This is a genomic window from Nocardia terpenica (assembly GCF_013186535.1).
Classification (GTDB): domain Bacteria; phylum Actinomycetota; class Actinomycetes; order Mycobacteriales; family Mycobacteriaceae; genus Nocardia; species Nocardia terpenica.
This window is the reverse complement of the sequence record NZ_JABMCZ010000002.1, coordinates 1,365,830-1,423,500: the sequence shown is the minus strand read 5'-3', so window position 1 is coordinate 1,423,500 and position 57,671 is coordinate 1,365,830. Positions and strand designations below refer to the sequence as shown.

Here is a 57,671-nt window from a genome sequence, read left to right as displayed (position 1 = left end):
CTGCCACTCGACGGCAGCATCCTGCTCGGCCCCGGTGTCGCACTCATCGCGACCCCCGGCCATGCCATGGGCAACCAGAGCCTGGTCCTCAATACCGACACCGGCATCTGGGCGATCAGCGAAAACGCCGTCGCCACTGAATGTCTCACCCCCGAGCACTCCCGCATCCCCGGCCTCGCCGGATCCACCAAAACCTGGGGGCACGAGGTCGTCCTCAACGCCAACACTATCGAAACCACCTACGAGCAATACAACTCACTCATCATCGAGAAGACCATCGTCGATGTCTCCCAATCAGATTCACGATTCCTGCAATTCTTCCCATCCAGCGAGCTGACCGGAGCTCTGCTGAACCCGGGCACCAGACCTACCTTCGCCCACCGCGCCATCCGACATGGCTGACCTGTGAACCGACCCGGCCAGTCCGCGATGATCGGATATCGCCGATCATCCTCGTCTTCGTCGGCCACCTGCTGGACGAACATGTGGGCCGAACTTGCCCCGCTCTACGCGCAGGTTCCGGTCCACCCGCGTCTCGCGTGCGGCGCGGTTGACGCTCGAACGCGCTGACGCGTTCGAGGTGGTCGTTTCGCAGGTGTAGTAGGCGATATTCGATACACTCGAATACGTAAGCGTGGCACGGATGCCTACGGCGAGGTGCTCGAATCCCCCTTCGCCCACCACGTAAGCACGGAAACCTGGCAATCTTGCCGGGTTTTCGTGCTCAAGTGCTTTTTGGCCACCGAATCTCCGGCATGAATGCCGCATTCGGGTGTTCGAGTGCCTACCCGAACACGCGGTGTCGCTGCTTTCACTCTCTGTGTGGGTCTGATGCTTGCCTTCGGCCGACGGCTCAGGTCGAACCCTGGCGAGGATCGTCGGCCGAAGCGATATGTGCGTAGTGGGTTGCTCAACTTCGTGCCGTTCAGTTCGTCATCCTGCGGATCACTTGTCGCGCACGACCTTTCGGTGAGAGGTGTCCTGCCTCGGGCTGACACGTTGCGGCGCCTGAGGCGGCCAGGGCGGAAGTCCTGGAGCCGTCGATGCGGAAGAACTTCGACGGGTGGGAAATTCGTTAGGGCACCTCCCTTGCGATAACGGACATCGGTGTACGTCACCTCCGATCAGGGGTGATCTCTACGACGCCGGGCAATTGCCCGAATTTGGCTTTGGCATCGAGTGAAACGACGGTTCGGCCGGTCTCGGCCGCGTGGGCCGCGATGATCAGGTCGTGTGCGCCACGTGGGGTGCCCGTGCGACGTGCGTGGGCGATGAGTTGGGCGTGGTAGGCGGCCGTACGCTTGGTGTAATCCAGTACGTCGATGTCTGCCAAGAGCAGATCCAGTCTGCGCGATCGGGCGGCTGCCCGCTCTTGGGTCTCGGCGAGTTCGATACCTACGCGGAACTCCGCTACGGTCACTGCGGCCACGGCGAGCTCGTCGTCATCGAAGACGGTCCGGTCGATCTTCCCGCGCTCGTAAGCGATCAAGATGCCGGTGTCGAGGATCAGGCTTCGGCCCATGGGTCGCTCATTTCGTCTGAGACAAAGGACAGTCCATCGGCGATGTCGGACTCGTAGTCATTGTCGAACGGCGGTATCTCCGAGTTCTCCAGGGCGAGCCGCAGATCCCGGCCCGTTCGTTTGGGCGCGGGCGCGATCACGGCAACGGTGTGCCCGTGTCGCACGATGGTTATCGTTTCACCGTGCTCGGCGCGGTCGAGCACGGCGGAAAAGTTCCGCGATGCCTCGGCAGCTGTCATCGTACTCATGAATTCAGAATATCTGAATTACGAGGAGAGATGGTACGAAGGGCTAGCGGTGAGCCCGAACTGGCTGGGTCCGCTCGCCCGTGTCCAGTCCGGGTGGCGAGATCCTCGACTAGCTCGTCGAGCACGAGTTCTTCCTCGATGCGAACGCCGTGTCGACGCAGGGTCGGGGCCAGCTCAGTGTCCCAGACCGCGGCCGCCGGGCGTCCGGACAGTGTGCCGCCGGTGGCCCGCGGCAGCGCATTCAGATAGTCGGCGGTGGTGAATCGCCAAGGCCGCCACGGTATGTGCCGCGTGAGTGAGTTGGCGATGCGGACGCCGCCCCAATCGAAGTCACCGTGGTAGGCAAAATCCGCGCCGGCTTCGGAGAGCATCTCCAGCAGGTGCCGGGCGGCAGCGGAGGGCTGCCCGGACAAGCAGATCAGCGGCGGGCAAACCGATCCCAATCGGTCGGCGGCGGATGCAACAACGATCGGGTTCTCGCAGATCCGAACCAGCGCTGACCGGACGCCGAGGACCGCCGGTTCGATGCGGGTGAGCTGCCGCAGCGTGAGCACAACGGGTTCGCTCGCGGTGCGCGCCAGCGCCAGGATCTGACCCATGGCCGAGTCCGGTCCGCCGGGCAGGCCCAAGGCCAGCACTGTCGAGGACAATTCGTCGCGGTGCACGCCTACCGCGGCCCATGCTGCCCGCCTTTCCAGCGCCGACCCCGACCCCGCCGGTGCTGACCCGGCCAGGGCTCGGGCAGCCGATATGGCCAGCGTAGCGAGCGGCCGACCGTCATCGAGCGCATGCGCCTTTCCGGTGGCGTCGGCGGCAAGCCTGCCGAGCGCGACGTCTTTGGCGGGCAGTCGATCGACCACCCGCGCCAAGCCGGCGCACAGTTCATGCGCCGCGATTGCGTCGGCGGCGCAGCGGCGCAGCAGGCCGGTACTGTCCAGCCATTCGCGCCAGTCCCGCAACTCGGGCCGGCGCTCGGTGAGCTCGTCGAGCGGAGCCTGAGCCAGCAACCATTCCCGGGCCTCGGCGGCCGATCGCTCGGACTGGTTCACCACCACCCCAACCAGCACTCGGACCGCGCCCGCCAGCCCGTCCGGTGCCGCGCCGCTGCCCCGTAGCACGGCGTCCACCTCGTCCAGCGATACCGTCAACGATCCACCGGTACGTCCGCGTCGGCCGAGTAGCCGCTCGACGGCACGGCGTTGTTCCAGGCTCGCTTTGGCCAGGGTGGTGCTACCGGTGACCGGTTCTCCCCGTTCCAGCCTGTGCCGCACCCGATTTACCAGCCACGCCAACTCATCACCGCCGAGTAGCCGCCGCACCCGCTCGGGATCGCCTGCCTCGGCGGAACTCTCGACGCCGCTCAGAACAACCCGCCAGCGGACTCGGCGGGGGAGGCGGCGGGTACCGGCAGTCGTGAGATCGGCCGCGCCATCGCGACGCGCTCCCTGCCATCCCAGCGCCAGGGCGTGACAAGCACCGCGTCTATCCCGTCCCGGCGCGACAACTGCGCGATGGCCAAGCCTGGAACCTGTGGGTAGCAACCCCATTCACGCTCACTGGTCATCACGACGTCGAGGTCGAAGGCGGCGAGCAGGCCCAGGCATTTGGCCCGCGAGTCGTCGTCCACACCGGCGAAGGCCTCGTCGAGCGCGACCAGTCGTGGCGCCTGCGGGTTCCCCGCGGAGCTGTAGAACGAGGAGGCCGCGGCGAACAGCGGGACCGAAGTGACGAGCGCCCGTTCGCCACCGGATGCCGGGCCGGCCGCAGGCCGCCACTGACCGTCCTGATATCGCTGGATCCCGAATTCGTGCCAGGACCGGTAATCCAGCGCCCGGGTGAGCTGTTCGGTCCAGCCACCGCCGGTGGTGTCGTCGCTGTGCTCGCGGTTGATTTGCTCCTGCAGAAACGCGCCGACCAGCGCACGGTCCGCAGTGCTCCACGCGTCGGCGGTCTGTCGCAGCAGCCGCTCACGCACCCGTTCCAGCCCTTCCGGCGCCCCGCGCACCGTGCGCCATTGCAGGCGCAGCCGCATACCGGTCGAGGTGGGTCGCGCCGCCAGGTCGGCATTGATCGACCGCACCTGGTCCTCGGCGCCGGAGATCAGTTCCTGCAGCAGCCCGGCCACCTCGTTGACCAGATGGTTCTCCAGGATCTCGCGTTCCTTGGCGGACAGCAGTGTGGCGCGGTGCTCGGTTTCGGCCGTCAGTGCGTCCACCAGACCCGGCACGTCCTGCTGGCGGCCCTGGAACCGCACATCCACCACGATGATGCCGTCTCGGACGGTGAGACCCACCGAATGACCCTGCCGGGAGAGCGTGTCGGTGAGCAGTTTGTGCTCGGCGGAAACCCGCTGCTGTATCAGCTCCCAAGGCCGTTCTCCCGCATCGAGGTCGGCGAGTTCGGCATCGATCGCGCGGGCCAGCGTCACCGCCGGGGTCGGAGCCCAGTCGGCGGTCACATCCGGGACTGTCAGGTCGGGCAGCGCGGTGGCGAGCAGGCCGGTGGCGGCGAAGGCCCGCAGTTCGGCGATTGTCCGCTCCCGGTCGGCCGTCACCTCATCGAGTTGTGCCGACAGCGTTTCGCGCTGCCCTTCGGCACGCCCGCGGTCGCCGACGGCACGTTGCTCGGCGGCCAGCGCGGCGTCGATGGCCTTCTCGCTGGCGGCGATCTCGGTCTCGACCGCGGCCAGCTCACGGAACAGTTCGTCGACGGCTGTGCCGGCGGTCTCGACGAGCGTGCGGTGCCGCTCGGCCGCACTGTCCGCTTCCATGCGGGCTTGCCCGGCCGCGTCAACAGCCTCGTCGCGTCGGTCGGTGGCCAGCTCGCGCTCGTGCTCGGCGTCGCGTACCGCGTCCTGTGCTCGCGCATCGGCGCGGGCCGCCGGCCACAGCCCAGCCAGCGCCACCCGATAGTCACCGAGTGCGGTCCGGACCTCCGCCAGGGCCGACCGATCTGCGGGGAGGTGCACGTCCTGCGCGAATTCCGTTGCGGCGGACAATGCCTCGCGAGCACGTGTCGCACGGCGAGCGTATTCGGCGGCGGCCTCGGCGTGCTTGCCGTCCAGCAGTTGCCGGGCCCGGTGCTCTGCGGTCACCCGGCTGTGCGCATCCCGCAGGGCGGTATCGGCCGGGTGGCGCCGCTGTTCGGCGAAGATCGCCTCCTGGCGGTCGGCCAGCTCAATGGCCGTGGCGGCCAATGTCTCCAGCCGGGCCTCGACCTGTTGGAGCTCGGCGTTCAGCCGTTCCAGCCGGGCTCGCCGCGCGGTCTCCCGCGCTCCCTCCCCGATATACGCCGCCGCGGCCTTGTGCCAGGAACCCCGCAGCACGCCGATCCGGAAGCTGCCGTCGGTGTCCACCCAGGTGGTGGCGCTGTCGCGCCCGAAACCGATGGCGCCCAACGCCGCGATGACCGCGGGCTCATCCAGCGCCGCGGCCTGCGGGTCGGCGCGATCAATGGCAGGGGTCAGCACGGCCGTGAGCCCGCCATCCGGAGCTGCGGTATCCGGTGCGATCAGTACGTCGTCGGTGGCACCGTCGCGCAGGGTGCCATCCGGATCCAGCCAGGCGTCGAGGATACCCGCGGCCTGCACCGCGGCCTCCAAACCTGCCCGCTGCTCATCGGATACCGTGGCGGTGAAGTCGACGACCTTCCACAGTGGCGCCCCGGGCCGAGTCCGGCGGGCAGCTTCATCCCGGGTAGGCGGCGCGGGCGGCGCATCGTGGCCGCCCTGTTCCAGTCGCGCGATTTCCTCGACCAGTTCGTCGCGCTCGGCTGCGGCGGCCGCGGTCGCCGCCTCCACACCCTGCTGTTCCCGGGCGACCGCGGCGGTGGCCAGTCGCACCGCCTCGGCCACCGCGGTGGCGGCCGGGTTCGGACCGTCGAGCGTGTCGACCCAGGCATCGAGGGCTGCCTGAACCGTGTCGAGGTCCGCGACTCGCACATAGCGTGCGTCACGAAGGTATTCGGTGAACTCGGCCACAAGGGCAGCACCGGCGGCCGTGACGTCTTGCTCGGCCTCCAAGATTCGCTCGACGGCCTGCTGCAGTTCGCCGGTGATCCGATCCATCTCGTCGTGGGCACGTTGTGCGGCCCGGTCCGCGGTGTCCGCGGCGTCCAGCAGCTTCGCCAGCGTGGTCAACGCGGTGTGAGTCGCATCGACAAGCTGGTCGCCTGCTCGTTGCGCCGCCAGGTAAGGCTCGGAATCCGTCGCCAACACCTCGAGGATCTCGGTGTGGCCCGCGGAAAGCCCGGCCGAAGCCGCGGCCCGCGCCGCGCCGTCGGTGGCCCGGCGGTAAGCGTCGGCGTCGGCGGCGGCCATCCCGCGCGCGGATGCGAGCTGACTTTCCCTGCGCTGCAGCGTATTTACGGCATTCGCGAGATCGCGCTCCCGATCGGCCGCCAGCGTGCCGAGCCGCTCGGCGTCCAGCTTCGCCTGGTTCAATGCCTTGGCGTCGCGCATCTCGGGGCTGTCGTGCAAAGCATCGCGCCGCGCGGACAGCGTTGTCCGGTGCTGCCCGGCCGCCTCTCGCTCCGCCACCGCAGCGGCCACCGCGACCTCAGCCCGGGCAAACGCCGACTGCGCTTCGGCCAGTTCGCTGTTCAGCTTTTCGTAGCGACTGTGCGCCTTGCGCGGCGGTTCGGCGCGCCGCTTCGCCGCGATTCGTGCATACCTGCGGTAGTGGCCCAAGAACGCCTCGCCTGCTGTCTTCGCCTCGGCCAGACCCCGCAGCGCCTCGCGTTCCTCGTCGAGGCCGCGGAACGCCTCGGCTACCGTGGTGATCAGCACCGGATCCAGCGGTGGCAGTGCCTCGGTGAGCGCCCGCGACAGCAGCTTCTCGTCCGGCTTCTTCGACAACTGCGGCTGCCGCAGTTGAATCAGCAGATTGACCAGGGCCTCGTAGCGGTGCTGCCCCAGCCCGAACAGCGCCTCGTCGACGGCGCGGCGATAGTCGGAGGCCGTGTCGTAGACCCCGTTACCGCCGAGTGCGTCCTTGAGCTTCTCCCGGGTCAGCGCCACCTTCGTCGGGCCGACCAGGGACAACTCTCCCACGGCGCCCCGATGGCCGACGCGCTGCTCGGTCACGAAGAACCAGTGCCGGGCGATGCCGCGCCCGGCGACCGCCTTGAGCCCGCAGCCGATGGTCCGGTATTCGGGTGTTCCGTCGGAAGTCAGCCGGCCGAACTCGAGCCATGTGTAACCGAGCCGCTCGGTGTGTGGATGTTTGCCGCCCAGCAGCAGATTCCATTCCATCCGCTTGTTGCGGTCACCATCAGGTTCCACCCGGTGCGCGGCCAGCTCGCCGTCGAGCAGAAACGGCAGCGTCAACGCCAGCACCTTCGATTTGCCGGTGCCGTTGTTGCCGCGCAGCAGCAGGCGGCCGTCGTGGAAGTGGAACTCCTCGACGTCGTAGTAGAACAGGTCCACGAGCCCGGCCCGCAGTGGCTGCCAGCGCTGCCGGGCCGGTGTGGGAAGGTCGCTCATCGCGGCCGTACCTTTCGTGTCGTGCGGCGTATCCGTGGCTCGCTGCCATCGCGAATCACCGCTTCCTGCACGGAATATCGGGCGATCGCGGGCAGCGCGCGCACAGCTTCCGGCGGCGAGTCCGCAACCAGCCGCAGCGCCCGCAACTTGGTCAGGGCGATCTCGAGCAGTTCGGCGTCCGCGCCGGGCTCGGTCACGCCGCGGCGCCAGTACGAGGTGTGCTCACGCGCGAGTACACGCACGTGGGCACGCAGGGCGTCGATCGAAACCGGCTCACCGACCCGCCCGGACAGATACTCCGCTATCAGCAGTGTGACGTGGCCGTCGGTGCGCTGCTCCGGCATGCGCACGTCGGTCAGGTCGTCGTCGGGATCGACCATCGCGATGCCTTCGGCGCGCATCTCGGCAACCAGACCGGTCGCATCCTCGATGCGGCGGGTGATGGCGACACGCTGATTGATCAGATAGGCCCGCTCGTCGTCGGTCAGGTCGTCGTAATAGAGCACCGGATCGTCCAGCAGCCGACGGGTCAGCTGATGGCGCAGCGTGCGGCGGCGCAAATCCTCTGTGTCGGGCACCGATTCGGTCGACAGTGCCTTCAACCGCTGCTCGAACCCGCCCTCCGTAACCGTTGACGGTCCGCGGCCTGTGGTGAGCAGCGCTGCCAGCACCCGGCGGCGGACGTCGTACAGCACGTCGCCGGTGTCGCTGAGGTAGGAGTCCTCCTCGCCGGCAACCCGCTCCAACGCGCCCCAAGCCAGCAGCAGTCGTACCACGGCCACCAGGTCGGTCCGTTCGTCCCGGCGGCTCAGTGTGAATTCCACACCGGCCGCGGATAATTCCGGTTCGCCAGCGGCAACCAGCACACCCTCCGCCAGACGGCCCAGGGTGATCTGCGTGTCGGCTCGCTCCAGCACGGCGAGCGCCAGGCACAGCAGCACGTAACGTCGACGGCCGAAGGGCGCCTTGCCCTTTCCCTCCTGCGCGGGACGCGTGGCGTCGTCAGTGGTGGCGGAGACCTTGAACAGCCGCGCCGATTCGGCATCCACCACGAGCCGCCAACCGGTCTCGGCACCGAACCAATCTCGCAGATGCGCGGCATGCCGGCGGACCAGACGCAGCGCGTCCTCGTCCGCACCGACCGTCAGCAGCGGTTTGGTCAGTAGTGCTCGCATTGCCCGGCGGCGCTGGGTAGCTTCCTCCTGCGGATCCATCAGGCCCCCACCAGTGCGGCGCCTATGAGATCGATGATCTCGATGACGTGTTCCGGGCCGCGCAGAACCCCATCCTCGGTGGGAATCTCGACAACCGGCGCGTCGGCAACCGAGGTCAGCCGGATCAGCAGCGTGCCGTCGCTGGTGGTGGTCTCTACCTCGGTGGCGCCGGGCTGCCGCGCCGACAGCGCATCGCCTAGCAGACCCAGGAACAGCCGGAAAACGCGGGTGTCCAGCACATCGACTTGGGACAGCAGGACTGGGCCGCCGGTGGACAGCCTGGCTCGAGCGGCTGTGACCTCCCGCTGTTCGCGGGTGGCATGCTCCTCGAGCATCCGGCGGGCCTCATCGCGGTCGGCGACCCGGGCCGGTTGGCCGCGCCGCTCATAGGTGCCGGTACGCCGCAGTTGCGGGCTGATCTCTACGCCCGGCGCCTCGGCCCACGGGGTGCTGGGCGGTGGCTCCACCTGCTGCCACTGTTGCACCGTCTCCACCGTCACGGTCAGGTGCCGGGCGGGGGTCAGACCGAAGGCGGCGCGCCACAGCCGGTGCGCCGCAGCGTCGTCGGGCGCCTCGGCGAACCACTGGGCCAGCGCTCGGAAATCGGCGGACCGGTCGGAGCGGCCGGAGCGCCGCTCGTTCAGCGTGGCGACAGTGTCGATCAGTTGAGTGATGGCAGTGACCGCCGCCGAGCGCAGCAGGCGGGCCTGCGATGGGTGGCGCGGGTCGGTCGAGACAAACCATTCGCGCAGGCCACGCCACCGGTTGTGCCACATGGTGAGCGTGTCGGAGAGTGCCGCTTCGTATGCGGCCCAGCCCTGGTCCGCGGTATCGGGCAGGTCCGGCATCGCATCTCGGGCCTCGCGTTCCACCGCCAGCCGGAGTAGACGCTCCACCTCATCGGGAGTCAGACCCTCCAGCAGCGCCGCGATTTCCGCGCCCCGGTTGGCGAGGTCGGCGATGAACCGGTTGATGTAGTCGATCAGCCGCTGCTTATAGGCCACGAACGCCTCGACGTCACCGTCGGAGAAGTCGATCACCCGGCGCAGCGAGGCCATGAAGGCCTGGGCATTGTCGGCCAGCCCCGAAAACCGTTCCACCAGACCGAGCAGCAGCAGATGCACCTTGGCCGGGTCGATATCGGCCACCTCTGCGCGCGCCAGCGCCACCAACGCGCGCAACTGATTCGCGATGTCCTCCAGCGCCACCGACTGCAGCGCACCCCGGCGGCCCAGTGCCGCGTCGTAGACGGCCAGCGCCTCCTCGGCCGCCTGCCCCGCGACAGTTAGCTGGTAAAGATATCGGGCCCGATGGAAGTCGGCCACCGTGGTGACCCGGCCGGTATCCGGATCAGACCGCAGGTTGCCCCACCCGACCAGCTGCTCCAACGCGGCCGACACCGTCTCCGGCGTACTCGGACGACCCAGCTCAGCCGCCACATCCTCCGGCCGCATGTGCACGATGAACCGATCCCGCGCCCGCGCGAAGGTGACCAGCACATCCCGATAGAGTTCCGCGTTGGGGGCGCTCAGATGGGCGAATGGCTGTACGGTCGGTTGGTCGGCATTCACGGGCACCATTGTGCCGAACCGCACCGACAGCCCGACTGTGATCGGTGCGCCAACCTTGCATACGGAAACACCCCAGATCCGGACGGGGTGCGCCGAGCGACCGGGACCATCCACGTGAGGTTACGAATCGATCTACGTGACTGCTTGACATGATCCATGCGGGCACGCCATATTCGAGCTACTCGAATACACGATCGTGGCACGGTTGCCGTCCGTGAGGTGCTCGAATCCCCCTTCGCCCACAGATAGCGGGAAGCCGCGGACCACGGAAGTATTCGGGTCCGCGGCTTTCTTGTTTTCCTGGTCACTTCGGGAGTGTCGCTCGCAGTGCCGGGCGTGCCGCCGGTTCGCCGACCGGTCCGGACGACCGAGGCTGTTCATGCGGCTTGACATGTCGGGCGCATCGACTCCTATTCTCCGGAAGCGAACGGCGACAAGGACGGTTGATGGCGGATCGGGTGCAGGCGATCGGGGTGGGGGCGCGCACGCGCTGGGACGAGCATGCGCGGTGGCGCGGTGCGGTGCACGAGGCGGAATTGCCGGGTGGGCATCGGGTTTGGGTGGTCGCGGGCTACGACGAGGTCGCCGCGCTGCTCGCCGATCCGCGGCTGAGCCTGGACAAGCGGCACTCCGGCGGCGGCTACGCCGGATTCGCGCTGCCGCCCGCGCTGGACCGGAATCTGGGAAATATGGACGGCGCGGAACACGCCCGCGTCCGCCGCCTGGCCGCGCCCGCCTTCTCCCACCACTCGCGCGCGAGCCTGGCGCGGGCGGTCGCCACGATCGCGCGGTCGGTCTTCGCGGCGCTGCCCGAATCGCCCACCGGCCCGGTGGATCTCATGGCCGCGCTGTGCATCCCGGTGCCCGCGCTCACGCTCGGGAGCCTGCTCGGCGTTCCGGTCGACCTGCAGCCGGGGCTGCGGGACGCGGTCGGGGCCATGGTCACCTTCGATGCCTCCGTGCCCGAGTCCGCGGTCCGGCTGCGGGACGCGATCGGCTGGCTCACAACCACATTCACCGATCTGGTGGATGCCAAGCGCCGCGCGCCGGGCGAGGATCTGATCAGCGGGTGGGTGCGCGCCCGCGACGAGGACGGCGCGTTGAGCGAGGAGGAACTGGTCTCGCTCGCCTTCCTGATGATGCTGGCGGGGCTGGAGAACGCGGTGTATCTGTGCGGCAACCTGATTGCCGCCCTGCTCACCACCGCCGATATCGCGGACTGGCCGCGTCGCCGGGCCGAGCTGATCGAGCGGGCCAACCCGCTGCCGTTCGCGCTGCGCCGCTTCGCGACCACCGACCTGGTCCTCGGCGATGCCGCCATCGCCCGCGGCGACACCGTGCTGCTGTCGCTGTTCGGCGCCGACTCCGATCCCGCCCGCGGCGACCGGCCCGGCCTCATGTTCGGTCGCGGTCCGCACTACTGCCTGGGCGCGCAGATCACCGACCTGGTGGTCGACGCGGTCGTGCCGGAGGTGTTCGCCCGGTACCCCGGCCTGCGCCTGGCGATTCCGGAAGCCGAACTGACATACCGGCATTCGTGGCGCTCGCACGGGTTGGCCGAGCTGCCGGTCCTCCTCGCGTCCTGACCCAGCTGTTACGACTGGTCCGGCTGGGCGGACAGCGGGGTTCCGGTGTGGAAGAACTGGATCAGCCGCCCGATCCGCACGCTGTGTTCGGCACAACGCTCGAAATGATGGGCGAGCAGCGCGAGATCCACGGCCATGGCGCTGCCGTGCGACCACTCCGGATCCGCGATCAGCCGCAGCACCCGCTGATGCAGTTCGGGCAGGGCGGCGTCGGGTGCGACCAGCATCTGGCCCGGCGCCGGATTGTGCGCGGCGATGGCGCGGTGTGCGGCCGCGGTCAATTCGGCCGTGCCGCGGCCGATCTCGCCGAGCAGGGCGACGACCCCGGGCGGCCCGACCGGATCCGGGTAGCGGCGCACCACGCTGTCGGCGATGCGGGTGGTCAGCGACCCCTGCTGGGACAGATCGTCGGCAATCTGGATCGCGCTCACCACATGCCGCAGATCCCGGGCCACCGGGGCCTCGAGGGCCAGCAGGATCACCGCGCGGTTCTCGCAGTCGCCGTAGCGGGCCTGTAGCTCTTCCCCGACCGCGAACACCTCGTAGGCGACCGTCAGATTGGCCTCGGCGACGGCCACCGCCGCGCGCTCGGTCGCATCGCGGGCCAGCCCGGCCAGGCGGGTCAGCGCACCGGTCAGCGCCGCCAGCTCCGAGGAGAATTTCGTCCGCACGTCGATATCTTGGCCGCTCGCCGGGCAGCACGCATCGATACCGACTAGTTATACTCTCGGACCCATTGGCGGGCAGCGAGTCTCGCCGCCGGAGCCGTCAATGCCCCGAGACGACTCGCCCGTGCCCGGCGCCAACCTGTGCAAATGCTCGAGACAGGATCGGACGATGGCTCGACTCCCCGCCCGCGCGACCGCGACCGTGGCCGCCCTCGCCGTCTCGACCGTCCTGGGCGTCGCGGCCACCGCGCGGGCCGCCCCGGCGTGGGGCCCGTTCGCCGCGCCGAATCCGTATCTGGGTCCGCTCGGCTCGGCGACCATGCACGCCGACGCCGGTTCCTCCGACGCCGTCCCGCGGCCCGGCCCGGGCGCGCGACCGGTCGCGGCCACCGTATATCCGCTGGCCGCCGCCTGCCCGACCATCATGCAGGGCTCCGACGGACTGGTCGTCGCGCTGTGCACCGCCGTCGCCGGGCGAACGCCGACGGTCTATCTGATCGATCCCGCCGCCACCGGGCCGCTCGGCCTCGGCGCCCCGCTGGCCGCGCTGCCGCTGGTGCCGGGCGGACTGCTCGGCGGCGTATACGCCTATCTCGACAATGCCGACCGGCTCGTGGTGGTCGACGGTCGGCGGCAGCTGATCCGGGTCGCGCACGAGCGGGACGCGGCGGGCCGCTGGAGCCTGCGCATCGCCGATTCGGTCGACCTGTCCGGGGTGGTGCCGGGGAACGACAGCGTGGTGGGGCTGGTGCCGGATTCGACCGGCGCGGTGTGGTTCGCGACCGCGCACGCGGTGGTCGGCCGGGTCGATCCCGCCGGGCGGGTGACCGGCCTGGCGCTGCCCGCGGGGGAGGAGGTGGCCAACAGCATCTCCGCCACCCCGAACGGAAGGGTCGCCGTCGCAACGACATTCGCGCTCTACGAGCTGACGGCCGACGGGTCCGGCGCGCCGCGCGTCGACTGGCGCGCCGCCTACGATCGCGGTCCCGGCCGCAAACCCGGTCAGCTCAGCTGGGGCACCGGCGCCACGCCCGTCTACTTCGGCCCCGAGACCGGCGCCGACTACGTGGCCATCGTCGACAATGCCGCGAACGCGGCGAACCTGCTCGTATTCCGTTCCGGCACCGGGGAACCGGTGTGCTCGCAACCGGTGCTCACCCGCGGCGGGCCCGGCACCGAGAACGCGCCGATCGGCCTCGGCCGGACGGTGGTCGTGGCGAGCACCTACGGCTATCCGTATCCGGCGCTGCCCGAGGGCGCCGGGCCCGCCGTGCCGCCGACCGCCCCGTTCACCGGCGGCATGACCCGCGTCGACGTCGGCCCCGACGGCTGTCACACCGTGTGGGAGAACACGATTCGTTCCTCGGCGGTGCCGATGCTCTCGGCCGCCGACGGGCTGATCTACACCGTGGCCCGGGTCGGTCCCGGGAACACCATGCCGCTGGACGGTTTCGAGTCCACCGCGGTGGACGCGCGGACGGGCGCGGTCGCGGCGCGGAGCCCGCTGCCCGGCACCATGCTCGAGGATCCGCTGCAGACCGCGCCGCTCATCACCCGGGATGGTCGGATTCTGCAGGGCACGACCAGCGGAATCCTGCGCATCGGGTGACCGCCGGACCGGACTCGTTCCCGGATTCGATGTGACCTTCGTCTCACTTGGAACAGGTCGGGTGGGGTCGGAAAGGGGCTCCGACGGGGTTGCCGGGCGGTGTTATACGCATCCCGGTTGGTATTGACCCGCAGGTAAATGGGTGGACGTACGACAACTTCCGTGTATTGCTGAACGCCGATCTTGTATAGACGGCTGATAACAAACTTTGGGTCTGTTTCACCGTTGGCAACCGCTTGGTCATCAGGTGACGAAACGGTAAACGGCCAGTTCGTAGCCGCCCGGAGTGGGGCGGAGGGGATTCTCGTGATAAATCCGCAAATCTGAAATGTTGCCACTTGGGTCGATTGCGGGATGGGAAATCGGGTGAAGGGGAGGGATCGGGCGGATTCGCGATCGGTGGCGTCCGGCGGCCGACACAATGGGTGCTACGAATTTGCCGTACGCGTCGAACAACGGTGCCCGACCGCGGGTTTCGGCCGAAGTCTTATACGCCCGCGCAGCGTGTGGTGGGTTGCATGGCGATAACGATTGTGTAGAGTTGGAGCCAACGCTGGCCGCAGCTGAGCTGGACTCGCTGCGGCCAGTGGCTCTCAAATCGGGGCTCTCCCGCCGCATTCGAAATTCCGCGCAGCGCCTTTCGGCGGCCCGCGCGCGGCCCGATCAACCCGCGATGCGCCGATCGGTAACTATCGACTCCCGCGCCGCCCGGCGGCCGAGTCCGAACACATAGGCGAGAAATGCCGATTCGGCCAGCAGCCCGATGCCGATCCGGACCGGCGCGGGCCATCCGCTCGGCGTCACGAAGCCCTCGATCAGGCCCGAAATCAGCAGCACCGCAACCAGACCCAGCGCGATGGTGGCCGTGGCGCGCCCCTGCCGGGCCAGCGCCCGGGCCCGGCTCAGCCCGCCCGGATCGATCAGCGTCCAGCCCAGCTTCAGGCCCGCGCCCCCGGCCACGAAAACCGCTGTCAGCTCCAGCATCCCGTGCGGCAGCAGGAAGCCGAAGAACGAATCCAGGCGTCCGGCATCGGCCATCAGGCCCGCCGAGACCCCGACGTTCAACGCGTTGCCGAACAGCACCAGCAGCGCGGGCAGCACCAGCAGGCCGCTGAACAGGGCCATCGCCGCCACCCAGGCATTGTTCGTCCACACCTGGGCGGCGAAGGCGTCGTGCGGATGATCGGAGTAGTAGCTCTCGAACGCGCCGCCGGGGCCGGTGAGGTCCTCGGTGTCGCGCGGCAGCCCCAGCAGCTGCCGGGCATTGCCGGAGCCGGACACCCAGATCGCGAAACCGGCCGAGACGCAGACGAACACGGCGCTCACCGCGACCCACCAGCGCCACGCCCGATACACCGCCGCCGGGAAACGGTGGGTGAAGAATCGGCCCACCTCGCGCCAGGCGTCGACGCGCGAACCCAGCACCCGGCCGCGCGCCCGGGCCAGCACCGCGCTGAGGCCGCCGATCAGCTCGGGATCGGGGGCGTGCGACTGCAGGCGGGCCAGCTGCTGGGAGGTCCGCCGGTACAGCGCCATCAGCTCGTCGGCCTCCGGGCCGGACAGGCGGCGCTGCCGCGCCAGGCGGTCGAGCCGGTCCCAGGACCGCCGGTGCGCATAGGCGTACGCGTCCACATCCATCGGTTGCCTCCCGCGCACCATGCTACGGCCGCGTCGACCCGGCCGAGCCCGTAGGCTGAGCGGCAGTATGGCCGTTTTCACCACCGGCGAGGCCGTCGCCCTCGAGCTGCCGATCGCGCGGATTCCCCTGCGGGCCGCGGCATTTCTGATCGACCTGCTGATCCAGCTGACCGTGGCGTGGCTGCTGCTGATCTGGATTCTCGGGCTGCTGTTCCAGTCCGAGCTGGACGGCGCCTGGCTCGATGCCGCCGCGCTGATCATGATCGTCGCGGTGGGGGCCGGGTATCCGGTGGTCTGCGAGACCCTGCTGCGCGGCCGCACCGTCGGCAAGCTGGCGCTCGGGCTGCGGGTGGTCCGCGGCGACGGCGGACCCGTCGACTTCCGGCACGCGCTCACCCGCGGGCTGGCCGGGTTGATCGTGGACTTCTGGGTGCTGGGCGGATTCGGGGCGATCGCGGTGATCACCTCGCTGTGCTCGCCGCGGGCCCGCCGGGTCGGCGACATCCTGGCCGACACCGTCGTCATCCACGACCGCGTCCGGCTGCCGGACCCGGCCCTGGCCGTCGCCCCGCCCTGGCTCGCGGAGTGGACCCGGCGCCTGGACCTGTCCGGCCTGTCCGACGACCTGGCCCTGCCCATCCGCCAGTACCTCACCCGCTGCCCCACCCTCACCCCGCAGGTTCAGCAGAGCCTGGGCCACGACCTGGCCACCACGGTCTGCCGAGACCTGAATATCGTCGCGCCCGCAGGCTGTCCGCCCGTCCACCTGCTCGGCGCCCTCCTCGCCGAACGCCAGCGCCGCGCCCTCGACCTGCCCACCCCACCACCCGCACCCGGCTATCCGATGCCGGTACCTCCGTCGAATCTCGCTTGGCACCACCCAATCTGACCGGCTGCCGGTGGATTCCGGCCAAAAGCATGCCGGAATCACGGGTTTGCGTGCCGGGATGACGGGTTTGCGTGCCGGAATGAAGGTTGCATGCCGGAATGACGGGTTGCGTGCCGGAACGACGGGTTGCGTGCCGGAACGACCGGGCGGAGCGGGTCACATGCCGCCGGACCGCTTCAGCTCCAGGTACGCGTCGGCCAGGATGGTCGGGAGGCGGTCGGGGGCGGCGGCGATGACGTCGATGTTTTTGCGGCGCAGGGATTCCCGGGTCAGGGCGCGTTCGGCCAGCAGGGTTTCGGCGGCGGCCGCGGTGTAGATCTCGGTGGGGGTGGCGCGGTGGGTGGCGGCCGCGGTCAACTCGGGGTCGGTGACCGAGACCAGCAGGACGCGGTGGCGGTGGGTGAGGACCGGCAGGACCGGCAGCAGATTCTCCTCGATCAGGGCGCCGTCCAGGCTGGTGAACCACACCACCAGGCTGCGGCGGCGGGCGCGGGCCAGGGTGGCGCGCACCAGGCCGGGGGCATCGGTGTCGACCAGGGCGGGGACCACGCCGGACAGTGCGTGCATCAGCCTGGGCTGCAGGGCCTTTCCGAGCGCGCCGCGCACCTCGGCGCGCACCTGCCGGTCGTAGGCGAGCAGGTCGACGGTGTCGCCCGCGGCGGCGGCCAGGCCGCCGAGCAGCAGCGCCGCCTCGATGGTCGCGTCCAACCGGGTGCCCTCGCCGATGCGGCCCGCGGCGGCACGGCCGGTGTCCAGCACCAGGATCAGGTGCCGATTGCGTTCCGGCCGCCAGGTCCGCACCAGCACATCGGCGGCGCGGGCGGTGGCCCGCCAGTCGATCGCCCGGACGTCGTCGCCCGCGACATACTCACGGAAGGAATCGAATTCGGAGCCCTGGCCGCGCATGTTCACCACGGTGCGCCCCTCCAGCCGATGCAGGTGCCGCAGCTTCGAGGCCAGCGCCGGTTCGCTGTGGAACGGCGGCAGCGCCCGCACCCGGGCGGGCACCGCACGGCGGACCTGCCGACCGGCCAGGCCCAGCGGGCCGAACAGGCGCAGCGTCACCGGACCGGCCACCCGGTCGCCGCGCCGCTCCGGCGCCAGCGTGGTGGTCAGCCGCGTCTTGGTATTCGGCGGCAGCAGCAGGCGATGGGTGCGCCGCACCGCCCCCGCGCTGTCGGGCCAGGCGTCCCACAGCATTCCGCGCACGGTCCGGGGACCCGGATTGACCACCGTGAGCTCCACCTCGGCGCGGCGGCCCGAGCGCACGCTGGTCAGCTCCGGCCGCGACAGCTCCAGCTCCGTGCCGCGCCCGGCGGCGGTCACGTCGACGGCGATCAGCGCGACCAGCAGGGCGGTCAGCGCGGCCACCCCCGGCCACGACGGCACCAGCAGCGTGGCGATCAGCGCCGCCGCGGCCGCGACCACGGCCAGCCGACCGGTGACGACCACGGCCTACACCGGAACCGGGACCGACAGCAGCAGCGAGGACATCACGCCCTCGGCGGTCGCCCCGTCCAGCTCGGCCTCCGGGCGCAGCTGCAGCCGATGCCGGAGCACCGCCACCGCAACGGTTTTCACATCGTCGGGGATGACGAAGCCGCGGCCGATCAACCACGCGTAGGCGCGGGCCGCGGCCAGCAGCGCGGTCGCGCCGCGGGTCGAGGCGCCGTGCTGGACGGCCGGGGAGGCGCGGGTGGCCCGGCACAGGTCCACGATGTAGGCGAGCACCTCGGGGGCGACCGTCACCTCCGACGCCGCCGCCCGCCCGGCCGCGAGGTGGGCGGGCCCGGCGACCGGTCGCAGTCCCGCCGCGGCCAGATCGCGCGGATCGAAACCGGCGGCGTGCCGCTGCAGGATGCGGAATTCGTCGTCGCGCTCGGGCAGCCGGATGTTCACCTTGAACAGGAAGCGGTCCAGCTGCGCCTCGGGCAGCGGGTAGGTGCCCTCCTGCTCGATCGGGTTCTGGGTGGCCACCACCACGAACGGATCCGGCAGCGGCTGCGGGATCCCGGCCACCGACACCTGCCGCTCCTCCATCGACTCCAGCAGTGCCGACTGGGTTTTCGGCGGCGTGCGGTTGATCTCGTCGGCCAGCAGCAGATTCGTGAACACCGGCCCGCGGCGGAAGGTGAACTCGGCCGAATGCGGATCGTAGACCTGCGAACCGGTGACGTCGCCCGGCATCAGGTCGGGGGTGAACTGCACCCGGGTGTGCTCCAGCTCCAGCGCCGTCGCCAGCGCCCGCACCAGCAGCGTCTTCGCCACACCCGGAACGCCTTCCAGCAGCACGTGACCGCGGCACAGCAGCGCCAGCACCAGGAACAGGACGGCCTGGTCGTTGCCGACGACGGCCTTGCCGATCTCGGCCCGCAGCGCGCCGAAGGCCCGGTGTGCGTCCTCGGCGGTCGGCGTGGGGGTGGTGTCCGTGTGCGTCATCCGACCTCCGATTCGATCCGGTCCAGTTGTGCCGCGACCCAGAGCAGTGTCGCCTCGTCCGGCACCGGGCCGAACAGTGCCGACCCCACGGGGATCGGATCGGAGCGTAGCCGCGCGGCGACCGCGCCGACCACCCGGTCCGGCGGCGCGTCCGCGGCGAGGTCCAGCGCCGGGCGGATCCGTCGCAGCGTCGCCGCCCGCAGCTTGCCCGCGACGTAGGTGTGGTCGCGGGCCTTGCGGTACAGCGCGGCCTGCCCGGCGAGCAGTTCGTTCGCCGGAACCTCCACCGGGCGCGGCTCGCCGACCAGCGCGCCGCGCCGCCGGGCCCGCCACCACACCACGATCCCGGCGCAGATCAGCCACTGCAGGCCACCGTAGGCCAGCCAGGGCGGGGCCTGCTGGAAGATCGACTTGCGGCCCTCGCCGAAATCCGGCCGACCCGGCTCGGGAGGCGCGCCGGGCGACGGAACATGGTGCGCCGGTGGCGCTTTCGGGGCCGAGCCCAGTCGCAGCAGCAGATAGACGATCAGCGCCAGCAGCACCGCGCCGCCGACCGCGGCCCAGAAGCGCGGATCGCGCAGCAGCTTCGGCAGCGGGGGCAGCGGCGGCGGTCGCCACCGTCGGCCCCGCTCGGCCGCCGCGGTCTCGACCGGTTCCGGCGGCGGGGGCGGGGCGCCGGAGAACAGGTCGGCCTCGGCCAGCCGCCGGTACTCGTCGGCGGTGGCGGCCCGGCCGCCGTAGACCACCTCGTCGAATGTCCGTGCCGCGCCGGGTAGTTCGGCGGTGTCGGCGGGTGCGGCGTGGACCGCGGCGTCGGCGGTCTCGTCCGCGGTCCGCGACCGTCGCACCTGCAGCAGGCCGCCCTGCTCCAGGCCGCGCACCACCGCGCGGAAGCGCTCCCGCAGCGCGGTGTCGAAATCCCGGCGCGCGGCCGCCGCCTCGGCCGCCGCGCGGTGCCCGCCCGCCGGGCCGAGCGCGGGTGGCGGGGGAGCGGGCGCATCGGGCCGGTCCGCGGCGGGCTCCGGCCGCTCGGCGTCGGTCATCGGGGCGCTCCCGCGAATCCGTTGTCGGACACCGGGATCGCAATATCGAGGGCCTCGCGGCGGCAGCGCCGATCGACGTAGGCCACCACCGCCGCGGCCGATTCCACCGCCTCGGCCAGGGCCACGATCAGCAACACCCAGCCGATGATCAGCGCGGTCACCGTCCAGCGCCGGGTGCCGGTGACATCGGAGAAGAACAGCGGAATCCCCAGCAGCGGCACCGCCAGCACCCACACCAGCCCGCGCAGCGCCAGCCACAGCCCGGCCAGCCGCCATTGCGCGCCGCCCGCAAGCATTTTCGCCCGCGCCACGGCCGCGCGGTAGGGCACCGACTCGGCGACCAGCGCGGGCATCGCCACCAGCCGGGCCGCGCGCAGCCGCGCCAGCCAGGCCAGCGCGGGCGGCAGGGTGATCACCAGCAGCGCCCCCAGGACCGGCACCCCGACGCCGAGCACGCTGTAGATCAGCCGATCCAGCAGCAGCGGGCCGAAATTCGCGCCCAGCCCGGCCACCGCGCCGCGCCAGGCGAGCGGGCCGCCGAACACCTGCCCCAGCCCGATCGAGACGGTCACCCCGCGGATGTACCAGCGCAGCAGCCACGCGAACACCGCCACGGAAACGATTGCCGACCACAGGGTTCCGGTATCGGAGCCGTGCGTGGCGACGGCCCCGAGCGCGGTCAGCGCGAACGACGCGACCGCGGCGATCAGCCAGCCCGCGCCGATCAGCCCGGCCAGCGCCCGGATGCGCGACTGGATCAGGGCGAACGGCAGATCCAGCAGCTCACGGAAGTGCAGCGGCCGGATCGGAATCGATTCTCCGTCCGGCGGCACGGACGGTCCGAACCCGTCGGCGGCGGCTGGACACACGCGCCCGAGTTTATCCGGCCGGGCGGCGATTCGGCCGGTTGTGCTCAGCGCTGCAGCAGGCGTGCCACCACCGCGCGGTAGCGTTCCGGATCCACCGGTGGCAGGGCCAGCAGGGCGCGCAGGTACACACCGTCGCCGACCAGCCGGATGATCTCGGCGTGCACCGGATCGCCGATCTCGGCGTCCAGGCCGTCGTGCCAGGACCGCATCACCTCGGTGAGGGCCCGCTGCATGGCGTCGGCGTCGTCGGCGCGCTCGCCGTGGCCGTGCGCGTCGACCGTGCGCATGGCCGCCATCATCGAGCGGTACAGCGCCAGCTCCAGCGCGTCGGACTCGTTGTCCGGATTCGGACTCTGCAGATACCACTCGGCCACCGATTTGCCCTGGCCCACGGCGGTTTCCAGCTGCCGCTCCGAGCGCTCGCCGAGGCGGCGCACCAGGCCGGTCAGCAGCGCGTCCTTGCTCTTGAAGTGATACAGCAGCCCACCCTTGGAGACGCCGGCGGCCGCGGCCACGTTCTCCAGCGTGACCTGGGAGGCGCCCTTGTCCAGCAGCAGGGTCTCGAGCGCGTCGAGGATGCGATCGCGGGTGGTCGTCGTCACGGCGCTCACTGTACCGTCCGGACGGTAATTCTGTTACTGTACCGTCCAGACGGTTAAAACAAGACGGAAGTCGAGAAGGATCATGGACACCCCCCGCGTCGTCGCGACCCCGCGCCGGGCCTCCGCCCGGGACTGGGCCGGGCTCGGCGTTCTGGTGCTGGCCCTGCTGCTCATCTCCGTGGACGCGACCGTGCTCGACATCGCGGTCCCCGCCATCAGCGCCCACCTCGCCCCCAGCACGCCGCAGCTGCTGTGGATCATCGACGTGTACTCGTTCGTGCTCGCGGGCCTGCTGGTCACCATGGGCACGCTGGGCGACCGGATCGGCCGGCGCCGGTTGCTGCTGCTCGGCGCCGCCGGATTCGGTGTGGCGTCGGCGGTCGCGGCCTGGTCGGTGAGCCCGGAGATGCTGATCGCGGCCCGCGTGCTGCAGGGTGTCGCGGGCGCGACTTTGATGCCTGCCACCCTCGGCCTGATCCGCGCCATGTTCACCGATCCGCGCCAGCGCACCACCGCGATCGCGGTGTGGAGCGCGATGGCGGGCGGCGGTGCGGCGCTCGGCCCGCTGCTGGGCGGCTGGCTGCTCGAGCACTTCTGGTGGGGTTCGGTGTTTCTGATCAACCTGCCGGTCATGGTGGTGCTGGTGATGCTGGGGCCGATCCTGGTGCCGGAGTCGCGCGATCCGAATCCGGGCCGCTTCGACCTGCTCAGCGCGGGGCTGTCGATGCTGGCGCTGGTGCCGATCGTGTACGCGGTCAAGGAGATCGCGGCGCACGGCATGGATCTCGGCAAGCTCGGCGTGGCGGCGGTCGGTGTGCTCGCCGGTGTGCTGTTCGTGCGGCGCCAGCGCACGCTGGCCGATCCGATGCTGGATCTGCGGCTGTTCGCGCTGCCGCGGTTCCGCACGGCCGTGCTGACCAATCTGCTCGCGGTGTTCGCGCTGGCCGGTGTGCTGTTCTTCGGTTCGCAGTATCTGCAATTGGTGCTGGGCCGTTCGCCGCTGGACGCGGGGCTGCTCCTGCTGCCCGGCATGCTGGCCAGCATGGTCGCGGCGCTCACCTCGGCGTGGCTGGTGCGGGTGTGGCGGCCGGGTCGGGTGCTCGGCGGCGCGCTGGCGGTGGCCGCGCTCGGCGCCGCGCTGTTCGTGTGGCTGCGCGCCGATCCCGCGGCGTCGGTGACGCCGTTCGTGGCGGGCTTCCTGCTCGTCGGCGCGGGAGTCGGTGTGGCGCTGACGGTGTCGTCGGATCTGGTGGTGGGCTCGGCCCCGGCCGCGCGCGCCGGTTCGGCGGCCGCGGTCTCCGAGACCGCCTACGAGGCCGGTATCGCGCTGGGCGTGGCGGTGCTGGGCAGCGTGGTGATGGCGGTCTTCCGCAACGGCCTGGATCTGTCCGCGGTGCCGCAGGCGCAGGTGGGCGCGGCGCGCGAATCCCTCGGCGGCGCAGTGGCGGCCGCGCACGAGCTCCCGGCGCAGGCCGGTGCGACCCTGCTGCGGTCGGCGCACGAGGCGTTCGTCTCCGGCATCCACCTGGCCGCGCTCGGCACGGCCCTGATCCTGCTGGTGACGGCGATCTTCGCGTTCCGCTCCGCGGGCGGGAAGTCCGCCGCGGGCGACCGGGTGGACACACCCGCCGAAGAGCTGTCCTCGGCCCACTGAACCGCGTGCGCTGTGTACCCCTCGTATGACACGGCGCTGCCGGAGTTGTGGAACGTGGTGACGACGTCCCCTCCGACCGAGGTGCGGGACCGCAGCCTTCGCCGTCACCACGGCGGTGTGCGCCATTGGACACCGCTGTGGAACTGGGGCGCGACAGTAGTCGAACGCCTGTGTTCACAATGCCGGGCCGCGAGCGTCCGGACCAGCACGGTTTCACGGACGGGAAGGGTCTTGCGCGTTATGCGAGGGCTGTGTTAGGCACGCATTCCAGCAACAGGAACAGCGGGCGCTTGAAGTTCTCGTCCCACCACGGATCGGCGCGGCGCTGGGCCGCGGTCGGATGCGGTTCCCGCACACCGGTGATCGCGAATCCGGCCGCGGTCACCATGCCGATGTACGCCTCCAGCGAGTAGAAGCTCTGCACCGAGGGCGCGGGCGACACCGTGCCCGCCACACTGAAATTCTGCTCGACGGTCCGCACGCCGAAATACGCGTCGATCGGGAAGTCCGAGGAGTTGGCCGCGGTGCGCTCGGCGCGGGCGGCATAGAAGCACGGATGCATGCCGAGCAGGATCAACCGGCCCGCGGGGTCGAGCACCCGCCGGAATTCGTGGAAACGCTTGCCCGGCTCCGCGATTCCGTTGGGCAGGCGATTCACCACGACCAGGTCCACGCTGCGGTCTGCCAGCGGCAGGTCCGCGACGTCGGCGTGCAGGAAGGTGCTCGACGCCGCCGAGTATTCGGGATGGGCGCGGGCCGCCTCGATGAACTCCGCGCAGGTGTCGACGCCGTATCCGTGGGCGGCGCCGCGGCGCACCAGCTCCCGGGTCAGATAGCCCTCACCGCAGCCCGCGTCCAGGACGCGCAGCCCCGCGACGGATCCGATCGACGCCAGCAGGGCCGGGTCGGTCAACTGGGTCTGATACTGATCGAGCCGCTCGCGCACGATGTGAATCCAGAACTCCGCGTTCCGTTCATAGGCCGAGGACACTCGTTCGTCGCCTAGCATGTCCACCTCTCACCCGGACCCCACCTCCCCGATGAGGTCGACCAGCGCGTTGCCGGCCCGCCGCGTTCGCCGGTCGGCGTCGCGGTCCAGGCGATCGCGCACCGTCTCGACGAGCAGCGGCCGTTTCTGTCCGAACGTCGGATCGTGCTCCAACATAACCGGGATCGCCGCCGTCAGCAGGTAGTGCAGGTAGGCATCGTTGCGACCGCGGATATCCTGCACGATCTCCGTCGTCGTGCGCCACAGAATTCCCTTGGTGGGCAGGGAGAAATCGAGCGTGGGCGGAATATCGGAGCAGTAGGTGGCCATCGACCACAGCTCGTTGCGGCGCAGTAGCGGATTGCTGTCCAGGCTGCGCCGGTACGCCTCGGCGGCGTCGACGTCGTCGTCGTGCAGCAGGATGCCGATGACGCCGCTGCGATAGGTGAAGGCGGAGGACCGTTTCCGCGCCGCGGGCGAGACGTCGGCGGGCACCGCGCCGGTGAGCTTGGTCAGCTTGTGCACCAGGATGCCGTACCCCATGGTGGCGTGCAGCGAATTGGTGTCGCGCACCAGGATGTCCACCAGGTGCATCGCCTTCGCGATCAGCGGGTGCGGATCGATCAGCAACCCGCCCGGGCCGACGAACAGGGCCTCCAGCGCCGCGTCCCGGGTATTGCCCCAGCAGTGCGACAGATTCAGCACCGCGGCCCGGACATCGAGCCGCATGACGCTGTGCGCCGCCTCCAGCGCCGTGGACACATGGTGGGCCGAGCATCCCGCGGCCAGCAGTTCCCGCAGGCCCTCGGTGCGCACCGGGATGCCCGCCTCGCCGCACGCCCGGGCGGCCGCGGTCAGCCGACTGGCGTAGCTGCGGAGGGTGACGTATTCGGCCAGCCCCGGCACCACGCCGATCAACTGCTGCAGCGTCGCGCCGGAGACGCGCTCCAGCCAGGAGTCGTCGTTCCAGAGCCGGGACAGCGTGCTGGGGGAGACCTTGGCCAGATAGGACACGTCCGCCATGCTCAGCACGCCGTCCTCGGCGAGCCGGCCCAAGGTCTGCGGCCGCATCAGCTCGAGTTCGGACGGCTGTGCCGGAGTAGTCACCGCGCCACCTCCTTCGCCTGCAGTCACGATAGCCAGTTCGGCGCGATCCGCCACCCGGACCGGGCAGCCCGCGATCGATTGTCCACCTACAGTGACGGTCATGAGCGCTGTCTCGATGCCGTCACCCAGCGCGAACGAACCGCCTTTCGATCCGGAGGATCCCGAGTTCCTGGCGGATCCCTACCCCACCTTCGCGCGGCTGCGCGAGCGCGGCGCGGTGCATCCGCACCCTGGGCTCGGCCTGCCGATCGCGGTCTCGCACGGGGCCGCCGCGCGGGTGCTGCGGGATCGGGCGCTCGGACGGCTCTGGACCGATGCGCAACCGGCCGACCGATTTCCCAACTTCAATCTCCTGCACCGTCATTCGATGCTGGAGAGCGAGCCGCCGACGCATACCCGGCTGCGCGGCCTGGTGTCGGCCGCATTCGCCCGCGGCCACGTCGACCGGCTGCGGCCCGCGGTCCACCGGCGTGCCGAGGCCGCGGTCGACCGGCTGCGCGCCGCCATCGCCGAAAACGGTTCGGCCGATCTGCTCGACCACGTCGCGGCGCCGCTGCCGGTGGAGGTGATCGCCGATCTGCTCGGCGTGCCCGAGCCGGATCGCGCTCGGCTGCGGCCGTGGTCGAACACGATCGTCAAGATGTACGAACCCCATGTGGCGGAGTCTCGACGCGATGAAGCCGAGTGCGCCGCGGCGGAATTCGTCGACTATCTGCGCGATCTGGTGGCCCGCCGCCGCGCCCGCCCGGAACCGGGGCTGCTGAGCGATCTGGTGGCGGTCACCGATGCGGGTGGGCGACTCGCCGACGACGAGTCGGTCGCGACCGCGGCGCTGCTGCTCATGGCCGGACACGAGGCGACCGTGCACACCCTCGGCAACGGCGTCCTGGCCCTGCTGCGCCACCGGGATCAGTGGTTGCGGCTCGTCGACGATCCGGGTCTCGCCGCCACCGCGACGGAGGAACTGATCCGTTACGACCCACCGCTGCAGATGTTCTCGCGCACCGCGATCGCCGACACGGAGATCGCCGGGCATCGGCTCGCGCCCGGGGACAGGATCGCCGCACTGCTCGGCGCCGCGGCCCGCGATCCGCGAGTCTTCCCGGATCCCGACCGGCTCGACATCGCGCGCTCGCCGAATCCGCACCTCGGATTCGGCGCCGGGATCCACTACTGCCTCGGATCGCCCTTGGCGCGGGTCGAGGTGGCCGCGGTACTGCTCGAACTGGTCCGGCGGCTGCCATCCCTCGAGCTCGCCGCGGAGCCCGTGCGACGTCCGGAATTCGCGATCCGCGGGCTGCGGGCGCTCGCGGTCACCGCGTAGCCGACCGCCACTGTTCTACGTGAAACATACGGCGCACCAACCCGATTGGATTGTGATCCGGATTACCCCCGGGAGTCGCCCGGTGGGAGCTCGCGCGCACGCCGATGGTCCAGTTCGGGCGCACCCGTGCGGGGTGACAGCTCGGCGCTTCGGTCGGTGGGCAGGGCCTGCGCGGGGACGTGTTCAGGGTGCCCGCCGTGTGAATCCGCGGTGTCGACGGTGACCTTGCGGGTGCGGCGCAGGGTGAAGGTGATCTCCTCGGCCTCCTCGAATGCCTGGCGCACGGTGCGCAGCGGGCTGGTCGCGGTGTCCAAGGCGGAGTCCAGGGCGGAGGTGACGAACGAGGGGACCATCGGGCGGATCCAGCGGGCGGCGGTGTCGGTGAACGGCACCGTGCCGATGACCGGAAGTTCCAGTCCACCACCCTTTTTCGCGGGGACGGTCGAAACCGGGGCGGGCAGATTCGCCGGCGGCTCGTCGGGCACGGGGGCGTCCTTTCTCTCGATGTCCGCGGCGGGGAGGGCCGCGAGGGCCTCGAATTCGGCCACCGCGCGGCGCTGCGGTTCGGTGATGCCGATCTCGATATTGCCGATGGCGGCGACGATGCGGCGGCGTTGCCGTTCCCGATCGATGGCGGTGTCGGCGTGCGCGGTCAGCCGGGCGGCCGCCAATTCCTGTTCGGTGCGCAGCTTCTCGGTCTCGGCCCGCGCCTCGGCGCGGGCGACCGCGATGGCGGTATCGGCGTGCTGTTCGGCGCGGTCGGTCACGGCCCGGGCGGTGGCGTGCCGGTCCAGCGAGGTCTCGCCCCGCCACCGGCGCAGCAGCAGCGGCAGCAGGGCCCCGGCCACGGCGGCGACGATCGTCGCCAGCCGCAGCAGCAGGGCGCCCGGGTGCCCGGCGGTGTAGTCGTTCATGGCCAGCCAACGCGCGCCGAGCCCGCGATCGCCCGCGGTGAAGGCCGCCGCGCGGGCGCGGTCCAGGTCCTGCTGCCGCTCGGCGATCCGGTTGTCCAGCGGCGTGATTCGGCCCTGGGCGGCGGTCAGCCGGGCGCGGGCGTCGTCGAGCGCCGCGGTGTCGGCCTGGGTCTCGGGGCCGCGCCCGGGCACGCCGGTGATCTTGGTTTGCGGGCACTGCGGGGTCGGGTTGTATTCGCAGCGCGCCACGATCAGGGCCTGATCGACATCGGCCTGCGCCTGGGCCACGATCCGGTCGAGCGCGGTGCGATCGGCGCGGGCCCGGTCCAGCTGGTCGCGCGCGGTCAGCACGCCCGGCGCCGCGTCGACGGCCCGCCCGGCGCGCTCGTCCAGCTGCCGGTCCACGGTGCCTCCGAGCAGGACCGTGCTCGCGAGCTCGGCGACGATCACCCCGGTCACCACCGCGATCGCGATCCGGGTCGCGGCCGCGCCGTCGATGCGCCGGAAGAAGCTGCCGCGCAAGGACGCCGGTGTCGCGTCGCCGGTGCCGTCGAGCCGCACCGAGGCGGTGGCCAGCGCCCGCGACACCGCCCCGACCACGCCGACGGTGAGCAGGGCCGCGATCGCGGTGACCGCGAGTGGCCAGTGGGCGGCGTGCGCCGCCAGCCCGACGACCACCGCCGACGCCGCCGCGAACAGGGCGACCACGATGCCGGTGACGAGATATCCGGAGCGCTCGTGCCGATCGCTGACCTCGGTACCGGCGCCGCCGAGCCAGGTGAGGGCGGTCATGGGGAGCTCACATCCTCGATGTCCCAGGGGTTTTCGGGTACGTGGCGAAGCCGTCGCTGATTCGTCGTCTCAGCCTGACAGGCCCGTCCGGTTCCATCGAGTGCGGAAGAGGGGGATGTGGCCATCGTCACACTGGGGTGGTGGCCGGTCTCGGGGCCGGGCAGGCTCGCTCCTACCCTCAGGGGGTGACTCGTTTCGCGAGGCTCGACGACGGGAGGTCCGGACATGCGGATATCCGCGCTGGTGGCGGCGGTCGCGATCGCCTGCGGGACGACCGTCGCGGTGCTGACGCCGACCGTCGATCGGACGGCCGTGGCCCACGCTGAGGCGTGGAACGGGCTGGACGGGCTCGTCGGCCTGGTGCTGGAGCGCCTGAACACCGCCGACGCCGTGATCGCCGCCAAGTGGGCGGCCGCCGGCGGCCATGATCCGGTCGTCGACGATCCGGCCCGCGAGGCGCAGGTCTACGACTCGATGGCGCGCGAGGGCGCGGGGCTGGGCCTGCCGGAACCCTGGGTGCGCCAGGTGTTCTTCGGCCAGATCGAGGCCAACAAGATGGTGCAGCGCGGCCTGATCGCGCGCTGGCGCTTCGACCCGTCCGCCGCCCCCGCCTCGCCGCCCGACCTGGCCGCGGTCCGCCCGATCATCGACCGCGTGAACGACGAGATCCTGCGCCAGCTGGCGGACCACCGCGCGGACCTGACCGACACCCGCTGCCCGGAACGCTTGGCCGCGAGCGTCTTTCCCGTCTTCACCGACGGCCGCGCCGACCCCCTACACGAGGCCGCCCTGGTCCGCGCCGTCTCCGCCCTCTGCCCCACCCCCTGACCCCGCCGCCATCCGGCGTACCACCGGTCCGCCATACCCGCGTGCTGCCAGTCGTCAACCGGCGCACTGCCAGTCGTCATCCCGGCGTGGTCACTCGTCATCCCGGCATGCTTTTGGCCGGGAACCGATTGCGTTGTGATATATCGCACAGGTGGGTTGCTGGGGTTGTGCTGGATGGTTGTTGGCAAAACCAGGCCGTACGGTCGGAACGTTGGTGGCGCTCGTCGTTCCGGTATCCGGAATGTCACGCTCGCGTGTCCGGGGTGTTAGCCGCCCGACAATCCGGTTTGCCTGCCCGCTCGGGTGGGAATCCTGATTCGACGCAGGTGAGAGGGCATTCCATGGCGCGCTGCGGCGTCTGGGGGTCGGCCTGCGTCTCCCCCGGTCGCAGTGGCGAATGTGACTCAGTGATCCGGGTTCCCTGCTTTACACTGGAGAACGCGCAGGTAGTGGAGGACCGATGAAGAAGCCCAGGTAATCGCTGTAATTAGCACAACCTAAGTTGGTTGGGCTCAGGTCCTGACTTATCGTTTGCTCTGGACGCCGGGCACGAAATGTCCGGCTACGTCGCCCGATTCGGCCACGAGCCGTGGCACACAAAGCCTACCGGGCGAAAAAGGCGCGGTGTGTAGCGAAAACGTTAGAAGTTTCGCGACCGCCGAGCACCCGTCTGAAACACCGAAGCGGGTGGACAACTGGAGAGTTGACTGCACGGGATGACCATCAGCGCCGCTGGTCTCCAAGAAGGCCCCGATTTCTTCGAAGGCCGATTTTTTTGAAGGCAGAGGCATGACGCAACTTCCTGGCCACAGGTCCCCTGGACCCATCGGTCTCTACGACCCGGCGAACGAACACGACGCCTGCGGTGTCGCATTCGTCGTCGACATGCACGGCCGCCGCAGCCGCGACATCGTCGACAAGGCAATTACGGCGTTGCTGAACCTGGAGCACCGCGGTGCCGCGGGTGCCGAACCCAATTCGGGCGACGGCGCCGGCATCCTGATCCAGCTCCCGGACAAGTTCTTCCGCGCGGTCGTCGATTTCGAGCTACCCCCCGAGGGCTCCTACGTCACCGGTATCGCCTTCCTGCCGCAGGCCCGTCGCGAGGCCGCGCGCGCCAGCTACCACGTCGAGAAGATCGTCCGGGAAGAAGGGCTGGCCGTCCTGGGCTGGCGCGAGGTTCCGATCGACGATTCCTCGCTGGGCGCGCTGGCCCGCGACGCGATGCCGACCTTCCGGCAGATCTTCCTGGCCTCGCCCAAGGACGCGACCGAGCAGCTGACCGGCATGGACCTGGAACGCCGCGCCTACGTGGTGCGCAAGCGGGTCGAGCACGAGCTCGGCAAGCAGGGCGCCGGCGAGGGCGCGGTCGGCCGCGAGACCGTCTACTTCCCCAGCCTGTCCGGCCAGACCTTCGTCTACAAGGGCATGTTCACCACCCCGCAGCTGCGGGCGTTCTACCTGGACCTGCAGGACGACCGGGTGGAATCGGCGCTGGGCATCGTGCATTCGCGCTTCTCCACCAACACCTTTCCGTCCTGGCCGCTGGCCCATCCGTTCCGCCGGGTCGCGCACAACGGTGAGATCAACACCGTCACCGGCAACGAGAACTGGATGCGCGCCCGCGAGGCGCTGCTGAACTCCGACGTGTTCGGCACCGACTCCCAGGGCCGCAACCGGCTGGAGAAGATCTTCCCGGTCTGCACCCCCGGCGCCTCCGACACCGCGCGCTTCGACGAGGTGCTGGAGCTGCTGCACCTGGGCGGGCGCAGCCTGCCGCACGCGGTGCTGATGATGATCCCGGAGGCGTGGGAGCGCGCCGAGTCCATGGATCCGGCCCGCCGCGCCTTCTACCGCTACCACTCGTTCCTGATGGAGCCGTGGGACGGCCCGGCCTCGGTGTGCTTCACCGACGGCACCGTGATCGGCGCCGTGCTGGACCGCAACGGCCTGCGCCCGTCGCGCATCTGGGTCACCGACGACGGCCTGGTCGTGATGGCCTCCGAGGTGGGCGTGCTGGACATCGATCCGGCCAAGGTGGTCCGCAAGGTCCGCCTGCAGCCGGGCCGCATGTTCCTGGTCGACACCTCGCAGGGCCGCATCATCGGCGACGACGAGCTCAAGTCCACGCTGGCCGCCGAGCACCCGTATCAGGAATGGCTGGACGACGGCCCGACCAAGCTGTCGGACCTGCCCGGCCGCCCGCACGTGCACATGGTCCACGACCGGGTGCGGATCCGGCAGCAGATCTTCGGGTACACCACCGAGGATCTGAACCTGCTGATCTCGCCGATGGCCACCTCCGGCGCCGAGGCGCTGGGCTCGATGGGCACCGACACCCCGATCGCGGTGCTGTCGGCCCGGCCGCGGCTGCTGTTCGACTACTTCTCGCAGCTGTTCGCACAGGTCACCAACCCGCCGCTGGACTCCATCCGCGAGGAGGTCGTCACCAGCCTGCGCAGCATGATCGGCCCCGAGGCCGACCTGCTGCACCCGACCGCGGAATCCAGCCGCCAGATCACGCTGACCCAGCCGATCCTGGACAACGACGAGCTCGCCAAGCTGGTCCACATCAACGACGACGGCTCCCGCCCGAACCTGCGCTCGGTGGTCGTGCACGGCCTGTACCCGGTCCGCAAGGGCGGCAAGGGCCTGCGCAAGGCGCTGCAGGCGATCAACGAGCAGGTCTCGGCGGCCATCGACGGCGGGGCGCGCATCATCGTGCTGTCCGACCGCGAGTCCAACGAGAAGCTGGCGCCGATCCCGTCGCTGCTGCTCACCGCCTCGGTGCACCACCATCTGGTGCGCGAGCGCACCCGCACCAAGGTGGGCCTGGTCGTGGAGACCGGCGACGCCCGCGAGGTGCACCACATGGCCCTGCTGATCGGCTTCGGCGCGGCCGCGATCAACCCGTACATGGCCTTCGAGTCGATCGAGGACATGCTCGAGCGCGGCGCGCTCCGGATGCCCGGCAGCACCGGCGATCTCGCGGCCGACTACCGCAGGGCCGTCGCGAACTACAACAAGGCGGCGGGCAAGGGCGTGCTGAAGGTGATGTCCAAGATGGGCATCTCCACCATCGCCTCCTACCGCGGCGCGCAGCTGTTCCAGGTCGTGGGCCTGTCGCAGGAGCTGTGCGACAGGTACTTCGTCGGGTTGAACTCCCCGCTGCAGGGCATCGGTCTCGACGACATCGCCGACGAGGTCGCCGCCCGGCACCGGATCGCGTTCCTGGAGAACCACAACGAGCGCGCGCACCGCGAGCTCGAGGTGGGCGGCGAGTACCAGTGGCGGCGCGAGGGCGAGTACCACCTGTTCAACCCGGACACGGTGTTCAAGCTGCAACACGCCACCCGCACCGGCCAGTACAAGATCTTCAAGGAGTACACCAAGCTCGTCGACGATCAGTCCGAGCGGCTGGCCTCGCTGCGCGGTCTGTTCAAGTTCAAGAACGAGACCCGCCACCCGATCCCGATCGAGGAGGTCGAGCCCGCGTCGGAGATCGTGAAGCGGTTCTCCACCGGCGCGATGAGCTACGGCTCCATCTCCGCCGAGGCGCACGAGACCCTCGCGATCGCCATGAACCGGCTCGGCGGCCGCTCGAATTCCGGTGAGGGCGGCGAACATCCGGCGCGCTTCGAGGCCGAGGAGAACGGCGATTGGCGGCGCAGCGCGATCAAGCAGGTGGCCTCGGGTCGCTTCGGCGTGACCGCGCACTACCTGACCAACTGCACCGATATCCAGATCAAGATGGCCCAGGGTGCGAAACCCGGTGAGGGCGGCCAGCTTCCGGCGCACAAGGTGTACCCGTGGGTGGCCGAGGTGCGGCACTCGACGCCGGGTGTCGGCCTGATCTCGCCGCCGCCGCACCACGACATCTACTCGATCGAGGATCTGGCGCAGCTGATCCACGACCTGAAGAACGCCAACCCGCAGGCGCGCATCCACGTGAAGCTGGTGGCCGAGCCGGGTGTCGGCACCGTCGCCGCGGGCGTGTCCAAGGCGCACGCCGACGTGGTGCTGATCTCCGGCCACGACGGTGGCACCGGCGCCTCGCCGCTCACCTCGCTCAAGCACGCGGGCGGCCCGTGGGAGCTCGGCCTGGCCGAGACCCAGCAGACCCTGCTGCTCAACGGCCTGCGCGACCGGATCGTGGTGCAGGTCGACGGCCAGATGAAGACCGGCCGCGACGTGATGGTCGCCGCGCTGCTGGGCGCGGAGGAGTTCGGCTTCGCCACGGCCCCGCTGGTGGTGTCGGGCTGCATCATGATGCGCGTGTGTCATCTCGACACCTGTCCGGTGGGCGTGGCGACGCAGAATCCCGTGCTGCGCCAGCGGTTCACGGGCAAGCCGGAGTTCGTCGAGAACTTCATGCTGTTCATCGCCGAGGAGGTGCGCGAGCACCTGGCCGCGCTGGGCCTGCGCTCGCTGGACGAGGCCATCGGCCGGGTCGACCTGCTCGACACCGCCAGGGCCAAGGAGCACTGGAAGGCCAGCAAGCTGGATCTGTCGCCGATCCTCGACGACGTCGAGACGGCGTTCATGTACCAGGACCGGCACTGCACCAAGCCGCAGGACCACGGCCTGGACAAGGCGCTGGACAACCAGCTCATCGCCCAGGCCAGCGACGCGCTCGAGCGCGGCAAGCCGGTGAGGCTGGAAACCAAGATCACGAACGTGAACCGGACCGTCGGCACCATGCTCGGCCACGAGGTGACCAAGCTGTACGGCGGCGCGGGCCTGCCCGACGACACCATCGACATCACCTTCACCGGTTCGGCGGGCAACAGCTTCGGCGCGTTCGTCCCGGCGGGTATCACGCTGCGGGTCTTCGGCGACGCGAACGACTATGTCGGCAAGGGCCTTTCGGGCGGACACCTGGTGCTGCGGCCGCCGCTGGGCGCCCCGGCGGAGTTCGTCGCGGAGCAGAACATCATCGCGGGCAACGTGCTGCTGTTCGGCGCCACCAGCGGTGAGGCGTTCATCCGAGGCGTGGTCGGCGAGCGGTTCTGCGTGCGCAACTCGGGCGCCACCGCGGTGGTCGAGGGCGTGGGCGACCACGGCTGCGAGTACATGACCGGCGGCCGGGTGGTCGTGCTCGGCGAGACCGGCCGCAACTTCGGCGCGGGCATGTCGGGTGGTATCGCCTACGTGTACAACCCGAACGGCACCTTCGAGAAGAACCTGAACCCCGAACTGGTGGATGTCGAACAGCTCTCCGGTGACGAGTTCTCCTGGCTGCACGACATCGTGGTGCGGCACCGGGAACTGACGGGTTCGGCGGTGGCCGAGCGCATTCTGGGGGACTGGTCGCAGCAGGTGAATCACTTCGTGAAGGTGATGCCGCGCGACTACAAGAAGGTTCTGCTCGCCATCTCCGAGGCGGAGAAGGCGGGCCGGGACGTGGATGAGGCGATCATGGAGGCCGCTCGTGGCTGACGCGCAAGGATTTCTGAAGCACACGAGCCGGGAGCTGCCGAAGCGCCGTCCGGTTCCGCTGCGCCTGATGGACTGGAAAGAGGTCTACGAGGGCGGTTTCCCGCACGAGACCCTGCGGACCCAGGCCAGCCGCTGCATGGACTGCGGTATTCCGTTCTGCCACAACGGGTGTCCGCTGGGGAACCTGATCCCCGAGTGGAACGACCTGGTGTACAAGGACCGGTGGCGCGACGGCATCGATCGCCTGCACGCCACCAACAACTTCCCGGAGTTCACCGGGCGGCTGTGCCCGGCGCCCTGCGAGTCGTCGTGCGTGCTGGGCATCAACCAGGATCCGGTGACCATCAAGCAGGTCGAGGTCGAGCTCATCGAGAACGCCTTCGACGAGGGCTGGGTGCAGCCGGTGTACCCGACCCGGCTGACCGGTCGCAAGGTCGCCGTCGTGGGGTCGGGCCCGGCCGGGCTGGCCGCGGCCCAGCAGCTGACCCGCGCCGGTCACACCGTGACGGTGTTCGAGCGCGACGACCGCGTCGGCGGTCTGCTGCGCTACGGCATTCCGGAATTCAAGATGGAGAAGCGCTTCATCGATCGCCGGCTGGCGCAGATGGAGGCCGAGGGCACCGTCTTCAAGACCGGCGTGAACGTGGGCGTGGACATCACCGCCGCGCAGCTGCGCGAGCAGTTCGACGCGGTGGTGCTGGCCGGTGGCGCGACCATCGCCCGCGATCTGCCGATTCCGGGCCGCGACCTGGACGGCGTGCACCAGGCGATGGAGTACCTGCCGCTGTCCAATCGGGTGCAGCTGGGCGATCCGATCACCGACGCCGACGGCCTGCCGCGCATCCACGCCCGGGGCAAGAAGGTCGTGATCATCGGCGGCGGCGACACCGGCGCCGACTGCCTGGGCACCGCGCACCGCCAGGGCGCGGCCAGCGTGCACCAGTTCGAGATCATGCCGCGCCCGCCGCAGGAGCGGGCCGATTCCACCCCGTGGCCGACCTACCCGCTCATGTACCGGGTGTCCTCGGCGCACGAGGAGGGCGGCGAGCGGGTGTTCTCGGTGAACACCGAGCGTTTCGCGGGCGAGGACGGTCGGGTGACCGCCCTGCACGCGCACGAGGTGCAGATGGTCAACGGACGCTTCGAGAAGATCGAGGGCACCGACTTCACCCTTGAGGCCGATCTGGTGCTGCTGGCCATGGGCTTCACCGGGCCGCAGAAGCCGGGCCTGCTCGAGGACCTGGGCGTCGGCTACGACCAGCGCGGCAACGTGATGCGCGACAGCGCCTGGCAGACCACGGTTCCCGGCGTGTTCGTCGCCGGTGATATGGGCCGCGGTCAGTCGCTGATCGTGTGGGCCATCGCCGAGGGCCGGTCCGCGGCGGCCGCGGTGGACCGGTACCTCGAGGGCGATTCGGCGCTGCCCGCGCCGATCGCGCCGACGGCGGTCGCGCAGCGCTAGCGAGCACGGCGACGGGCGCCCGCGGACTCCGGTTCGCGGGCGCCCGTGTCGTACCGTCCGTCCAGTCCGTCGCCGTTGTCCGGATTGTGCTGTGCGTCAGCGTGTTCGGTCCGATTTCGCCCCGAGCGGGTGACCTTGCAGCGACAATGATCGGAAATCGGACGGCTTGGACCACCTGAATGGCGGGAGTGACAAGGGCCCTTTATCCTATGCGGCGGAGTGTTTTGCCTGCGGTTAACGAGATCGCAACCCTGACACCCCACCATGATCGAGGAAACGGATCGGTATGCCCGGGACCGGGCACGCTTGAACTGGAGCGGTATGCGGTTGAAGAGGATTGTCGCGGCTGCGGGTGCGGCAGCAGCGGTACTGTCGGGTATCACGCTCGGAACCGGTTCTGCCGCTGCGGATCCGGGCTGCCCGAGCCTGTACGTGGTGGCCGTCCCGGGCACCTGGGAGACGGGCGATCACCGGCCGAGTCAGATGGTCGGCCACGGCATGCTCGCCGGGGTCACCAACAATCTGCCGTCGTCGACCGATGTCGACTACGTCGACTACGCCGCGACCGCCTTCCCCTGGGAGGGCGACGTCTACGGCGAGTCCAAGAAGCAGGCGATCGACAACGGCCGCGGCCTGATCGGCGCCATGGCTGCGCGCTGCCCGGCGACCCACTACGCCATCGTGGGCTACAGCCAGGGCGCGGACGCGGCCGGTGATCTGGCCGCCGAGATCGGGACCGGGCTCGGCGTCGTGCCGCCGGATCGGGTCGACGGCGTCGGCCTGATCTCCGACCCCCGGCGCTCGCCCACCGACATTCAGGTCGGCCCGCCGGTCGGCGGTTCCGGCGCGGGCGGCATGCGGGTGGGCGGCTTCGGCTTCCTCAGCGATCGCGTGCGCACCATCTGCGCGCAGGGCGACCTGTACTGCTCGACCGACGACCAGGACTACGTGACCCGCTTCGCCGGGTTCCTGGCCCAGGCGTCGGGCGCGAACGTCGCGAACCTGTGGCGCTACCAGCTCGAGGCCGGGTCGATCATCGGCGATCTGATGTCGCACGGCGGCATTCCGACCCTGCAGTCGCAGCTCACCGACGATGCCAACAAGGATCGGGTCAAGCAGCTCGAGCAGTTCTACGGGTCGGGGGCGCACACCTCCTACGGCTTCTACAACGTCGGCGGCGGAGAGACGGCCGTCCAGTGGATGCACCACTGGATCGCGGGCATGTCGTAATCGGCACGGACACAACGAGGGCCACTCCCTGGCGCGGGGAGTGGCCCTCGTTTTCTACGCCGAGCCGGTCGACGGCAGATCCGGGCCGCCGGGCCAGATCGGTCCGGGCCCGCCCTGCCAACCATCGCCGGGCCACCCGCCGCCCTGCCACCCGTGGTGATGGTGGTGGTGATGCCAGCCGTCCCAGTCCACGGCCGTACCGGACGGAGCGGGGGTGTCGGCCAGTGCCGGAGCGGCCACCGCCGCGAGCGGAATCACGGCGAGCGCGACCGCAGCGGCGAACCGGACGGCCAGGCGGGACTTCCTCGAGGAGACCAACGGACTACCTTTCTCTCGGACCGTGAGTCGCGCCGCACGGCGGCTCACGAGGTCCCATCGAACGATGCGCCGCTGTGACGGCAATGCGGTCGCCCTGGTAATCGGCTGGGAATATCAGTCGGCGGCGAGGTTGCGGGGCAACAGATCCCACACGTGGCCGTTCTCGTTGACGGTGGCCGCGGTGCGGCGGCCGGTGCGCGAGTAGAGGATTCGCGTGATCGAACAGTAGTCGATCGGGAAGGTGAGCGGGCGGTCCAGGTCCAGCACGTCCTGCAGCAGCACATTGATCACGCCGCCGTGCGCGAAGGCGACGACGGTATCGGAATGGCCTGCGGCGGCGGTGATCTCGTCGACGGCGGCGCGCACGCGGTCGACGAAGGCGGGGCCGTCGATCTGCTCGGGCAGGTATCCGGCCTTGATCCGCTCGTAGGTGGCGCGTAACTGCTGCTTGGCGTCCTCGATCGGGATGTACAGGCGGAGATCGGCATCGTATTCGGCGAGGCCGGGATGGATGTCGAGAGGGAGATCGAGCTTGTCGGCCGTCGGCCCGGCGGTTTCGCGCGCGCGGCGCTGCGGGCTGCTCACCACGCGCGTGATGCGATGCCCGGCCACCTCGAGCCGGGTCAGGGCGGCCGGAACGCGCGCGGCCTGCTCGATCCCCAGATCGGTGAGATCGGGATCGGCCGGGCCGGTGGTGGTGAACTCCCGCCGCGGTTGGGCGTGACGGACCAGGACGAGCTGCACGGTTCCACTGTGCCGTATGGGGTGGGGTCCCGGCCAAAAGCATGCCGGGACCAGACGGTGATGGCTGCCGGGACCAGACGGTGATGGCTGCCGGGACCAGACGGTGATGGTTGCCGGGATTACGGCGGAGGGTGAGGCGACAGACAGTGTGGGGTGGAACCGATTAATCGGTGGGGACGACTTCGTCAGTACAGGCGAGGCGCGTGGAAATTGGGTTGTTCCGGCGGAGAGCGGCCGATAGCGTGCCCGGTTCGACCATCGGGAGGAAAGTCATGGGTAGGAGTCGCTGGGCCGCGCTGTATCTGCTGTGCGGGGGCGCCCTGATGATCGTGCTGGATGCCACCATCGTCAATGTCGCGCTGCCCGCCATCCAGGACGATCTGGGCTTCTCCCAGGCCGGGCTGGCGTGGGTGGTCAACGCCTATCTGATCGCGTTCGGGGGCCTGCTGCTGCTGGCGGGGCGGCTCGGCGATCTGATCGGGCGGCGGCGAATGTTCCTGTGCGGGTTGGTGGTATTCACCGGGGCCTCGGCGCTGTGCGGGATCGCGGGCAGTCAGGCGATGCTCATCGCGGCGCGCTTTCTCCAGGGCGCGGGTGGCGCGATGACCATGGCGGTGGTGCTGGGCATGATCGTGGCGATGTTCCCGGAGCCGCGCGAGCAGGCCAGGGCCATCGGCGTGTACGCGTTCGTGGCCTCGGCGGGCGGGGCGGTCGGGCTGCTCGCCGGTGGCGTGCTCACCGAGCTCAGCTGGCACTGGATCTTCGCGATCAACATCCCCATCGGCATCGCCATCGGGATCGGCGCGCTGCGCGTCCTCCACAACGACAAGGGCGCGGGGCTGACCGACGGGACCGATGTCCCGGGCGCGGTGCTCATTACCGGCGCGCTGATGCTGGGCGTGTTCACCATCGTCAAACCGGCGGCCGAGCTGGGCTGGACCGCGGGGCGCACGCTGCTGCTGGGCGCGCTGGCGCTGGCGCTGCTGGCGGCGTTCGTCGGCTGGGAGGCACGCACCCGGCATCCGCTGATGCCGCTGCGGATCTTCCGCTCCCGCAACGTCTCCGGCGCGAACCTCATCCAGGTGGTCACCGTCGCGGGCATGTTCGGCATGTTCTTCCTGGGCACGCTGTACATGGAGAAGGTGCTCGGCTTCGCGCCGCTGCGGATCGGCCTGGCGTTCCTGCCGGTCACCGTCATCATGGGCACGCTGTCGGTGCGGTACTCGGAGCGACTGGTGATGCGGTTCGGGGCGCGCACCACGCTGATTCCCGGGCTGCTGCTGGTGCTGATCGGGCTTGGCCTGTTCACGCAGGCGCCGGTGGCGGGCAACTACTGGGTGCACGTGTTCCCGGTGATGGTGCTGTTCGGTGTCGGTGCGGGACTGGCGTTCCCGGCGCTGATGAACCTGGCCATGTCGGGCGTACCGGCCAAGGACGCGGGCATGGCCTCGGGCCTGGCCAACACCACCATGCAGGTCGGCGGCGCGCTCGGGCTGGCGGTGCTGGCCACCCTGTCGGGCAGCCGCACCAAGGATCAGCTCGCCGCCGGAGTCCCGCAGCCGGAGGCGCTGACCAGCGGCTTCCACCTCGCCTTCGCCGTCGGTGCGGGCCTGGTCGCGGTGGCGCTGGTCGTCGCGATCGCGGTGTTACGCAAGCCCGCCGACGACCCGGACGCCGAATTGGACGGCCTGGAGCGCGAAGTCACGGCGGTTCATATTCTTTGAGTCACCTCGGCTTCACCAACGGGAACGGCAGCGTCTCCCGAATGCTGCGCCCGGTAATCAGCATCACCACCCGGTCCACCCCCACGCCGAGGCCGCCCGTGGGGGGCATGGCGAACTCCAGGGCGTGCAGGAAGTCCTCGTCCAGCTCCATGGCCTCCGGATCGCCGCCCGCGGCCAGCAGGGACTGCTCGGTGAGGCGGCGGCGCTGCTCCACCGGATTGGTGAGTTCGCTGTAGGCGGTGCCCAATTCGACGCCCCACGCCACCAGGTCCCAGCGTTCGGCGACGCCGGGGATGCTGCGGTGGGCGCGGGTCAGCGGCGAGACGGAGGTGGGGAAGTCCAGGTAGAACGTCGGCTCCTCGGTGCGCTCCTCGACCAGATGCTCGTACATCTCCAGCACGATCTGCCCGGCGTCCCAGCCGAACTGGTAGGGCACGCCCGCCTTGTCGCACAGCACCCGCAGCCGCTCCACGCCGGTGTCGGGGTCGATGGTCTCGCCCAGCGCGTCGGAGATGGCGCCGTGTACCGTCTTCACCGGCCAGTCGCCGGAGATGTCCACCTCCCGCGGCTCGCCGTTCGGACCAGGCCGCAGCGCAACGCATTTCCCGTTGGCGGCGATCGCGGCGTTCTGGATCAGCTGCCGGCAGGCGTGCATCATCCGCTTGTAATCGCTGTGCGCCTCATAGGCTTCCAGAATGGTGAACTCCGGGTTGTGGCTGTAGTCCACGCCCTCGTTGCGGAACACCCGGCCCAGCTCGAACACCTTCTCCATGCCGCCCACGCACAGCCGCTTGAGGTAGAGCTCCGGCGCGATGCGCAGGTACAGATCCAGGTCGTAGGCGTTGATGTGGGTGGTGAACGGCGCGGCGTTGGCGCCGCCGTGCACCTGCTGCAGCACCGGGGTCTCGACCTCGAGGAAACCCCAGTCGCTCAACGAGTCCCGCAGCGAGCGCACCACCGCGCTGCGCTTGGCCAGGACCTCGCGGGTGTCGACATTGATGGCCATGTCGACGTAGCGCTGCCGCACCCGGGCCTCCGGATCGGACAGGCCCCGCCACTTGTCCGGCAGCGGATGCAGGCACTTGCCGATCATCCGCCAGTCCTGGGCCAGCAGCGACAGCTCGCCGCGGCGGCTGTGCCCGATCTGGCCGCTGATCTCGATCAGATCGCCCAGGTCGAAGAATTCGTCGAACTCCGCGGCCCGGTCCGCGCCCACCCGGCCGCGGTCGATGACCACCTGGATGTCGGCGGACCAGTCCCGCACCACGGCGAACGCGACGCCGCCGTAGTCGCGAATCCGCAACAGCCGCCCGCACACCCGCACCGTGGTGCCCTTCGGGGAGCGCCGCGCGGCCGCCACCGAATGGGTCGGCGGATAGGCCACGGGGTAGGCGTCCACCCCGGCCGCCTCCAGCCGCGCCACCTTGTCCATCCGCACCCGCACCTGTTCGGGGCGGCGCGGCTGGGCCGGTTCCAGCTCCTCGGGCGGCAGGTCCGGCGGGCTGCCGTCGGCGTGCAGGCCGGTCATGCTGGGCGGCACCGCCGAGCGGATACCGGTGTGCGTCATGGCGTCCGGCTGTTTGCCCAGGCGCGGCAGGAAGCCCTCGGCCAGGGCGCTGGCGATGGCGACCCGCAGGAACTGGCGGCGATCCTCGAAGATGAAGAACCGCGGTACCCACTTGGGCTGGTACTTCACATTGGACCGGTACAGCGCCTCGAGCTGCCACCAGCGCGAGAAGAACATCAGCAGGCTGCGCCACAGCCGCAGCACCGGGCCCGCGCCGATGCGCGAGCCCTCCTCGAACACCGAGCGGAACACCGCGAAGTTCAGCGAGATCCGGGTGATGCCGTACTGCTCGGAGGACAGCGCCAGCTGCGAGATCATCAACTCCATGATCCCGTTGGGGCCCTTGGGATCGCGGCGCATGAGATCCAGCGAGACCCCGGCCCGGCCCCACGGCACCAGCGACAGCAGACCCCACACCCGGCCCCCGGAGTCGACCGCCTCGACCAGCAGGCAGTTCCCGTCGAACGGATCGCCCAGCCGGCCCAGCGCCATCGAGAAGCCGCGCTCGGTCTCGGTGTCGCGCCAGGTGTCGGCGCGGGTGATCATCTGCCGGGTCTCGTCGTCGCTCAGCTCGGAGTGCCGCCGCACGCGCACGGTGAAACCCTGCTTGCGCAGCCGATTCGCGGCCTGGCGGACCTGTTTCATCTCCGGTCCGGCCAGCGAGAACGAGCGGGTGTCCAGGATCGCCTCGTCGCCGAGGCGCAGCGCGGACAGGCCCGCGCGCCGGTACGCGGTCGCGCCGAGTTCGCTCGCGCCCATCACCGCCGGGGCCCAGCCGTACTGGTCGGCCAGGCGCAACCACGCGTCGATGGCCTGCGGCCAGGACTCCTTCACGCCGATCGGATCGCCCGAGGCCAGGCACACGCCCAGCTCCACGCGATAGGTGACCGCGGCCTTGCCGCTGGGCGCGAACACCACCGCCTTGTCGCGGCGGGTCGCGAAGTAGCCCAGCGAATCCTCGACATCGGAGCGTTCCAGCAGGCCGCGCAGCGCCGATTCGTCCAGTCCCGTCAGGGCGTTCGACGCGCGCTGCGAGCGGAACAGCACCACCGCGGCCGCCAGCAGCGCCACCGCGCCCAGCAGGCCGAGCAGCAGATTCACGAAATGCGGTGGGTGACCGTCGAAATTGTCCGGGCCGAACAGGATCGCCGGCACCACCCGCGACGCCGCCCACAGCGGCCGCTCCGGGCCGCGCGGCAGCGTTCCCGGGAACAGCTCGACCAGGCCCCAGCCCAGCAGCCAGCTCACCGCCACCCCGGCGACCAGCACGCCCAGCGCCTTCCACAGCGCGCCGCGGCGGACCTGGGTGTAGAACTCCGGCCAGGCCGCGATCAGCAGGCCGATCACGCCGACGTGAATCACCAGCGCCGCCAACGCGTTCGGGTCGTGCTCGTCGGCCACGTCGAACGCGTTGACCACCGCGAACATGGCCAGATAGCCGACCAGCAGCCACCAGGCGATCCGCTTGCGGGTGGCGATCGCGCCCGCCAGCAGGCCCACCATCAGGGCGGTGACCAGGCTGGTGTCGGGCGCGTCGAAGTAGTAGCTGTCGATGTAGTGCCGCGGCACCTGGGTGATGAACCGCAGGCCGGGGGAGATGCTCCACAGCGCGCACAGGGTGGCGAAGACGCCGAGCACCAGGCCCACGGTGTGCGGGACCTCGCTCAGCCGCCCGTGCCCGCGATGCGGCACCCCGGGCGCCGGTGGTTTGCCGTGCTCGGTGCGCTGGTGCTGCCGGTCCTGCGTGGAGGTCACCGAACCAGTGTGCGGGCCGGTGCTCTCGGACGGCAGCACGTCGGCGGGCGAGTTCGCTTGCCGCGCCATCATGTTCGATCCTTTCGCCGGGTGCCGGCGGCGTGCGTCCCGGGGGCGGCGTGCGCCCCCGCGGCCGCGGACGTAAAGATGTACCCCATGTCGGATCCAGTCGATGTGCCGATCGAGGACGATGTCATTCGGCTCGGGCAGTTCCTGAAGCTGGCCAACCTCATCGACACCGGAGCGGAGGCGAAAACGGTCATCGCCGCCGGTCTGGTGCGCGTCAACGACGAGGTCGAGCTGCGCCGCGGCCGCCAGTTGCACACCGGGGACGTGGTCGCCCTGGCCGGGCACAGGGTCCGGGTGGTCGGCGGCTAGCGGTCCCGCGGCGGTGTCATTCGGCGCGGACGACGATCCCGTCGTGATCGCTGTAGACCATCTCGCCCGGAACGAAACTCACCCCGCCGAACTCCACCGGCACATCGCGCTCGCCGGACCCGGTCTGGGTGCTCTTGCGCGGGTTGGTCCCCAGGGCCTTGATGCCGATGTCCAGGGTGCGCAGGATCGCCGAATCGCGGACCGCGCCGTTGACGATCACCCCGGCCCAGCCGTTGGTCACGCCGCGCCCGGCGATGATGTCGCCGACCAGGGCGGTGTGCACGCTGGCCCCGCCGTCGACCACCAGCACCCGGCCCGCGCCGGGCTCGCCCAGAGTCTGCTTGACCAGCAGGTTGTCCTGAAAACAGCGAATGGTGACGATCCGCCCGGCGAACGCCTCCCGGCCGCCGAACTGCCGGAACTGGGTATCGCAGCTACGAATGTCCGGACCGATCTCGTCGGCGAGATCGGCCGTGGCGACTAGATTTGCTGACTCGGTCACGCGTGCAAGCTTGCCATGGACCGGATGTGCGGTTGCTGAGACCTTTCTCCGAATCGCCGTCACGCCCGCCTGTGGCGCCGCTCGTAGGCCAGTCGGTCGGCGGCGGCGCGGGCGCGGGCGTCGGAGTCGGCGAGGGCCGGGTCGAGGCCGTGCTTGATCAGCCGGTGCCGCCGGTACACGTACATCAGCGCGACGGTGAAGTAGATCAGCGGGATGTAGAGCAGCGCCATCATGGCCAGACCCATCCACAGCGGGCCGGGCATCAGCAGGAACAGCGCCAGCACCGGCAGGATCGGGACGAGGATGCGGGTCAGGTAGCGGCGGGTCGCGCCCGGGCCGATCAGATCCGCGCGCACCCAGTCGGCCAGGGCGGGCGGCAGGGTGCGCCCGCAGCTGTAGCCGATGCGTTGCGGGAGCGTCGGTTTCGTCCGGTTGGGCACGTCGGTCAGCCCTGCCGGGCCAGGTGGTACTCGGCGATCTGGGTGGTCAGGTTGTGGGTGGCGTGCTTCACCGCGATCTTCACGAACGGTTCGATGGTCTTGCCGAGCACCTTTCCGGCGAGGCCGCCGGGCACCCGGTAGTCCACGATGGCATCCACCACGCAGGCGTGCTCGCTCTCGGCGTGGAACACGAACGTGGACTCGATCTCGAATCCTTGGATCGACTTCACGCCGAACGCCGTGTCCCGCTCCCACCGCACGATCTCGATGCGCGAATGCAGTTGGACCGGGCCGAGTTTGATGGCGCCGTCGAAGGTCGCGCCCAGGCCCGCGGTTCGGTCGGTGCAGGGGGTGAATTCGTGGACCTCGGTGATGAACTTCGGCAGATTCCGGTAGTCGTCGACGTAGGCGAACGCGGTCTCGGCCGACGCGGCGCACTCCGCCACGATCTTCACTTCGGTCATGCGCGCCACTGTAACCGGGTGCCCGGCGGCCCGCAGGCTACGCCGTCACCGAGAGGGCGGCCGCCAGACCGAACACCAGCGCCATCGCCACCACCTCGACGATCGCGCGGCGCAGCGAGGCGTCGGCGGGCATCCGGTGCTCGGCGGCCGCGGGCACCCAGGACCGCCGCCACCACCAGCCCAGCGCCAGCAGCCCGGCCAGCAGCACCGTCTTCGCCAGCAGGATGCGGCCGTAGCCGGTGTCGACCAGCGGCGTCAGCCCGTGCAGCCGGACCAGCCCGTTCACGATCCCGGTCACCGTCACCGCGAGCACCGCGGGCAGCGCCCATTCCGAATATCGGGGCAGGATCACCGCCCACTCGCCGCGGGTGCGCACCACCAGCGCCAGCGCCAGCAGCAGCCCGAACCACCCGGCCGCGGCCAGCGCGTGCACCGCCGCCAGCACCGAACCGAACGCCTGCTGCGACATGTGCCCGGTGATCGGCCGCAGCACCAGCGCCACGGCCGCGAACACCAGCACCAGGTCGGCCGCCGCCCGGTCGGGCCGCCGATACGCCAGCGCGCAGTAGCCGGTGACCGCGCCGGTCGCGACGAGGATCGCGATCCCCACCTGACCGCCGCTGATGTGGACGAGGTAGTCGCCGAACGGCCCCGGCCGCAGCCTGCCCACCGGCACCCCCACCACCTGAGCCGCCTCGCAGACGAGCACCGCGAACTCGGTGACCAGCCAGAGCCCGGCGAGCAGGGCCAGCAGCCGCCACGCCGGGCGCAGCCGCTCGTGCAGTCGGGGCAGCGCGGCCAGCCCGAGCACCGTGGCCCCGGCGCAGTCGGCGAGCGCGCGCACCGGCGCCTCGGACTGCACCGGATCCGGCGCGGCCAGCGCCCAGCCGACCGCGACCCCGACCAGTCCCGCGGGCACGACCAGCAGCAGCGCCGACCGCAGGGCGGTCGCAGTGCCGCCGGTCACCCGATTCACGACCGCTTACGGCCCTTCCGCCCGCCGAACAGCGCGAACGCCAGTCCCGCACCGAACAGCACGACCGCCCCCACGATGAACACCCACAGCGGCACCCCACCCGAGCCACCGCCGTCACCGGAACTACTGCTCGCCGCGCTGGCCTTCGGCCCCGGCGTCCCCGTCCCCGGCTTCGTCAGCGTGAATGTCCGTGTGCCACTGACCGGATGCCCGTCCGCGGACGTCACCCGATACGCCATCGTGTATTTCCCCACCGGCCCGAGCTCCCCCACCTCGATGCTGACCGTCGGCCCATCAACGCTGGGCTGCCCCTTGCTCCACAAATTCCCGTCCGGCCCCACCACGGTCAGCGACGGAAAACTGGGCTGCAAATTCTCATTGAACGTAATACTGGCCCGCCCCGGCCCCGAATCGACCTGCGCCCCATCGGCCGGACTGGACGACACCGGCGTCGAATGCGCAGCAGCCGTCCCGGCCCCGACGGTAAGGAGAACACCGAGCAGAGCAAGGGTTGCGATGATCCCGGCCAAAAGCGCGCCGGGACCACGGGAGAGCATGCCGGGACCGCGGGAGGGTGCGTCGGGACCGCGGGAGAGTACGCCGAGACTGCGGGAGAGCATGCCGGGACCGCGGGAGAGTACGCCGGGACCGCGGGAGAGCATGCCGGGACCGCGGGAGAGTACGCCGGGACCGCGGGAGAGTACGCCGGGACCGCGGGAGAGTACGCCGGGACCGCGGGAGAGCATGCCGGGACCGCGGGAGAGTACGCCGGGACTGCGGGGGGAGAGCACGTCGGGGCCGGGGGAAGGCACGCTCGGGTTGCGAGAGGACGAGATGGAATTGCGGGAGGGGTGGCCGGAGCGGCGGGAGGGTGCGCCGGGGTGGGAGAGGGAGTGGCGGGTCATGATTGGCGGCTTCGGATGAGGGCGCCGAGGCCGAGGGCTGCGCCGAAGGCGCCGAGGAGTAGGCCGATGCCGCCGAGCCAGCGGGCCGTGTTGTCGCTGTCGTGGGTGGTGGGGCTGGCGGTGGGCTCGGCTTGGTTGTCGGAGGCCGTGGTGGCGGCGAGGGTGAGGGTGGGCGTGGGGTTCTCCGGCTCCTTGCCGTCGGGGCCCGTCGGCTCGTTCCAGGTGACGATCTTGCCGTCGCTGTAGGTCTGGGTGGCGGGGAAGCCTACCGACCGCTGTTTGGGGAGCGGGCCCGCGGACAGGGCGAAGCGCTGGAACTGGCCGGGGGCGATGCCGGGGTTGCCGGGGTCGGCGGTCCAGGTGACGGTGACGTACTGGTTCTTGTCGTTCTTGTCCAGCTTGGCGGTCCAGCCCGGAATCGGTTCGGTGCGAGCCGAACTCAGGCCGGGCAGGGTGACGGCCAGCTTGGTGGTGGCGGCGGTCTCCGATTCGGTCGGCACCCGGAAGGTGACGACCGCGTAGCCGCCCTGGGTGGCGCCGGGCGCGTCGGCGACGACGTGGGCGGCGGCGGTGCCGGTCGCCAGCACCGCCAGTCCGGCGGCGGCGCCCGCGGTGAGCAGGGCGCGCGAAATCGCAGTGGGCATGAGTGAGTTGCTTTCTCGGTCGAGGGGAGTGGTCGGCGGGTCAGGCCGGGACCGGTGGTGCGCGCGAACCGAGAGCGGTGATGTGGTGCGAGTCGTAATGCCGCTCGCCCGCCCCTCGGCGAGCGATCCCGACCGATGGCGGCGGCGTCCGGAGGCGGCCGGTTACCGTCCGAACCGCCTGCGACACAAGGGAATACAGCCGTTCGGCGGCCACGATCAGCAGCACGCAACCCAGCGCCGCGAGCACGTGCGCGACCGTCATCCACCCCCCGGGTATCCGCACGCCCAGCACGGAAAGGCTTGCCGCACGGCCGGTTTCATGCCCGTGCCCGGCCAGCCCGCTCAGCGCCCGGTGCCCGAACAGCTGCCCGGCGGCCACCGTCGCGAACAGCGCGGCGCGGCCGCCGATCCCGCGCGGCGCGGGCAGGGCGCTCGCCAGCGCCCCGGTCGCCGCGGCGGCGGCGACCAGCAGCGTCAGCGCGGTCGAATTCGGGTAGCCGCCGGTGGGCCCGTGTGCCGCGACGGCCAGCGCGGCCACGGTCGCACCGACGAGGGCACCGCGAATCCGGCTGGGCCCGGCGGGCATTGTCGTCCTCGGGTCAGCGCACGCCGAGGCGGGCGAGCAGGTCGGCTTCGACGCCGGACAGTTCGTCGGAGATGGAGGCGTGCACGGCGCGCCGACGCCCGGCGGGCATCTGCTCGGCGGTGCGGACGGCGGCGGTCAGGCTGTCCAGGCGGTCGCGGGTGGCGGACGCGAACTTCTGCGCCTCGGCGTCGCCCGCGGCCTTCTTCTCGATATCGGCCAGCGTGGCCTCGGTGCCCGCGATGCGGGCCTGCAACCGCGCGCCGTGCCCGGAGAAGTCGCCGAGCTGGTCGAGCCCGATGCCGAGTCGATGCGCCCGCCGGGTGTCGATCTGCCCGCGGATGAAGGTCGCCGCCCGGTACGCCAGCGGCGCCAGCACCGGGATGAGCACCCGGGCCGCGCCCAGATACTTCTTGATCTGACCGGCGGACAACAGCTCTCGCTCGGCCCGCTCGGCCCGCTTCAGCGCGGCCTTCTCCTCGGCCTTCAGCGTGGCGACCTGCTGCTTGGCCACATCGCGCCGGGTGCGCGCCTCGGCGCGATCGCGCTTGCGCTCGTTGCGCGCGCTCAGTTTGGCCTCCAGGGTGGCCTTGTGCTTGAGGGCTTTCGCCTCGGCTTTGCGGTCCGAGCGCCGCTTGCGCTTGGTGAACAACCCCATGGGAAGCCTCCGTCGTCACGTGCCACACGGTTCGGGGCAACCATATCGGTTTCGGCCGCCGCCGTGTCGATTGCCCACTGCTTCGGTGCAGCGTCGCGACCGTTCCCTGATGTATTCGGAATCGTTCCGTGCGATGCGGTTCACGGGGGTGTCGGGGGTCGGGGCCATACTGCTTTACGTGTACTCGGGCAGCGGTGACCGGAACGGTCGCGAAAACGACGGCGGGAGCGGCGATCGCCGCGCCGCCGCGCCATATGCGGGCATCGGTAGCGAAAATGGTTCCGCCGCAATCGATTCGGCATCCGATCGGGTGGCCTTCATCGATGCCCGGGCGCTGATCGGCTGCCGCCACCGGCTGCACCTGGAGGCCACCCACCCGGAGGTGCTGCGCGGCGTCGTCGAGGACGCCGGGGTCAAGCAGCGCCGCGAGGCCGCCGCGGCCCACCGCGACCGCGTGCGCGACACGCTGGTCGCCGCGGCCCCGGACCGGTGGGTCGTCGTCGACCCGGCACAGCCCGCGGCCGCGCGGGCCGAGGCCACCATGCGGGCCTGCGCCGCGGGCGCGCCGCGCATCTGGGGCGCGCTGCTGCCGCAGGAGGGCGACACCGGCCGCCGCGGCGGTTCGGAGATCCTGCTGCTCGACCCGGACCGCGGCGGCTACATCCCGGTCATCGTGGTCAATCACAAGGTCACCGATCCCCGCCAGCCCGACCCGGCCGACTTCCACCCGCTCACCTCCGACCTGTACCGCTGGGACCCGCAGCCGGACCGGTCGGTGCGGTTGCGCACCCAGCCCCGCGACCAGCAGCGGCTCGCCCACCTCTACCGCATGCTGCAGCGCCACGGGCTGGCCAGCCCGGCCCTGGTCGGCGGCGCGATCGGCTACCACTTCGACCGCATCCTGGTGCACGAGCTCGGCCCGCTGCTCGACGACTACGACCGCCGCTACGCCGACCGCATCGCGGTGGTCCGCGGCGAGCTGCCCACCGTGCCGTCGAAGGTGCCCGAATGCCGGCAGTGCCCGTGGTGGACGCGCTCGGCCACCGCCGAGGAGCCCAGCTGCGAGCGCTGGCTCACCGAGCACCGCGATGTCAGCCTGGTCGCCCCCGGCTCCCGGGCCGAACTGCTGCGCCGCCACGGCGTGGACACCGTCGAGGACCTGGCCGGCTGGACCGGCGAGGACCCCGACGACTGGCAGTACGAGCCGTTCATCGAGACGGTCGTCACCGCGCGGGCGTGGATCTCCGGCGCGCCGCTGGTCCGCCGCCTGGAGCGGGTGCGGGTGCAGCGCGCCGACGTCGAGGTGGACGTCGACCTGGAGAGCTTCCAGGAGTTCGGCGCCTACCTGTGGGGCACCCTGCTCGACGGCGTGTACCGCCCGTTCGTCACCTGGGACCCGCTGCCCACCACCGACGAGGCCCGCTCGTTCGCCGAGTTCTGGACCTGGCTCATGCAGGTGCGCGCCGAGGCCGCCGCGGCCGGGAAAACCTTTGCCGCCTACTGCTATTCGCGCACCGCCGAGGACAAGTGGATGTACGAGTCGGCGCGCCGGTTCGCGGGCCTGCCCGGCGTGCCCACCGAGGCGCAGGTGCGCGAATTCGTCGACGGCCCGCAGTGGGTGGACATGTTCCAGGCCGTCTCCGAGCAGTTCATCTGCCCGAACGGCAAGGGGCTGAAGAAGATCGCGCCGGTGGCCGGTTTCCGCTGGCGCGATCCGGAAGCGGGCGGCGAAGCGTCCATGAGTTGGTACCGCCTCGCGGTCGGTTACGAGGGCGACTGCGACCTCACCCAGCGCACCCGCCTGCTCGAATACAACGAGGACGATGTGCGCGCCACCTGGGCCCTGCGCGAGTGGATGACGCCGAGCCGCCCCGGCGCGCCGAGCGCGGAGACGGACGTCCCGGCCATGGCCGACTTTCGCGGGCCCGAGTACGCCCGTCCGCGTTCGTCGTAATATCTGGTCGTGACTGAGCACGTCGAACAACTGGAATTTCAGGCCGAGACCCATCAGCTCCTCGAACTGATGATCCACTCGGTCTACTCGAACAAGGACACCTTCCTGCGCGAGCTGGTCTCCAACGCCTCCGACGCGCTGGACAAGCTGCGGCTGGAGTCGTTCCGGGACAAGGACCTCGATGTCGACACCTCCGACCTGCACATCGAGCTGTCGATCGACAAGGACGCGCGGATCCTGACCGTCCGGGACAACGGCATCGGCATGTCCCGCGACGAGGTCGTGGATCTGATCGGAACGCTGGCCAAGTCGGGCACGGCCGAGCTGCGCAGACAGCTGCTGGAGGCGAAGCCCGACCAGGCCGCCGAGGAGCTGATCGGCCAGTTCGGCATCGGCTTCTATTCCACGTTCATGGTGGCCGACAAGGTCGTCCTGACCACCCGCCGCGCCGGGGAGAGCTCCGCCACCCGCTGGGAGTCCGCGGCGGGCAGCTCCACCTACACGATCGAGAACCTGGACGACGCGCCGCAGGGCACCTCGGTATCGCTGCATCTCAAGCCCGCCGACGAGGACGACCACCTCTTCGACTACACCCAGGAGTGGAAGCTCCGCGAGATCGTCAAGAAGTACTCCGATTTCATCGCCTGGCCGATCCGCATGCAGGTGGAGCGGACCGTCACCGAGGGTGAGGGCGAGGACAAGCAGGAGAAGACGATCCTCGAGGATCAGACCCTGAACTCGCAGAAGGCGCTGTGGACGCGCCCGCGCAGCGAGGTCTCCGACGAGGAGTACAAGGAGTTCTACAAGCACGTCGCGCACGCCTGGGACGACCCGCTGGAGATCATCCCGCTCAAGGCCGAGGGCACCTTCGAATACCAGGCGCTGCTGTTCGTCCCGACGCACGCGCCGTTCGACCTGTTCCAGCGCGAGCACAAGCGCGGCGTGCAGCTGTACGTCCGGCGGGTGTTCATCATGGACAACTGCGAAGAGCTCATGCCGGAGTACCTGCGCTTCGTCAAGGGCGTGGTGGACGCGCAGGACCTGTCGCTCAACGTGTCCCGCGAGATCCTGCAGCAGGACCGGCAGATCCGGATGATCCGCAAGCGGCTGGTCCGCAAGGTGCTGTCCACGGTCAAGGACATGCAGGGGGCCGAGGACAAGTCCAAGTACCAGACCTTCTGGACGGAGTTCGGCCGAGTCCTCAAGGAGGGCCTGCTCTCCGACACCGACAACCGCGAAACCATCCTGCAGGTCTCGTCGTTCGAGTCCACCGCGTCGGAGACCGAGCCCACCACGCTCGCCGAGTACGTGGAGCGGATGAAGGACGGCCAGGACAAGATCTACTACATGACCGGCGAATCCCGGCAGCAGATCGAGAATTCGCCGCACCTGGAGGCGTTCCTGGCCAAGGGCCTGGAGGTGCTGGTCCTCACCGATCCGGTCGACGAGATGTGGGTCGGCTCGGTGCCGGAGTTCGACGGCAAGCCCTTCCAGTCCATCGCCAAGGGCGAGGTGGACCTGGAGACCGAGGACGAGAAGAAGGCGTCCGAGCAGCTGCGCGAACAGCAGGAGAAGGACTTCGGCGACGTGCTGAAGTGGCTGGGGAACACGCTCACCGACAGCGTCAAGGAGGTCCGCCTGTCCTCCCGCCTGACCACGTCCCCGGCCTGCGTCGTGGGCGACGTCTTCGACTTCACCCCGCAGCTCGAGCGCATGTACCGCGCCTCGGGCCAGGCCCTGCCGGAGACCAAGCGCATCCTGGAGCTCAACCCGTCCCACCCGCTGGTCACCGGCCTGCGCGACGCCTACGCCGCGAACCGGGAGGCCGCCGACGCGGGCACCGCGGAGGACCTCACCGCCACCGCCGAACTGCTCTACGGCACAGCGGTTCTCGCGGAGGGCGGCGAGCTGAAGGATCCGGCGGCCTTCGCCAAGGTCCTGGCGGACCGATTGACGAAGACTCTCTGACTTCGTCCCGTCAGTCGATCCCGCTTCGTCCCGTCAGTCGATCCCGGCGTGGTCCCGTCAGTCGATCCCGGCGTGCTTTTGGCCGGGATCGATTCCCGCCCATACCTCGATCACCCTCGGCATCATGGACTCATGGACGTGGTCGACACAGTGGCCCCGAGTCTGCTGGGCCTGCTGCACCGAGACATCTTCTGGATGAGCTGGAACACCGTGCTGGCCTGGATACCGGTGGTGTTGGCGCTGTTGGTGTTCCGCACCGGGCGGGACGGGCAGACGCTGTCGCGGTCACCGCTGCGCTGGGCGGGCGCGGTGCTGTTCGTCCTGTTCCTGCCCAACGCTCCCTACGTGGTGACCGATCTGGTGCACCTGCGCTGGGACATCCGCGTCGTCGGAGACGGTCCCGTGGTCAGCACGGTGCTGCCGCTCTACGCCGTCCTCATCGCCTCCGGCTTTCTGGCCTATCACCTGGCCCTGGCCGAGCTCGGCCGCTATCTGGACGCGACCGGTCGCTCGCCGTGGAAGATCCCGGCGATCCTCACCTGTCATCTGCTGTGCGCGGTCGGCATCTTCCTCGGCCGCTGGGCCCGGCTCAACAGCTGGGAGCCGGTGGTGCAGCCCCGCGGCGCCATCGACCGCATCCTGCTGGCCCTGACCTGGGAGCACACCGCCCTGGCGATCGCGGTCCTGTTCGTCACCACCGCCGTCGGCCACTTCATGACCAAGGCCATCGCCGAGGCCACCGTGGCCACCACCCGCCGCGCCACGCTGTGGCTGCGCCCGTCGCCGAGCGGTCCCGCGTGAGTGTGGGGGCCGAAGCCCCCACTCTCTACGATCCCGGCGCGGGGGCCGAAGCCCCACAATCCCGGCGCGGGGGCCGAAGCCCCACGATCCCGGCGCGCTTTTGGCCGGGATCAGCGCGGCGCCATGCGCAGCGCACCGTCCATGCGGATGGTCTCGCCGTTGAGGTAGTCGTGCTCGACGATGTACTGCGACAGCTGCGCGTACTCGTCCGGGCGGCCCAGGCGGGACGGGAACGGCACCCCGGCCTCGAGGCCCTTGCGGTACTCCTCGGTGACACCGGCCAGCATCGGGGTGTCGATGATGCCGGGGGCGATGGTGTTCACCCGAATCCCGAACTGCGCCAGGTCGCGCGCGGCCGGAATGGTCATCCCGGCGACGCCGCCCTTGGAGGCGGAGTAGGCGATCTGGCCGATCTGGCCCTCGAACGCCGCCACCGACGCGGTGTTGACGACGACGCCGCGCTGCCCGTACTCGTCGACCGGCTCGGTCTTGGAGATGGCGTCGGCCGCCAGTCGCATCACATTGAAGGTGCCGAGCAGGTTCACGGTGATGACCGTGCGGAACAGCTCCAGATCGTGCGGCCCGTTCTTGGACAGGATGCGCCCGGCCCAGCCCACACCGGCGCAGTTGACCACGATGCGCAGCGGCACACCGGATTCGACGACCGTGGCGACCGCGGCCGCCACCTCGTCACCACTGGTGACATCGGTCGGCAGCAGCTTGACGCCGGCCGGAACGTTGTCGCCGGCCCGATCGATCGACTGCTGCAGGTCCAGACCGAAGACGGTCGCCCCCTGGTCGGCGAAGCGCTTGGCGGTCGCGGCGCCCAGGCCGGACGCGGCTCCGGTGACAATCGCGGCAGATCCCGAAATCTCCACGGTGTTTGGTCCTCTCGTTCGTGACGGCCCTTCGCTGGCCTTCCGTCGATACGCACCCTAACCTGCGAGCAGAATGAAGCGACCAGCGCAGGATCTCGATCGCGAACACGGAGCCGCCATGCCGGAGTCGGCCATCACCGCCCATCAGTTACCCCGCGGCCGACACGGCCTGCCGCGCGAGACGGTGATTCGCTCGCAGCGGGAGCGCATCCTCAGCGCCATGGCGGCCGCGATGGCCGAAAACGGTTATGTGGGAACGTCCGTCGCGGCGATCATCAAGCGGGCCGGGGTGTCGCGGGAGACCTTCTACGAGCAGTTCCGTTCCAAGGAGGACTGTTTCGAGGCCGCCTACGAGCGCGCGGTGGAGCTGCTCCTGTCCCGCATCGGCTCGACGACCGAACCGGACCGCAAGCCGGGGGTGTCGCTGTCGGATCGGGTCGACCGGCTGTTCGGGGCCTATCTCGAGGGCGTGGCGGCCGAACCCGCCTACGCGCGACTGTATCTGGTCGAGGTGTACGCGGTCGGGCCGAAGGCGATCGCCCGCCGGGCGGCGATGCAGGAGGAGTTCGTGTCGCGGCTGGCCGACCTCTTCGGCGCCCGCACCGAGGAGCAGCGTTTCGCCTGCCACACCCTGGTCGCCGCGCTGGGCGCGATGGTGACCGCCCGGGTCGCCGCGGAGGATATCGACGGCCTGCTCGCCCTGCGGCAGCCGCTGGTGGACATGGTGCGCCGCAGCGGGGAGTTGTTCGGCGCGTCGCTGTGCGCCGATCCGACCGCCTGATCAGCGCCGGTCGAGCTCCCGCTCGACCCGCCGCGGCCGGGGCGTCGAGCGGCCGAGCAGCCACAGCACCGCCGCCGCCAGCGCGGGGGCCGCCGCGGCGATCGTCAGCTCCGGCACCCGGCCCAGCTCGGGGGCCAGCGCCGACAGCAGGGTGGCCGCGCCGATGTAGAGGAACAGCAGCCCGGACCCGAGCGCGATCAGCCGCTCGGGCACATGCTTGCCGACCGTGATGCCGATGAGAATGGCCAGCCCACCGGCGGCGACCATCCCGGCCACCGACCCGGCCCACACCGCCGCCCACGGCCGGTCGGAGGCGAGCGCGACGGTGGCGAACATGGTCCGATCGCCCAGTTCGGCGAGCAGGAAGGCCGACAGCACCACGAAAAACGCTCGGCCGGGCGTCGCCTGCGCCGCGGCCGACTCGGTGTCGGTCTCGTCCTCGTCCGGTGCGCTGCGGGTCTCGCGCAGCGTCCACACGCCGACGGCGATCAGGATGAGTCCGGTGCAGATCGCGATCAGATCGGTGGGCAGGGCGGCGCCGAGGAAGTGGCCGACGCCGACCGCGATCAGGTTCACCGCGACGCTGGCGGCGGCGATGCCGCCCAGGACGATCCACCACCGGTAGCGCAGCGCGAAGGTCAGCGCCATCAGCTGCGATTTGTCGCCGAGTTCGGCGACGAACAGCACGCCGAAACTCAGCAAAACGGTGGCGATCATGATGTCGGCTCCCAGGTCTTCGGCCTGTCGGCCGAAGACGGGGCGCCTCCAGCCGACAACGCTCCCGAATGAATCGGTTGGTCTTGTCATCGGCCGAAGGTCTCGCCCACCGGATTCCGGACCGGTTCGCGTGGCCGGACCCGAGCCGGATCAGTATGTCGACCACACGATTGGGGGCTACTCCCCTTCGCTACCGGCCAGCCTACGCCGATTCGTCCGTTTCGCCAACTCGGTGTCGTCGAAATCGCAATGCGCACAATAAGTTTGGCGGTCCACGCCGAATTTTTCGGTAACCCGTCACGCGGCGAGCAGCATGGCCAGAACCGCGGTGTCGGGATCGCTGATCGGGTCCACGCCCACCCGGCTGACCATGGAGGTGACCGTGCCGTCGAGCTCGGCCTCCACCCACGCCGCGCGGTGTTCCAGCCCCAGGTGCGGCACCCCGGGCAGCAGCACGCAGCCGGACGCGGCGCCCAGGCACTCGGGCAGCGAGGGCCGCGTCTCCGACGGCGGATGCAGCATCATCAGGGCGGGCGGCACATGGTCGGCAAACCGGCCGGGTTCGACGGCCCGCTCGCCGAGGACCGGACCCTCGGCCATCACCAGCCCGACGGTGCCCGGCTGGGGGTCCTCCGGGAGCTCCTCCCGCGCGCCGAAGACCGTGGAGGTGGTCAGCAGGCCGGGCAGGCTGGCCACCCGCACGGCCAGGACCAGCAGCTGTGCCCATTCCTTGGTGGTGTCGGGCCAGCGGCCCGAGATGAGGAACCCCCGCAGCGCGCCGTGCGCCTGGAACGGCGTCACCCGAACCTGATCGTTCGTTTCCATCGTGTGCCTCCCGCGTGCCCAGATCGGAGGCGGCTCGCTCGGGGACGAGCCCGTCCGTGCTGAGTGAGTACCCGAGAATGACGCAGACGATGTCTGGCACACAAGTACCAGAGAGTGCCAGTACGGACCCGGAAACACGAACGGGCCCGCGAACCTTCGGGTTCGCGGGCCCGCGGGTGGCGCGATCTCAGCCGAAGATCAGGCCCTTGCCCTGCGCGACGGCCCGGGCGAAGCGCTCCTGCACGTCGGCCCAGTTGACCACGTTCCAGAACGCCTTCACGTAGTCGGCCTTCACGTTCTTGTACTGCAGGTAGAAGGCGTGCTCCCACATGTCGACCTGCAGCAGCGGAACGATGCCCAGCGGGACGTTGGCCTGCTGGTCGTACAGCTGGAACGTCAGCAGCTTCTGGCCGAGGGTGTCGTAGCCGAGCACCGCCCAGCCGGAGCCCTGCAGGCCGTTGGCGGCCGCGGTGAACTGCGCACGGAACTTGTCGAACGAGCCGAACTGGTCGTCGATGGCCGCGGCCAGCTCGCCGACCGGCTTGTCACCGCCGTTGGGGGACAGGTTCTTCCACCAAATCGAGTGGTTCACGTGCCCACCCAGGTGGAAGGCCAGGTTCTTCTCGTTCAGGAAGATGGCCGCGTGGTCACCGGACTCGCGGGCGGCCTCGAGCTTCTCGAGCGCCGCGTTGGCGCCGGCGACATAGGTGGCGTGGTGCTTGGAGTGATGGAGCTCGTTGATCTGCCCGGAGATGTGCGGCTCCAGGGCGCCGTAGTCGTAATCCAGATCTGGCAGCGTGTACTCAGCCACGATGTCCCTTCCTCATGATGTCGGGCCCGGTGCGCCCTGCGTGTGGCGCACCCAACCATCATTCGTACACCCGCTCGGATGCAACCAGCGGTCATGCCCCCGGAATTCCGAGTCGAGCGGATCGGTGAGGTTGTCGACACCCACGATCGCCTTTACATAA

At 70.2% G+C, this 57,671-nt stretch carries 47 protein-coding genes (1 of these 47 cut by a window edge); 16 read left to right on the top strand and 31 right to left on the bottom strand.

The window, feature by feature from the left end:
* Positions 1–402, top strand: partial view of an MBL fold metallo-hydrolase gene (locus tag HPY32_RS18250; RefSeq protein WP_197696351.1) — the final stretch only. It extends 723 nt beyond the left edge of the window; the window shows 402 of its 1,125 coding nt (coding positions 724–1,125); its start codon lies beyond the left edge, outside the window; it ends in the stop codon at positions 400–402.
* A gap of 712 nt (positions 403–1,114) precedes the next feature.
* Here the strand turns inward: HPY32_RS18250 and HPY32_RS18245 are convergent.
* The 6 genes from HPY32_RS18245 to HPY32_RS18220 form a co-directional block, all read right to left on the bottom strand.
* The gene (locus HPY32_RS18245; protein WP_067579594.1) at positions 1,115–1,522 is read right to left on the bottom strand and encodes a PIN domain-containing protein; all 408 of its coding nucleotides are present in this window, start codon (positions 1,520–1,522) and stop codon (positions 1,115–1,117) included.
* A complete protein-coding gene (locus HPY32_RS18240) occupies positions 1,507–1,770 on the bottom strand; it encodes a type II toxin-antitoxin system Phd/YefM family antitoxin (RefSeq protein WP_067579596.1) in 264 nt (87 codons plus the stop codon). The genes HPY32_RS18245 and HPY32_RS18240 overlap by 16 nt, the downstream gene beginning before the upstream one ends.
* Positions 1,767–3,062, bottom strand: a complete 1,296-nt coding sequence (locus HPY32_RS18235) for a TIGR02679 family protein (protein ID WP_197696352.1) — start codon at positions 3,060–3,062, stop codon at positions 1,767–1,769. The genes HPY32_RS18240 and HPY32_RS18235 overlap by 4 nt, the downstream gene beginning before the upstream one ends.
* Before the next feature lie 68 nt (positions 3,063–3,130).
* On the bottom strand, positions 3,131–7,252 hold the full coding sequence (locus HPY32_RS18230) for a TIGR02680 family protein (RefSeq protein WP_067579599.1): 4,122 nt from the start codon (positions 7,250–7,252) through the stop codon (positions 3,131–3,133).
* A complete protein-coding gene (locus HPY32_RS18225; protein ID WP_067579601.1) occupies positions 7,249–8,466 on the bottom strand; it encodes a TIGR02678 family protein in 1,218 nt (405 codons plus the stop codon). The genes HPY32_RS18230 and HPY32_RS18225 overlap by 4 nt, the downstream gene beginning before the upstream one ends.
* Entirely contained in the window at positions 8,466–10,037 is a 1,572-nt protein-coding gene (locus HPY32_RS18220) for a TIGR02677 family protein (RefSeq protein WP_197696353.1), read from the bottom strand. The genes HPY32_RS18225 and HPY32_RS18220 overlap by 1 nt, the downstream gene beginning before the upstream one ends.
* A 446-nt stretch (positions 10,038–10,483) precedes the next feature.
* On the opposite strand from HPY32_RS18220, the gene HPY32_RS18215 reads away from it, so the two are divergent.
* On the top strand, positions 10,484–11,623 hold the full coding sequence (locus HPY32_RS18215) for a cytochrome P450 family protein (protein WP_067579603.1): 1,140 nt from the start codon (positions 10,484–10,486) through the stop codon (positions 11,621–11,623).
* Between the two features lie 8 nt (positions 11,624–11,631).
* Here the strand turns inward: HPY32_RS18215 and HPY32_RS18210 are convergent, their stop codons facing one another.
* Entirely contained in the window at positions 11,632–12,294 is a 663-nt protein-coding gene (locus HPY32_RS18210; protein ID WP_067579605.1) for a phosphate signaling complex PhoU family protein, read from the bottom strand.
* Between the two features lie 166 nt (positions 12,295–12,460).
* Here HPY32_RS18210 and HPY32_RS18205 point away from each other — a divergent pair, with 166 nt between their 5' ends.
* Positions 12,461–13,900 carry an SMP-30/gluconolactonase/LRE family protein gene (locus HPY32_RS18205; protein ID WP_067579606.1) on the top strand — a complete coding sequence of 480 codons (1,440 nt, stop codon included), beginning with the start codon at positions 12,461–12,463 and terminating at the stop codon, positions 13,898–13,900.
* A 663-nt stretch (positions 13,901–14,563) separates the two neighbouring features.
* Here HPY32_RS18205 and HPY32_RS18200 read toward each other — a convergent pair.
* Positions 14,564–15,538, bottom strand: coding sequence for a stage II sporulation protein M (locus HPY32_RS18200; RefSeq protein ID WP_067579608.1), 975 nt, complete (start codon positions 15,536–15,538; stop codon positions 14,564–14,566).
* 67 nt (positions 15,539–15,605) lie between these two features.
* Here HPY32_RS18200 and HPY32_RS18195 point away from each other — a divergent pair, with 67 nt between their 5' ends.
* Entirely contained in the window at positions 15,606–16,427 is an 822-nt protein-coding gene (locus HPY32_RS18195) for an RDD family protein (RefSeq protein WP_067579609.1), read from the top strand.
* Between the two features lie 156 nt (positions 16,428–16,583).
* Here the strand turns inward: HPY32_RS18195 and HPY32_RS18190 are convergent, their stop codons facing one another.
* From HPY32_RS18190 to HPY32_RS18170, 5 genes are read right to left on the bottom strand one after another with little or no spacing between them, the layout of a single operon-like run.
* A complete protein-coding gene (locus tag HPY32_RS18190; RefSeq protein ID WP_067579610.1) occupies positions 16,584–17,879 on the bottom strand; it encodes a DUF58 domain-containing protein in 1,296 nt (431 codons plus the stop codon).
* Positions 17,880–17,882: 3 nt separating this feature from the next.
* Positions 17,883–18,866, bottom strand: coding sequence for an AAA family ATPase (locus tag HPY32_RS18185; protein ID WP_067579612.1), 984 nt, complete (start codon positions 18,864–18,866; stop codon positions 17,883–17,885).
* Positions 18,863–19,909: a DUF4129 domain-containing protein gene (locus tag HPY32_RS18180; protein ID WP_067579614.1), complete on the bottom strand. Its 1,047-nt coding sequence runs from the start codon at positions 19,907–19,909 to the stop codon at positions 18,863–18,865. The genes HPY32_RS18185 and HPY32_RS18180 overlap by 4 nt, the downstream gene beginning before the upstream one ends.
* Positions 19,906–20,778, bottom strand: coding sequence for a hypothetical protein (locus tag HPY32_RS18175; RefSeq protein WP_231951365.1), 873 nt, complete (start codon positions 20,776–20,778; stop codon positions 19,906–19,908). The genes HPY32_RS18180 and HPY32_RS18175 overlap by 4 nt, the downstream gene beginning before the upstream one ends.
* 44 nt (positions 20,779–20,822) lie before the next feature.
* Positions 20,823–21,380, bottom strand: a complete 558-nt coding sequence (locus tag HPY32_RS18170; protein ID WP_067584808.1) for a TetR/AcrR family transcriptional regulator — start codon at positions 21,378–21,380, stop codon at positions 20,823–20,825.
* Between the two features lie 82 nt (positions 21,381–21,462).
* Here HPY32_RS18170 and HPY32_RS18165 point away from each other — a divergent pair, with 82 nt between their 5' ends.
* On the top strand, positions 21,463–23,034 hold the full coding sequence (locus HPY32_RS18165; protein ID WP_067579615.1) for an MFS transporter: 1,572 nt from the start codon (positions 21,463–21,465) through the stop codon (positions 23,032–23,034).
* 238 nt (positions 23,035–23,272) lie between these two features.
* Here the strand turns inward: HPY32_RS18165 and HPY32_RS18160 are convergent, their stop codons facing one another.
* Together HPY32_RS18160 and HPY32_RS18155 are read right to left on the bottom strand one after the other, a co-directional pair.
* Positions 23,273–24,043: a class I SAM-dependent methyltransferase gene (locus HPY32_RS18160; protein ID WP_067584811.1), complete on the bottom strand. Its 771-nt coding sequence runs from the start codon at positions 24,041–24,043 to the stop codon at positions 23,273–23,275.
* A 9-nt stretch (positions 24,044–24,052) separates the two neighbouring features.
* The gene (locus HPY32_RS18155) at positions 24,053–25,129 is read right to left on the bottom strand and encodes a hypothetical protein (protein WP_156673989.1); all 1,077 of its coding nucleotides are present in this window, start codon (positions 25,127–25,129) and stop codon (positions 24,053–24,055) included.
* A gap of 100 nt (positions 25,130–25,229) precedes the next feature.
* Between HPY32_RS18155 and HPY32_RS18150 the strand changes: the two genes are divergently transcribed.
* A complete protein-coding gene (locus HPY32_RS18150; protein ID WP_082870698.1) occupies positions 25,230–26,453 on the top strand; it encodes a cytochrome P450 in 1,224 nt (407 codons plus the stop codon).
* 62 nt (positions 26,454–26,515) lie between these two features.
* Here the strand turns inward: HPY32_RS18150 and HPY32_RS18145 are convergent, their stop codons facing one another.
* Positions 26,516–28,159: a DUF4407 domain-containing protein gene (locus tag HPY32_RS18145; RefSeq protein ID WP_067579617.1), complete on the bottom strand. Its 1,644-nt coding sequence runs from the start codon at positions 28,157–28,159 to the stop codon at positions 26,516–26,518.
* Between the two features lie 225 nt (positions 28,160–28,384).
* Here HPY32_RS18145 and aroQ point away from each other — a divergent pair, with 225 nt between their 5' ends.
* The 4 genes from aroQ to HPY32_RS18125 all read left to right on the top strand — a co-directional run bounded on the left by aroQ (position 28,385) and on the right by HPY32_RS18125 (position 37,118).
* Positions 28,385–28,987, top strand: coding sequence for a gamma subclass chorismate mutase AroQ (aroQ, locus tag HPY32_RS18140; RefSeq protein ID WP_067579619.1), 603 nt, complete (start codon positions 28,385–28,387; stop codon positions 28,985–28,987).
* Between the two features lie 789 nt (positions 28,988–29,776).
* The gene (gltB, locus tag HPY32_RS18135; protein ID WP_067579621.1) at positions 29,777–34,426 is read left to right on the top strand and encodes a glutamate synthase large subunit; all 4,650 of its coding nucleotides are present in this window, start codon (positions 29,777–29,779) and stop codon (positions 34,424–34,426) included.
* Positions 34,419–35,888 (top strand): glutamate synthase subunit beta, encoded by a 1,470-nt coding sequence (locus HPY32_RS18130; protein ID WP_067579623.1) that lies wholly within the window; start codon positions 34,419–34,421, stop codon positions 35,886–35,888. Before gltB ends, HPY32_RS18130 begins: the two co-directional genes overlap by 8 nt.
* 321 nt (positions 35,889–36,209) lie before the next feature.
* A complete protein-coding gene (locus tag HPY32_RS18125) occupies positions 36,210–37,118 on the top strand; it encodes a cutinase family protein (RefSeq protein WP_082871094.1) in 909 nt (302 codons plus the stop codon).
* Between the two features lie 54 nt (positions 37,119–37,172).
* Here the strand turns inward: HPY32_RS18125 and HPY32_RS18120 are convergent, their stop codons facing one another.
* Both HPY32_RS18120 and HPY32_RS18115 read right to left on the bottom strand, forming a co-directional pair.
* Positions 37,173–37,436 (bottom strand): hypothetical protein, encoded by a 264-nt coding sequence (locus HPY32_RS18120; protein WP_067579625.1) that lies wholly within the window; start codon positions 37,434–37,436, stop codon positions 37,173–37,175.
* A gap of 114 nt (positions 37,437–37,550) precedes the next feature.
* Positions 37,551–38,180, bottom strand: coding sequence for a histidine phosphatase family protein (locus HPY32_RS18115; protein ID WP_067579627.1), 630 nt, complete (start codon positions 38,178–38,180; stop codon positions 37,551–37,553).
* 272 nt (positions 38,181–38,452) lie between these two features.
* Here HPY32_RS18115 and HPY32_RS18110 point away from each other — a divergent pair, with 272 nt between their 5' ends.
* Complete coding sequence (locus HPY32_RS18110) at positions 38,453–39,904, top strand: MFS transporter (protein ID WP_067579629.1); 1,452 nt, start codon at positions 38,453–38,455, stop codon at positions 39,902–39,904.
* A gap of 1 nt (position 39,905) precedes the next feature.
* Here HPY32_RS18110 and lysX read toward each other — a convergent pair whose 3' ends face one another.
* A complete protein-coding gene (gene lysX, locus HPY32_RS18105; protein ID WP_373686654.1) occupies positions 39,906–43,226 on the bottom strand; it encodes a bifunctional lysylphosphatidylglycerol synthetase/lysine--tRNA ligase LysX in 3,321 nt (1,106 codons plus the stop codon).
* A 156-nt stretch (positions 43,227–43,382) separates the two neighbouring features.
* Between lysX and HPY32_RS18100 the strand changes: the two genes are divergently transcribed.
* Complete coding sequence (locus tag HPY32_RS18100; protein WP_067584821.1) at positions 43,383–43,604, top strand: RNA-binding S4 domain-containing protein; 222 nt, start codon at positions 43,383–43,385, stop codon at positions 43,602–43,604.
* A gap of 16 nt (positions 43,605–43,620) precedes the next feature.
* On the opposite strand, the gene rraA is transcribed toward HPY32_RS18100, so the two are convergent.
* From rraA to HPY32_RS18060, 8 genes are all read right to left on the bottom strand, one after another.
* Complete coding sequence (gene rraA, locus HPY32_RS18095; RefSeq protein ID WP_067579631.1) at positions 43,621–44,106, bottom strand: ribonuclease E activity regulator RraA; 486 nt, start codon at positions 44,104–44,106, stop codon at positions 43,621–43,623.
* A gap of 59 nt (positions 44,107–44,165) precedes the next feature.
* A complete protein-coding gene (locus HPY32_RS18090) occupies positions 44,166–44,546 on the bottom strand; it encodes a DUF5313 family protein (protein WP_067579632.1) in 381 nt (126 codons plus the stop codon).
* A 5-nt stretch (positions 44,547–44,551) separates the two neighbouring features.
* Positions 44,552–45,010 carry an SRPBCC family protein gene (locus tag HPY32_RS18085; RefSeq protein ID WP_067579634.1) on the bottom strand — a complete coding sequence of 153 codons (459 nt, stop codon included), beginning with the start codon at positions 45,008–45,010 and terminating at the stop codon, positions 44,552–44,554.
* 37 nt (positions 45,011–45,047) lie between these two features.
* Positions 45,048–45,977 carry a CopD family protein gene (locus tag HPY32_RS18080; RefSeq protein WP_067584823.1) on the bottom strand — a complete coding sequence of 310 codons (930 nt, stop codon included), beginning with the start codon at positions 45,975–45,977 and terminating at the stop codon, positions 45,048–45,050.
* A 5-nt stretch (positions 45,978–45,982) separates the two neighbouring features.
* Positions 45,983–46,543 (bottom strand): copper resistance CopC family protein, encoded by a 561-nt coding sequence (locus tag HPY32_RS18075; protein ID WP_067584824.1) that lies wholly within the window; start codon positions 46,541–46,543, stop codon positions 45,983–45,985.
* Between the two features lie 344 nt (positions 46,544–46,887).
* Positions 46,888–47,535, bottom strand: coding sequence for a YcnI family copper-binding membrane protein (locus HPY32_RS18070; RefSeq protein ID WP_171982917.1), 648 nt, complete (start codon positions 47,533–47,535; stop codon positions 46,888–46,890).
* Between the two features lie 40 nt (positions 47,536–47,575).
* On the bottom strand, positions 47,576–48,121 hold the full coding sequence (locus HPY32_RS18065; RefSeq protein WP_067579636.1) for a hypothetical protein: 546 nt from the start codon (positions 48,119–48,121) through the stop codon (positions 47,576–47,578).
* Between the two features lie 13 nt (positions 48,122–48,134).
* Positions 48,135–48,776 carry a DUF6474 family protein gene (locus tag HPY32_RS18060; protein WP_067579638.1) on the bottom strand — a complete coding sequence of 214 codons (642 nt, stop codon included), beginning with the start codon at positions 48,774–48,776 and terminating at the stop codon, positions 48,135–48,137.
* A gap of 310 nt (positions 48,777–49,086) precedes the next feature.
* On the opposite strand from HPY32_RS18060, the gene HPY32_RS18055 reads away from it, so the two are divergent.
* The 3 genes from HPY32_RS18055 (at position 49,087) to HPY32_RS18045 (ending at position 53,499) form a co-directional block, all read left to right on the top strand.
* Positions 49,087–50,730, top strand: a complete 1,644-nt coding sequence (locus tag HPY32_RS18055; RefSeq protein ID WP_444939655.1) for a TM0106 family RecB-like putative nuclease — start codon at positions 49,087–49,089, stop codon at positions 50,728–50,730.
* A 9-nt stretch (positions 50,731–50,739) separates the two neighbouring features.
* Entirely contained in the window at positions 50,740–52,698 is a 1,959-nt protein-coding gene (gene htpG, locus HPY32_RS18050; RefSeq protein WP_067579640.1) for a molecular chaperone HtpG, read from the top strand.
* Between the two features lie 132 nt (positions 52,699–52,830).
* Positions 52,831–53,499 carry a DUF1361 domain-containing protein gene (locus HPY32_RS18045; protein WP_067579642.1) on the top strand — a complete coding sequence of 223 codons (669 nt, stop codon included), beginning with the start codon at positions 52,831–52,833 and terminating at the stop codon, positions 53,497–53,499.
* Positions 53,500–53,609: 110 nt separating this feature from the next.
* Here the strand turns inward: HPY32_RS18045 and HPY32_RS18040 are convergent, their stop codons facing one another.
* Positions 53,610–54,377, bottom strand: a complete 768-nt coding sequence (locus HPY32_RS18040) for an SDR family NAD(P)-dependent oxidoreductase (RefSeq protein WP_067579645.1) — start codon at positions 54,375–54,377, stop codon at positions 53,610–53,612.
* A 118-nt stretch (positions 54,378–54,495) separates the two neighbouring features.
* On the opposite strand from HPY32_RS18040, the gene HPY32_RS18035 reads away from it, so the two are divergent.
* On the top strand, positions 54,496–55,158 hold the full coding sequence (locus HPY32_RS18035; protein WP_067584828.1) for a TetR/AcrR family transcriptional regulator: 663 nt from the start codon (positions 54,496–54,498) through the stop codon (positions 55,156–55,158).
* Here the strand turns inward: HPY32_RS18035 and HPY32_RS18030 are convergent, their stop codons facing one another.
* From HPY32_RS18030 to HPY32_RS18020, 3 genes are all read right to left on the bottom strand, one after another.
* Positions 55,159–55,875: a TMEM165/GDT1 family protein gene (locus HPY32_RS18030; RefSeq protein ID WP_067579647.1), complete on the bottom strand. Its 717-nt coding sequence runs from the start codon at positions 55,873–55,875 to the stop codon at positions 55,159–55,161.
* 297 nt (positions 55,876–56,172) lie between these two features.
* Positions 56,173–56,700: a peptidase gene (locus HPY32_RS18025; RefSeq protein WP_067579649.1), complete on the bottom strand. Its 528-nt coding sequence runs from the start codon at positions 56,698–56,700 to the stop codon at positions 56,173–56,175.
* A gap of 187 nt (positions 56,701–56,887) precedes the next feature.
* Complete coding sequence (locus HPY32_RS18020) at positions 56,888–57,511, bottom strand: superoxide dismutase (protein ID WP_067579651.1); 624 nt, start codon at positions 57,509–57,511, stop codon at positions 56,888–56,890.
* Between the last annotated feature and the right edge of the window lie 160 nt (positions 57,512–57,671).

Bases quoted from the DNA above. Each gene is read 5' to 3' on its own strand.
- HPY32_RS18060 (WP_067579638.1), bottom strand. From the start codon at position 48,776: ATGGGGTTGTTCACCAAGCGCAAGCGGCGCTCGGACCGCAAAGCCGAG.
- HPY32_RS18245 (WP_067579594.1), bottom strand. From the start codon at position 1,522: ATGGGCCGAAGCCTGATCCTCGACACCGGCATCTTGATCGCTTACGAG.
- HPY32_RS18125 (WP_082871094.1), top strand. From the start codon at position 36,210: ATGCGGTTGAAGAGGATTGTCGCGGCTGCGGGTGCGGCAGCAGCGGTA.
- HPY32_RS18215 (WP_067579603.1), top strand. From the start codon at position 10,484: ATGGCGGATCGGGTGCAGGCGATCGGGGTGGGGGCGCGCACGCGCTGG.
- HPY32_RS18205 (WP_067579606.1), top strand. From the start codon at position 12,461: ATGGCTCGACTCCCCGCCCGCGCGACCGCGACCGTGGCCGCCCTCGCC.
- HPY32_RS18075 (WP_067584824.1), bottom strand. From the start codon at position 46,543: ATGCTCTCCCGTGGTCCCGGCGCGCTTTTGGCCGGGATCATCGCAACC.
- HPY32_RS18150 (WP_082870698.1), top strand. From the start codon at position 25,230: ATGAGCGCTGTCTCGATGCCGTCACCCAGCGCGAACGAACCGCCTTTC.
- HPY32_RS18165 (WP_067579615.1), top strand. From the start codon at position 21,463: ATGGACACCCCCCGCGTCGTCGCGACCCCGCGCCGGGCCTCCGCCCGG.
- HPY32_RS18100 (WP_067584821.1), top strand. From the start codon at position 43,383: ATGTCGGATCCAGTCGATGTGCCGATCGAGGACGATGTCATTCGGCTC.
- HPY32_RS18070 (WP_171982917.1), bottom strand. From the start codon at position 47,535: ATGCCCACTGCGATTTCGCGCGCCCTGCTCACCGCGGGCGCCGCCGCC.
- aroQ (WP_067579619.1), top strand. From the start codon at position 28,385: ATGCGGATATCCGCGCTGGTGGCGGCGGTCGCGATCGCCTGCGGGACG.
- HPY32_RS18065 (WP_067579636.1), bottom strand. From the start codon at position 48,121: ATGCCCGCCGGGCCCAGCCGGATTCGCGGTGCCCTCGTCGGTGCGACC.
- HPY32_RS18145 (WP_067579617.1), bottom strand. From the start codon at position 28,159: ATGACCGCCCTCACCTGGCTCGGCGGCGCCGGTACCGAGGTCAGCGAT.
- HPY32_RS18085 (WP_067579634.1), bottom strand. From the start codon at position 45,010: ATGACCGAAGTGAAGATCGTGGCGGAGTGCGCCGCGTCGGCCGAGACC.
- HPY32_RS18200 (WP_067579608.1), bottom strand. From the start codon at position 15,538: ATGGATGTGGACGCGTACGCCTATGCGCACCGGCGGTCCTGGGACCGG.
- HPY32_RS18240 (WP_067579596.1), bottom strand. From the start codon at position 1,770: ATGAGTACGATGACAGCTGCCGAGGCATCGCGGAACTTTTCCGCCGTG.
- HPY32_RS18160 (WP_067584811.1), bottom strand. From the start codon at position 24,043: ATGCTAGGCGACGAACGAGTGTCCTCGGCCTATGAACGGAACGCGGAG.
- HPY32_RS18045 (WP_067579642.1), top strand. From the start codon at position 52,831: ATGGACGTGGTCGACACAGTGGCCCCGAGTCTGCTGGGCCTGCTGCAC.
- HPY32_RS18030 (WP_067579647.1), bottom strand. From the start codon at position 55,875: ATGATCGCCACCGTTTTGCTGAGTTTCGGCGTGCTGTTCGTCGCCGAA.
- HPY32_RS18225 (WP_067579601.1), bottom strand. From the start codon at position 8,466: ATGGATCCGCAGGAGGAAGCTACCCAGCGCCGCCGGGCAATGCGAGCA.
- HPY32_RS18180 (WP_067579614.1), bottom strand. From the start codon at position 19,909: ATGACCGACGCCGAGCGGCCGGAGCCCGCCGCGGACCGGCCCGATGCG.
- HPY32_RS18025 (WP_067579649.1), bottom strand. From the start codon at position 56,700: ATGGAAACGAACGATCAGGTTCGGGTGACGCCGTTCCAGGCGCACGGC.
- HPY32_RS18230 (WP_067579599.1), bottom strand. From the start codon at position 7,252: ATGAGCGACCTTCCCACACCGGCCCGGCAGCGCTGGCAGCCACTGCGG.
- gltB (WP_067579621.1), top strand. From the start codon at position 29,777: ATGACGCAACTTCCTGGCCACAGGTCCCCTGGACCCATCGGTCTCTAC.
- HPY32_RS18185 (WP_067579612.1), bottom strand. From the start codon at position 18,866: ATGACGCACACGGACACCACCCCCACGCCGACCGCCGAGGACGCACAC.
- HPY32_RS18110 (WP_067579629.1), top strand. From the start codon at position 38,453: ATGGGTAGGAGTCGCTGGGCCGCGCTGTATCTGCTGTGCGGGGGCGCC.
- HPY32_RS18195 (WP_067579609.1), top strand. From the start codon at position 15,606: ATGGCCGTTTTCACCACCGGCGAGGCCGTCGCCCTCGAGCTGCCGATC.
- HPY32_RS18035 (WP_067584828.1), top strand. From the start codon at position 54,496: ATGCCGGAGTCGGCCATCACCGCCCATCAGTTACCCCGCGGCCGACAC.